At 69.7% G+C, this 55,582-nt stretch carries 54 protein-coding genes and 1 riboswitch (1 of these 55 running past the window's edge); of the genes, 22 read left to right on the top strand and 32 right to left on the bottom strand.

The window, feature by feature from the left end; all coding sequences use genetic code 11:
- The 3 genes in view from MWU52_RS16905 to MWU52_RS16895 are tightly spaced (at most 54 nt apart) and all read right to left on the bottom strand, a layout consistent with a single transcriptional unit that may run on beyond the window.
- Nucleotides 1-58, bottom strand: partial view of a hypothetical protein gene (locus MWU52_RS16905; protein WP_246954271.1) — the 5' end (the start) only. Its footprint begins 281 nt before the window's first position; the window shows 58 of its 339 coding nt (coding positions 1-58); it begins with the start codon at nt 56-58; its stop codon lies beyond the left edge, outside the window.
- Between the two features lie 54 nt (nt 59-112).
- Nucleotides 113-718 carry a serine hydrolase domain-containing protein gene (locus MWU52_RS16900; protein WP_246954270.1) on the bottom strand — a complete coding sequence of 202 codons (606 nt, stop codon included), beginning with the start codon at nt 716-718 and terminating at the stop codon, nt 113-115.
- Entirely contained in the window at nt 715-1,548 is an 834-nt protein-coding gene (locus tag MWU52_RS16895; RefSeq protein ID WP_246954268.1) for an ABC transporter permease, read from the bottom strand. The genes MWU52_RS16900 and MWU52_RS16895 overlap by 4 nt, the downstream gene beginning before the upstream one ends.
- A gap of 131 nt (nt 1,549-1,679) precedes the next feature.
- Here MWU52_RS16895 and MWU52_RS16890 point away from each other — a divergent pair, with 131 nt between their 5' ends.
- Nucleotides 1,680-2,288 carry a GcrA family cell cycle regulator gene (locus tag MWU52_RS16890; protein WP_246954266.1) on the top strand — a complete coding sequence of 203 codons (609 nt, stop codon included), beginning with the start codon at nt 1,680-1,682 and terminating at the stop codon, nt 2,286-2,288.
- Nucleotides 2,289-2,307: 19 nt separating this feature from the next.
- On the opposite strand, the gene pssA is transcribed toward MWU52_RS16890, so the two are convergent.
- Genes pssA through MWU52_RS16875 form a run of 3 tightly spaced genes read right to left on the bottom strand, consistent with a single transcriptional unit; the run spans nt 2,308 to nt 5,790 of the window.
- Entirely contained in the window at nt 2,308-3,042 is a 735-nt protein-coding gene (pssA, locus tag MWU52_RS16885; protein WP_246954264.1) for a CDP-diacylglycerol--serine O-phosphatidyltransferase, read from the bottom strand.
- Nucleotides 3,043-3,738 (bottom strand): phosphatidylserine decarboxylase, encoded by a 696-nt coding sequence (locus MWU52_RS16880; protein ID WP_246954263.1) that lies wholly within the window; start codon nt 3,736-3,738, stop codon nt 3,043-3,045.
- Between the two features lie 60 nt (nt 3,739-3,798).
- Nucleotides 3,799-5,790, bottom strand: coding sequence for an AsmA family protein (locus MWU52_RS16875; RefSeq protein ID WP_246954261.1), 1,992 nt, complete (start codon nt 5,788-5,790; stop codon nt 3,799-3,801).
- A gap of 94 nt (nt 5,791-5,884) precedes the next feature.
- On the opposite strand from MWU52_RS16875, the gene rimO reads away from it, so the two are divergent.
- Complete coding sequence (gene rimO / locus MWU52_RS16870) at nt 5,885-7,282, top strand: 30S ribosomal protein S12 methylthiotransferase RimO (RefSeq protein WP_246954259.1); 1,398 nt, start codon at nt 5,885-5,887, stop codon at nt 7,280-7,282.
- Here rimO and MWU52_RS16865 read toward each other — a convergent pair.
- Together MWU52_RS16865 and MWU52_RS16860 are read right to left on the bottom strand one after the other, a co-directional pair.
- On the bottom strand, nt 7,279-8,064 hold the full coding sequence (locus tag MWU52_RS16865) for a polyhydroxybutyrate depolymerase (protein WP_246954257.1): 786 nt from the start codon (nt 8,062-8,064) through the stop codon (nt 7,279-7,281). The two genes, rimO and MWU52_RS16865, sit on opposite strands and share 4 nt — an antisense overlap.
- Before the next feature lie 85 nt (nt 8,065-8,149).
- Nucleotides 8,150-8,863 (bottom strand): M48 family metallopeptidase, encoded by a 714-nt coding sequence (locus MWU52_RS16860; protein WP_246954254.1) that lies wholly within the window; start codon nt 8,861-8,863, stop codon nt 8,150-8,152.
- Nucleotides 8,864-8,972: 109 nt separating this feature from the next.
- Between MWU52_RS16860 and MWU52_RS16855 the strand changes: the two genes are divergently transcribed.
- Entirely contained in the window at nt 8,973-9,224 is a 252-nt protein-coding gene (locus MWU52_RS16855) for a hypothetical protein (RefSeq protein WP_246954253.1), read from the top strand.
- Nucleotides 9,225-9,235: 11 nt separating this feature from the next.
- Here MWU52_RS16855 and MWU52_RS16850 read toward each other — a convergent pair whose 3' ends face one another.
- Nucleotides 9,236-10,198, bottom strand: coding sequence for an acetyl-CoA carboxylase carboxyltransferase subunit alpha (locus tag MWU52_RS16850; RefSeq protein WP_246954252.1), 963 nt, complete (start codon nt 10,196-10,198; stop codon nt 9,236-9,238).
- A 168-nt stretch (nt 10,199-10,366) separates the two neighbouring features.
- Here MWU52_RS16850 and MWU52_RS16845 point away from each other — a divergent pair, with 168 nt between their 5' ends.
- Nucleotides 10,367-10,894: a hypothetical protein gene (locus MWU52_RS16845; protein ID WP_246954251.1), complete on the top strand. Its 528-nt coding sequence runs from the start codon at nt 10,367-10,369 to the stop codon at nt 10,892-10,894.
- Between the two features lie 23 nt (nt 10,895-10,917).
- Here the strand turns inward: MWU52_RS16845 and MWU52_RS16840 are convergent, their stop codons facing one another.
- From MWU52_RS16840 to MWU52_RS16825, 4 genes are all read right to left on the bottom strand, one after another.
- A complete protein-coding gene (locus MWU52_RS16840; protein WP_246954250.1) occupies nt 10,918-12,081 on the bottom strand; it encodes a LytS/YhcK type 5TM receptor domain-containing protein in 1,164 nt (387 codons plus the stop codon).
- A gap of 70 nt (nt 12,082-12,151) precedes the next feature.
- Nucleotides 12,152-13,114, bottom strand: coding sequence for an L-malyl-CoA/beta-methylmalyl-CoA lyase (locus MWU52_RS16835; RefSeq protein WP_246954249.1), 963 nt, complete (start codon nt 13,112-13,114; stop codon nt 12,152-12,154).
- Between the two features lie 94 nt (nt 13,115-13,208).
- Nucleotides 13,209-14,123 (bottom strand): calcium/sodium antiporter, encoded by a 915-nt coding sequence (locus tag MWU52_RS16830; RefSeq protein WP_246954248.1) that lies wholly within the window; start codon nt 14,121-14,123, stop codon nt 13,209-13,211.
- Nucleotides 14,124-14,242: 119 nt separating this feature from the next.
- Complete coding sequence (locus MWU52_RS16825; RefSeq protein ID WP_246954246.1) at nt 14,243-14,797, bottom strand: TlpA disulfide reductase family protein; 555 nt, start codon at nt 14,795-14,797, stop codon at nt 14,243-14,245.
- Here MWU52_RS16825 and argH point away from each other — a divergent pair.
- The 5 genes from argH to MWU52_RS16800 all read left to right on the top strand — a co-directional run bounded on the left by argH (nt 14,796) and on the right by MWU52_RS16800 (nt 18,526).
- Nucleotides 14,796-16,196 (top strand): argininosuccinate lyase, encoded by a 1,401-nt coding sequence (gene argH, locus MWU52_RS16820; RefSeq protein WP_246954244.1) that lies wholly within the window; start codon nt 14,796-14,798, stop codon nt 16,194-16,196. The two genes, MWU52_RS16825 and argH, sit on opposite strands and share 2 nt — an antisense overlap.
- Nucleotides 16,193-16,339, top strand: a complete 147-nt coding sequence (locus MWU52_RS16815) for an argininosuccinate lyase (protein WP_246954242.1) — start codon at nt 16,193-16,195, stop codon at nt 16,337-16,339. The genes argH and MWU52_RS16815 overlap by 4 nt, the downstream gene beginning before the upstream one ends.
- Nucleotides 16,340-16,454: 115 nt before the next feature.
- Complete coding sequence (locus MWU52_RS16810; RefSeq protein ID WP_246954240.1) at nt 16,455-16,847, top strand: DUF1761 domain-containing protein; 393 nt, start codon at nt 16,455-16,457, stop codon at nt 16,845-16,847.
- A gap of 101 nt (nt 16,848-16,948) precedes the next feature.
- Complete coding sequence (gene greA, locus MWU52_RS16805; protein ID WP_246954238.1) at nt 16,949-17,419, top strand: transcription elongation factor GreA; 471 nt, start codon at nt 16,949-16,951, stop codon at nt 17,417-17,419.
- 27 nt (nt 17,420-17,446) lie between these two features.
- Complete coding sequence (locus MWU52_RS16800; RefSeq protein ID WP_246954237.1) at nt 17,447-18,526, top strand: hypothetical protein; 1,080 nt, start codon at nt 17,447-17,449, stop codon at nt 18,524-18,526.
- 6 nt (nt 18,527-18,532) lie between these two features.
- Here the strand turns inward: MWU52_RS16800 and MWU52_RS16795 are convergent, their stop codons facing one another.
- Both MWU52_RS16795 and MWU52_RS16790 read right to left on the bottom strand, forming a co-directional pair.
- Nucleotides 18,533-18,811 (bottom strand): peptidase, encoded by a 279-nt coding sequence (locus tag MWU52_RS16795; protein WP_246954236.1) that lies wholly within the window; start codon nt 18,809-18,811, stop codon nt 18,533-18,535.
- Nucleotides 18,812-18,918: 107 nt separating this feature from the next.
- Nucleotides 18,919-19,344, bottom strand: a complete 426-nt coding sequence (locus MWU52_RS16790; protein ID WP_246954235.1) for a hypothetical protein — start codon at nt 19,342-19,344, stop codon at nt 18,919-18,921.
- A 184-nt stretch (nt 19,345-19,528) separates the two neighbouring features.
- On the opposite strand from MWU52_RS16790, the gene MWU52_RS16785 reads away from it, so the two are divergent.
- Genes MWU52_RS16785 through cbiB form a run of 3 tightly spaced genes read left to right on the top strand, consistent with a single transcriptional unit; the run spans nt 19,529 to nt 21,768 of the window.
- Nucleotides 19,529-19,894, top strand: a complete 366-nt coding sequence (locus MWU52_RS16785) for a DUF1636 domain-containing protein (protein WP_246954234.1) — start codon at nt 19,529-19,531, stop codon at nt 19,892-19,894.
- A gap of 18 nt (nt 19,895-19,912) precedes the next feature.
- Nucleotides 19,913-20,869, top strand: a complete 957-nt coding sequence (locus MWU52_RS16780) for a threonine-phosphate decarboxylase (RefSeq protein ID WP_246954233.1) — start codon at nt 19,913-19,915, stop codon at nt 20,867-20,869.
- Nucleotides 20,866-21,768, top strand: coding sequence for an adenosylcobinamide-phosphate synthase CbiB (gene cbiB / locus MWU52_RS16775; RefSeq protein WP_246954232.1), 903 nt, complete (start codon nt 20,866-20,868; stop codon nt 21,766-21,768). Before MWU52_RS16780 ends, cbiB begins: the two co-directional genes overlap by 4 nt.
- Here cbiB and MWU52_RS16770 read toward each other — a convergent pair.
- Nucleotides 21,765-22,541 (bottom strand): transglutaminase family protein, encoded by a 777-nt coding sequence (locus tag MWU52_RS16770; protein WP_246954230.1) that lies wholly within the window; start codon nt 22,539-22,541, stop codon nt 21,765-21,767. The genes cbiB and MWU52_RS16770 overlap by 4 nt on opposite strands.
- 76 nt (nt 22,542-22,617) lie before the next feature.
- Nucleotides 22,618-26,079, bottom strand: coding sequence for a chromosome segregation protein SMC (gene smc / locus MWU52_RS16765; protein ID WP_246954228.1), 3,462 nt, complete (start codon nt 26,077-26,079; stop codon nt 22,618-22,620).
- 221 nt (nt 26,080-26,300) lie between these two features.
- Nucleotides 26,301-26,517: riboswitch (cobalamin riboswitch) on the top strand.
- A gap of 119 nt (nt 26,518-26,636) precedes the next feature.
- Between smc and MWU52_RS16760 the strand changes: the two genes are divergently transcribed.
- Both MWU52_RS16760 and cobW read left to right on the top strand, forming a co-directional pair.
- Nucleotides 26,637-27,281: a HupE/UreJ family protein gene (locus MWU52_RS16760; RefSeq protein WP_246954226.1), complete on the top strand. Its 645-nt coding sequence runs from the start codon at nt 26,637-26,639 to the stop codon at nt 27,279-27,281.
- 65 nt (nt 27,282-27,346) lie between these two features.
- The gene (gene cobW, locus MWU52_RS16755; RefSeq protein ID WP_246954225.1) at nt 27,347-28,414 is read left to right on the top strand and encodes a cobalamin biosynthesis protein CobW; all 1,068 of its coding nucleotides are present in this window, start codon (nt 27,347-27,349) and stop codon (nt 28,412-28,414) included.
- Nucleotides 28,415-28,435: 21 nt separating this feature from the next.
- On the opposite strand, the gene MWU52_RS16750 is transcribed toward cobW, so the two are convergent.
- Complete coding sequence (locus tag MWU52_RS16750) at nt 28,436-29,350, bottom strand: pseudouridine-5'-phosphate glycosidase (RefSeq protein WP_246954224.1); 915 nt, start codon at nt 29,348-29,350, stop codon at nt 28,436-28,438.
- Between the two features lie 79 nt (nt 29,351-29,429).
- Here MWU52_RS16750 and cobN point away from each other — a divergent pair, with 79 nt between their 5' ends.
- Nucleotides 29,430-33,056, top strand: coding sequence for a cobaltochelatase subunit CobN (gene cobN, locus MWU52_RS16745; RefSeq protein WP_246954223.1), 3,627 nt, complete (start codon nt 29,430-29,432; stop codon nt 33,054-33,056).
- 248 nt (nt 33,057-33,304) lie between these two features.
- Nucleotides 33,305-33,523 (top strand): hypothetical protein, encoded by a 219-nt coding sequence (locus MWU52_RS16740; protein ID WP_246954222.1) that lies wholly within the window; start codon nt 33,305-33,307, stop codon nt 33,521-33,523.
- 89 nt (nt 33,524-33,612) lie between these two features.
- Here MWU52_RS16740 and MWU52_RS16735 read toward each other — a convergent pair whose 3' ends face one another.
- Nucleotides 33,613-33,915, bottom strand: a complete 303-nt coding sequence (locus MWU52_RS16735; protein ID WP_246954221.1) for a hypothetical protein — start codon at nt 33,913-33,915, stop codon at nt 33,613-33,615.
- Nucleotides 33,916-34,033: 118 nt separating this feature from the next.
- On the opposite strand from MWU52_RS16735, the gene cobO reads away from it, so the two are divergent.
- A complete protein-coding gene (gene cobO, locus MWU52_RS16730) occupies nt 34,034-34,645 on the top strand; it encodes a cob(I)yrinic acid a,c-diamide adenosyltransferase (RefSeq protein WP_246954220.1) in 612 nt (203 codons plus the stop codon).
- Between the two features lie 84 nt (nt 34,646-34,729).
- On the opposite strand, the gene MWU52_RS16725 is transcribed toward cobO, so the two are convergent.
- From MWU52_RS16725 to MWU52_RS16705, 5 genes are all read right to left on the bottom strand, one after another.
- Nucleotides 34,730-34,963 carry a DUF3253 domain-containing protein gene (locus MWU52_RS16725; RefSeq protein WP_348645533.1) on the bottom strand — a complete coding sequence of 78 codons (234 nt, stop codon included), beginning with the start codon at nt 34,961-34,963 and terminating at the stop codon, nt 34,730-34,732.
- 20 nt (nt 34,964-34,983) lie between these two features.
- A complete protein-coding gene (ileS, locus tag MWU52_RS16720; RefSeq protein ID WP_246954218.1) occupies nt 34,984-37,962 on the bottom strand; it encodes an isoleucine--tRNA ligase in 2,979 nt (992 codons plus the stop codon).
- A 409-nt stretch (nt 37,963-38,371) separates the two neighbouring features.
- On the bottom strand, nt 38,372-40,009 hold the full coding sequence (locus tag MWU52_RS16715; RefSeq protein ID WP_246954216.1) for an FAD-dependent oxidoreductase: 1,638 nt from the start codon (nt 40,007-40,009) through the stop codon (nt 38,372-38,374).
- 1 nt (nt 40,010) lies between these two features.
- Nucleotides 40,011-41,072, bottom strand: coding sequence for a TIGR01620 family protein (locus MWU52_RS16710; RefSeq protein WP_246954214.1), 1,062 nt, complete (start codon nt 41,070-41,072; stop codon nt 40,011-40,013).
- A gap of 62 nt (nt 41,073-41,134) precedes the next feature.
- Entirely contained in the window at nt 41,135-42,532 is a 1,398-nt protein-coding gene (locus MWU52_RS16705) for a YcjX family protein (protein WP_246954212.1), read from the bottom strand.
- A gap of 104 nt (nt 42,533-42,636) precedes the next feature.
- Between MWU52_RS16705 and truA the strand changes: the two genes are divergently transcribed.
- Nucleotides 42,637-43,425 (top strand): tRNA pseudouridine(38-40) synthase TruA, encoded by a 789-nt coding sequence (truA, locus tag MWU52_RS16700; protein ID WP_246954210.1) that lies wholly within the window; start codon nt 42,637-42,639, stop codon nt 43,423-43,425.
- Here the strand turns inward: truA and MWU52_RS16695 are convergent.
- Nucleotides 43,380-43,865: a MarR family transcriptional regulator gene (locus tag MWU52_RS16695; protein WP_246954208.1), complete on the bottom strand. Its 486-nt coding sequence runs from the start codon at nt 43,863-43,865 to the stop codon at nt 43,380-43,382. The genes truA and MWU52_RS16695 overlap by 46 nt on opposite strands.
- A complete protein-coding gene (locus MWU52_RS16690) occupies nt 43,858-44,955 on the bottom strand; it encodes a twin-arginine translocation pathway signal protein (RefSeq protein WP_246954206.1) in 1,098 nt (365 codons plus the stop codon). Before MWU52_RS16690 ends, MWU52_RS16695 begins: the two co-directional genes overlap by 8 nt.
- A gap of 133 nt (nt 44,956-45,088) precedes the next feature.
- Here MWU52_RS16690 and MWU52_RS16685 point away from each other — a divergent pair, with 133 nt between their 5' ends.
- On the top strand, nt 45,089-46,273 hold the full coding sequence (locus tag MWU52_RS16685) for an alpha-hydroxy acid oxidase (protein WP_246954204.1): 1,185 nt from the start codon (nt 45,089-45,091) through the stop codon (nt 46,271-46,273).
- On the opposite strand, the gene MWU52_RS16680 is transcribed toward MWU52_RS16685, so the two are convergent.
- The 4 genes from MWU52_RS16680 to dapA all read right to left on the bottom strand — a co-directional run bounded on the left by MWU52_RS16680 (nt 46,236) and on the right by dapA (nt 49,976).
- Nucleotides 46,236-47,384, bottom strand: coding sequence for an MFS transporter (locus MWU52_RS16680; protein WP_246954202.1), 1,149 nt, complete (start codon nt 47,382-47,384; stop codon nt 46,236-46,238). The genes MWU52_RS16685 and MWU52_RS16680 overlap by 38 nt on opposite strands.
- A gap of 64 nt (nt 47,385-47,448) precedes the next feature.
- Nucleotides 47,449-47,925, bottom strand: coding sequence for an SsrA-binding protein SmpB (gene smpB / locus MWU52_RS16675; protein WP_246954201.1), 477 nt, complete (start codon nt 47,923-47,925; stop codon nt 47,449-47,451).
- A gap of 9 nt (nt 47,926-47,934) precedes the next feature.
- Entirely contained in the window at nt 47,935-49,095 is a 1,161-nt protein-coding gene (locus tag MWU52_RS16670) for an MFS transporter (protein ID WP_246954200.1), read from the bottom strand.
- Between the two features lie 8 nt (nt 49,096-49,103).
- Nucleotides 49,104-49,976 (bottom strand): 4-hydroxy-tetrahydrodipicolinate synthase, encoded by an 873-nt coding sequence (gene dapA / locus MWU52_RS16665; protein ID WP_246954199.1) that lies wholly within the window; start codon nt 49,974-49,976, stop codon nt 49,104-49,106.
- Between the two features lie 136 nt (nt 49,977-50,112).
- On the opposite strand from dapA, the gene MWU52_RS16660 reads away from it, so the two are divergent.
- Nucleotides 50,113-52,092, top strand: coding sequence for a lytic transglycosylase domain-containing protein (locus MWU52_RS16660; RefSeq protein ID WP_246954198.1), 1,980 nt, complete (start codon nt 50,113-50,115; stop codon nt 52,090-52,092).
- A gap of 12 nt (nt 52,093-52,104) precedes the next feature.
- Here MWU52_RS16660 and MWU52_RS16655 read toward each other — a convergent pair whose 3' ends face one another.
- Nucleotides 52,105-52,962 carry a DMT family transporter gene (locus MWU52_RS16655; protein WP_246954197.1) on the bottom strand — a complete coding sequence of 286 codons (858 nt, stop codon included), beginning with the start codon at nt 52,960-52,962 and terminating at the stop codon, nt 52,105-52,107.
- The gene (gene mnmD / locus MWU52_RS16650; RefSeq protein ID WP_246954196.1) at nt 52,959-53,612 is read right to left on the bottom strand and encodes a tRNA (5-methylaminomethyl-2-thiouridine)(34)-methyltransferase MnmD; all 654 of its coding nucleotides are present in this window, start codon (nt 53,610-53,612) and stop codon (nt 52,959-52,961) included. Before mnmD ends, MWU52_RS16655 begins: the two co-directional genes overlap by 4 nt.
- Nucleotides 53,613-53,666: 54 nt before the next feature.
- On the opposite strand from mnmD, the gene MWU52_RS16645 reads away from it, so the two are divergent.
- Both MWU52_RS16645 and MWU52_RS16640 read left to right on the top strand, forming a co-directional pair.
- Nucleotides 53,667-54,701, top strand: coding sequence for an FAD-dependent oxidoreductase (locus MWU52_RS16645; RefSeq protein ID WP_246954647.1), 1,035 nt, complete (start codon nt 53,667-53,669; stop codon nt 54,699-54,701).
- Between the two features lie 62 nt (nt 54,702-54,763).
- A complete protein-coding gene (locus tag MWU52_RS16640; RefSeq protein ID WP_246954195.1) occupies nt 54,764-55,360 on the top strand; it encodes a queuosine precursor transporter in 597 nt (198 codons plus the stop codon).
- Nucleotides 55,361-55,582 lie beyond the last annotated feature (222 nt).

The following is a 55,582-nucleotide window of genomic DNA, read 5'->3' as shown; positions in this document are numbered from 1 at the left end:
CAGCCAGGAACCGCATCATCGCCGCCGGCGGCAGGTGCACCGTGCCGGCCGGCCCCATCGCCGGGATGTTGTCCGCCCCGGGCCCCGGCGGCACCGGCTCTGGCCGGCGACCTCAGATCGCGTCGGGCGCCCCGAAGCCCGCGCCTTCCATCCTCAACGGGTTCAGAACGTGACGACGCAGAAGGTCCTCCCACGGGGCACCGCCGGCGGCTTCCAGCATGGCGCCGGCCACGACGTAACCGGCGTTGGAATATTCCGTCTCGCCCCGCGGCGTCGCGGGCGCGGAGGACAGCATATGCGCCGCATAGGTCGCACGGCCCGGGCGCAGGACCGCGCGCCAGCGCGGCAGGTTCGCCGCCATGCCGGATCGGTGGTTGAGCAGTTCGGCAAGCGTGACGTCCCGCCATGGCTTGGCCGCGCGAAGCAGGTCGCCGATCGGCGTATCCCATTCGATCCGCCCCTGCGCGACCATCCGCGCGGCCAGCGTGGCGGTCATCGCCTTCGTCAGCGATCCGATGTGCCAGGCGTCCGACCGCACGACCGGATCGCCACCGGCATGCCGACGACCGGCGACGGCGATCCGGGCGCCGTCGTCCTTCGTCCAGACGGCGACGACGGCGACGGTTCCGTGGGCGGCAGCCAGGCGCTCGGCCTCGACCGCAGGTTCCGCGCGCAGGGGCGCGGCGAGACAGGCCAGCAGCAGCGCCAGGCGGATCACGACTTCAACCGGTAGCCCGTGCGGAACATCCACCAGCCGATGCCCGCGACCCCCAGCGTGGTCAGGGCGACAACGACGAAACCCAGCCAGGGCGAACTGTCGGAGACGCCCAGCACCGAATGGCGCAGGCCGTCGATCAGGTAAAAGACCGGATTCGCATGGCTCAGCGCCTGCATCAGCGGCGGCAGCCCCTCGATCGAGTAGAAGGTGCCCGACAGAAAGCTGAGCGGTGTGACGATGAAGTTGGTGATCGCCGCCATCTGGTCGAACTTGTTGGCGAACACCCCCGCCACGATGCCCAGCGCGCCCAGGAACGCACCGCCCAACGCCACCCAGACCAGCGCCGCCACCGGGTTGTGGATGCCCAGGCCGATGAACGGGAACATCAGCGCCGCGATGGCAACGGCGACCATCATGCCCCGCAGGATGCCGCCGGCAAGATACCCGACCACCAGTTCGGTGGCCGAAAGCGGGGGCATCAACGTGTCGACGATGTTGCCCTGCACCTTCGAGATGACGATGGAGGAGGAGACGTTGGCGAAGCTGTTCTGGATCACCGTCATCATCAGGATGCCGGGTGCCAGGAAATGCACGAACGGCACGCCCATCACGTCGCCCCGCCGCGTGCCGACGGCCAGACTGAATACCAGCAGGAACAGCGCCGCCGTCGCCAGCGGGGCCAGCAGGGTCTGCGTCCAGACGGCGATGAAGCGACGTGTCTCGCGCAGGATCAGCGTCTGCAGACCGAGCCAGTTGACGCGGCCGAAACGGCGCACGCCCTGGCGGGCGGACGCGCCGCGATCCTGTGGCATTGCGGTCGTTTCGGTCATCGCGATCCTCCGGGACGTGGCGGCCCGCCTTGTGACGGCGCCGCGCCGTGCTTACAATAGCATTTCCCCCGGGATCGCCACCCCACTCAAGAGGCTTGCGGCCGGGGCTGGGGCAATTCGAGGAGACTTCCATGGCCTGGACCGACGACCGCGTCGAGACGCTCAAGCGGATGTGGGGCGAAGGCGCCAGCGCATCGCAGATCGCCAAGGAACTTGGCGGCGTGACGCGCAACGCGGTGATCGGCAAGGTCCACCGCCTGGGCCTGTCGAACCGCAATTCCGACGAGGCCAAGCCGACCGAGGCCGCCGCGCCGACCAAGCCCGCGCCGAAGGCCACCAAGCCCGAACCGAAGGAAATCCCCGCCGCCGAGACGCCGCCAGCCCCGTCCGAGGCGGAGGAGGACGACGACGAGCCGCGCACGATGGCCGCCGTGCCACAGGGCACCAACGTCACGCCGCTGCGCAAACCGCTGATGGCGGGCCAACCGCTGCCGCCGCAGCCGTCGGCCAACGAGATCAGCCCGGAGGCGCTGGCCAAGGTGAACGCGGTCGAGAAGACGGCCAAGAAGATCAGCCTGATGGAGTTGACCGAGCGCACCTGCAAATGGCCGATCGGCGACCCGGCGACCGAGAAGTTCTGGTTCTGCGGATTGCCGGTGCAGGCGGGCAAGCCCTATTGCGAGGCGCATGTCTCGGTCGCGTTCCAGCCGATGTCATCGCGCCGCGACAGGCGCCGCTGACGCGGCTGGGCGGCGTGCCTCAGGCGCGCCGCTTCCGGGCGATGCCCCAGGCCAGCAGGCCCAGGTAGATGAACGTGGCGGCCACGTGGAACAGCCAGATCCGCGTCAGCATCAGTCCGATCACCACCGCCGCGCCCAACAGGACATAGACCGCGTTGTCGCGGCTGATCCGCACCGCCTTGAGCGAGATCGTCGAGAAGCGCGAGATCATCATGCCACCGACGAACAGCACCCAGATCGCGACCAGGAACTGCAACTCGCGCAGATCGGCGAACTCCGCGAGGTACAGCGTCACCGGAAACAGACACAGCATCGCACCCGCCGGCGCCGGGACGCCGGTGAACGACCCCTTGTCGTTGGTCTCGTCCTTGGCGGCGACGTTGAAGCGCGCCAGCCGCAGGCAGCAGCAGATCGCATAGGTCAGCGCGGCCAGCCAGCCCATCCCGGCCAACCCTTCGAGCGCGAAGTGATAGACCAGCAGCGCCGGCGCGACGCCGAAGCAGACGAAGTCCGACAGCGAATCCAGCTCGGCCCCGAAGGGCGAGGCGGCGTTCAGGCGCCGCGCCAGAAGCCCGTCCATCCCGTCGACCAGCGCCGCGAGGATCAAGAGGCCCGCGGCAAGGCTGAACTGATCGGCGAAGGTGAAGCGGATGGAGGTCAGGCCGAAGCACAGCCCCAGCAGCGTGACCATGTTGGGCACCAGCCAGACCAGCGGAAGTTGCCCACCCTCGCGCCGCTCGCGCAGGCGCGGCATCTATTCGGTCCTCGCGGTCGCGGGCCTGTCGTCGCCCAGAACCGCCAGCACGGATTCGCCCGAGATCATCTTCTGACCCACCGACACGCGGGGCGCGGTCCCCTCGGGCAGGTAGACGTCCAGCCGCGAGCCGAAGCGGATGATCCCGAAGCGGTCGCCACGGTCCAGCATCGCGCCGGTGTCGACCTCGCAGAGGATGCGGCGCGCGACCAGACCGGCGATCTGGACGACGCCGATGCGGGTGCCGTCGGCCATCGTCAGGACGAGCCCGTTGCGCTCGTTCTCCTCGGACGCCTTGTCGAGTTCGGCCGACAGGAACTTGCCGGGCCGGTAGGCCACCTCGGTCACGTCACCGGCGACGGGCGCGCGGTTCACGTGGCAGTCGAAGACCGACATGAACACCGACACCCGCATCAGCGGCGCGGCGCCCAGGTCCAGCTCCGCCGGCGGCACCGCGGGTTCGATCAGCGAGACGACCCCGTCGGCGGGCGAGACGATCAGCCCCTCGTCCATCGGGACGGTGCGGTCCGGGTCGCGGAAGAAGTAGTAGCACCAGACCGTCAGAAGCAGGCCGAGCACGCCCAGCGGTTCCCACAGCAGCCACAGCAGGACCGTCACCAGGGCGAAACCCGCGATGAACTTCGGCCCCTCGCGGTGGACCGGCTTGACGAATGTTCCGACGAGACTGACGCTCATGCTGGACCCCTTTGTTGAAAGGCAGATAGCGCGCGCCACCGGCAGGGTCCAGCGAGCCGGTCAGCGGTCCCGCAACAAGTCGATCAGCTGCTCGCCCACGCGGTCGACGATCGCATCCTCGATCGCCTTCCGGCTGTCGAGCGCTTCGGGCGCGATATCCAGCTCCTCGGCCAGCTTCTCGCGGGCGACGTCCTCGACGCGGGTTCGGGCGGCCTCCGCCTCCGCGCGGGCACGCGCCTCCAGCTCCTCGCGCTCGGCGTCCAGCTTCTGGCGGGCGACGTATTCCAGATCGGGCCGGATGCGCGGATCGGCCCAGGGCCCCTCGATCGACAGCGGGACGGAGACGCCCCGGTCATCACCGTCGCGCCGCAGGACCGGGATCAGGCGATAGTCGATCCGGCGGGCGCCTAGGTCGATCTCGCCCGCGCCGGTGGCCACCAGATAGGGCGCCGACAGCCGAAGGTCGTCGCCGCTCGCCACGCCGTCGCGGACGATGAAGCTGGCCGTGATGTCGTCGAAGATCGTCTTCTGGCCCTCGCCGCGATAGGACAGGTCCAGTGTACGCACCATGCCCCCGATATCGAGGCCCAGCAGTTCGCCCTGCCCCACGCGCAGCCCGACATCGCCGTCCAGACTTTCGACGAGGGCCTGAGCCGTGTCGCCGACGCCCAGCAGGTTCACGGTCAGGTCCGCCTCGCCGATCAGACGGTCGAAATCCGCGAAATCGGTCAGGAATGGCTGCATCCGCAAACCCGCCATGCGCAGATCGGCGCGTGCGGAAAGACCGCCGCGACCGTTGACGACAAAATCGCCTGTGACGGTGCCGCCATAGGCGCGGATCGGCTGAAACGTGACGACCGCGCGGCCGTTCTGCACCAGCAGACGGGCGGCGACATCGTCCAGCGTCGCGTCGCCCAGCGTGACCGGACCGGCGGTGAGCGTGACGTCCGCGTCGGCCGTAAACAGGCCCGAGGCGTCGATCGGATCCCGGCCCCAGCCGGTCTCGGCGACGATCGCGCTTTCACCGCCCTGTCCCTTGCGGCTGATGGATGTGAGGTCCAGCGCCTCGGCCGCAATCGTGGCCGTGATCGCCGGACGCGCACCGCGGGGGTCGACGTCCATCGCGCCGGTCAGACGATTCTGGTCCAGATCGGCCACCATGTCGCGCAGATGTAGCGTGCCGACGGGGGCGAGCGTCAGGGCCGCGTCGAGTTCGACATCGCCGGCACCCAAGCCCCGCGGAAGGTCGGGCGGGGCGATCCCGAAGGCGTCGAGCACGGCGAACCCGTCCCCGCTGCGCGCGGCCATGCGCCCCTCGAACGACAGCGGGTCGAGGTCGGCGCGACCTTCGAGGCGCAGGGAGGTGGCACCGGCGGTCACCGCCAATGCTATGGGCGTCAGCGCGCCGTCAAGAAGCTGCTGCAAGGCGGTGGCCGAGGCCTCTACTTGAATGGCACGCCCGCCGACCAGGGCCGAGCCCGTGATTTCAGCGGCGCCGTCGGGGTCGAAGGATCCGGTCTTCACGTCGACGGCGCGGGCGCGCAGCGTTCGGCCGGCAGCCCGGTCGATCCAGGTGATGTCGGCCCCGGTGACCTCCGCCTGTTCGATCGACAGGCCGCGCCCGGACCCGGCGCCTCCGTCCGAAGACGGCGACGACGCCGACTCTCCGGTGGTCATCTCCCAGTTGCCGATGCCGTCGGCGCGGCGTTCCAGGACCAGGCGGGCGTCGACCAAACGCAGCGTCTCGATCCGGATGTCACCACCGAGAAGCGAGCCGGGAGAAATCCCCACTTCGAGCAGCCCCGCCAGCAAGAGCGGGTCTTCCCCGGCCCAATCGGCGTTCGCGATGGCCACATCCTCCGCCCGCACGCCGAGCGTCGGCCACAGGGTCGCGCGGACCGGCCCGCCGAAGGTCAGCGCCCGACCCGTCTGTGCCGCGAACCTGTCGGCGGCCAGTTGCGCCACCCGTTCCGCCGGCACCAGGAACAGGACGACCACCGCGACAAGCACGAGCGTCAGGAACGTCAGTCCGCCCCGCAGCAACCATTTCATCCGCGATCCTCCCCGGCCCACGGGGACGATGAATTGCCGCCGCACCGGTCGCAAGGGGTTCCGTGCCGGCCATGCGGCGCCTATGTGCCCCATCATGTCCCAGAACCCGCCCGACCTGCGCCCCGACCTCGCCCCGCGCGCCGTCCTGCCCGCCGATGCCCGGCCCGGGCAACCGAAGATCGGCATGGTAAGCCTGGGCTGCCCGAAGGCGCTGGTCGACAGCGAGCGTATCCTGACCCGCCTGCGGGCCGAAGGATACGCCATCAGCCCGGACTATGACGGGGCGGAAGCCGTGATCGTGAACACCTGCGGTTTCCTCGACTCCGCCAAGGCCGAAAGCCTGGATGCCATCGGCGAGGCTTTGCGTGAAAACGGCCGCGTCATCGTGACCGGATGCCTGGGCGCCGACCCGGATTACATCACCGGCGCGCATCCCAAGGTGCTGGCCGTGACCGGACCGCAGCAATACGAACAGGTGCTGGATGCCGTCCACGCCGTGGCCCCGCCTGCGCCGGATCCGTTCGTCGACTTGTTGCCCGCATCGGGCGTCAGCCTCACGCCGCGGCATTTCAGCTATCTGAAGATATCCGAGGGCTGCAATCACAAGTGCAAGTTCTGCATCATCCCCGACATGCGCGGTCGACTCGCCTCCCGCCCTCACAAGGCGGTGATGCGCGAGGCAGAAAAGCTGGTCGAGGCCGGCGTGAGGGAGCTGCTGGTCATCAGCCAGGACACATCCGCCTACGGGACGGACCGGAAGGATCGGGCGGGGCCGGGCCGGCATATCGTCGACCTGGCGCACGACCTGGGCACGCTCGGGGCCTGGGTCCGGCTGCACTACGTCTATCCCTACCCGTTCGTGCGCGACCTGGTGCCCCTGATGGCCGAGGGCGCGATCCTGCCCTATCTGGACGTGCCGTTCCAGCATGCGCATCCCGACACGCTGCGCCGCATGGCCCGCCCCGCCCATGCCGAAAGGACGCTGGACCGGATTGCCGAATGGCGCGGCATCTGCCCCGACATCACGCTGCGTTCGACCTTCATCGTCGGCTATCCCGGCGAGACGGAGGCCGAGTTCGAGACCCTTCTCGACTGGCTTGACGAGGCGCAGCTCGATCGCGTGGGCGCCTTCCGCTACGAGAACGTCGCCGGCGCCCGGTCGAATGCCCTGCCCGATCACGTGCCAGATGACGTGAAGGAGGATCGTTTCGCCCGCTTCATGGAGAGGGCACAGGCGATTTCGGCGGCCAAGCTTTCCGCCAAGGTGGGCAGGCGGATGGACGTGATCGTCGATGCCGTCGACGCCGAGGGCGCGACCTGTCGCACCAAGGCCGACGCGCCCGAGATCGACGGCAACCTGTTCATCGACGAGGGGTTCCGTGACCTCTCACCCGGTGACATCCTGACCGTCGAGGTGGACGAGGCGTCGGAATACGACCTCTGGGGCCGTCCGGTCGACGGGCCGGCCCGGGGCGGGCCGACGGCGACCTAGCGCCCGGCGGCTCGGGTCGTGGGCATATCCGCGATCTCGGCAAGGTGGCGGGCGAACCATCCCCGCGGGATCAGGTGGCTGGCCCCGTGGACGTCCATCGTCAACCGACCGGCCGCGCAGTCCCACTCGTGCCGCGTATGCGTCAGCCAGCTAACGGCCTGCCAGTCGAACCTCCGCGTGCGGGGGCCGCAGCCCATATGGCGCTTCCACAGCGCCACGGCATGGGTCGGATCGCCGCCCGGGCCATAGGGAAAGTCCAGCACCGTATCCGTCGTGCCGTGGACGTGGCTGACCCGCATTGGCCTGCCGTCGCAGGGCGTGTCCGGCGGAAATGCCCCGGCCACCAGCAGCAGGGCCGACACCTCGACCGAGGTCTCGCAGGCGAAACGCGCGGCCATCAGTGCGCCCCAGCTGTATCCCGACACGACCAGCCGCCCATTGACCGGATAGCGCCGGGCGACGTCGCGCAGGACGGCCTCGGCGAAGGGCGTGTCGCGCCCGCCGGTACGGCGAAAATCCCAGCTGCGGTTCAGCCCGTCTGGCGTGACCATCAGGAACCTTGCCCGCCGCGCGGCCCCACCCGTGCGCGGCGAGCCCAGCGGGACCTCCCCCTGCCGGCCCCAACCGTGGAAATGCAGCAGAACCGGAAGGGGCGAGGCGCCGTCCCACCCGTCCGGCAGGCGCAAGTTGTAGGACCGGTCCCCAAGCGGGCAGTCACGATCGGGGCCGCAGGCCAGGGCCGGCCCGGCGACCAGTAGCATCAGAAGGATCAGACAGCGCATCGGCCCGACCCTACGCATCCGCACGCTCCCCGCCAGTCACGATCGGGTCATGCGACCGGCGCGGCCCGGGGCCTGCGACGCCCGGTCAAAGCCCCGCCGCGGTGCGGCGCACGACGTCGATGCGGTCGGCGTTGGGCGGATGCGTCCCCAGGAAGCGGTCGCCGGGATCGGGAATGCGGGTGAAGAACCGCGCACCGCGAACCGGGTCGAACCCGGCCCGTGCCGTTATGATCGTGCCCAGCGCATCGGCCTCCAGCTCATGCTCCTTGGAGAACCGGCGCGCGCCGACGCCCGCGCTGATGCGGCTGATCTCGTTCACCGTGCGACCGTCCGCCCCTGCGACCGAGGCGATCAGCCCGCCGACCAGGGCGCCCGTCGCGGCCGAACGCTGCTGGCGGGCGATGTGCTCTTCGATATGGTGGGCGGTCTCGTGGCCGACGACGAAGGCGATCTCGTCACGGTTGCGGGCCTCGGCGATCAGGGCGCGGGTGAAGGTCACCACCGGGCGTCCGGACCGGTCGAGCGACTGGAACGCATTGGGCGGCGCGTTCCGGTTGGGGTCCACCCGGATCAGGAAATCGCAGTTCAGCCGATCCCCAGCCCGCTGTCGGCACAGGCTTTCGGCCACCGGCTCAACCCGGCGGACGGCGGCCTGGAAGTTCGACGCGGCCGTCGAGCTGGACACACGGTCCGGCACCGGCCCAGCAGGCGCGGGTGCCGGTGCGGAAGGACTTGTCTCGACCGCGACGCAGGCCGTCAGAAGGATCCCGAAGGTGGCGGCGACGAAGGGTATGCGCATGGATTTCTCCCGAAGTTTCGCTAACCTCTGTCTGCAGTATAGGACGGAGATATTCCATGTCAGCGCCAACCGCGCGTGATGCTTCGCGCGAATTCGACGGCATCGCCTGATGTTCTCGATCGAACATGGCTTCGACGCGACGGTCATCACCCTGGTCGACGAGGGCGAGGGCAGCGGCCCCGACGCGACGCCCCCGGCCGAGGACGTCGTGATCACCGCCTTCGAAGAATGCGTGACCCTGTCGCAGACCGACGCGCGCAGCGACCGCACGGTTCAGATCACGTTGACGCAGGGACAACTGCGCGACCTGGCGGCGGCGTTGAACCTTCCCGAAGGGGTCTATCGCCGCGAGCGCGGCTGACGCGGGACGGATCAGGCGGCCAGCCCCTTGGATCCCATGCCCAGGAACTTGTCGCGGCGGGCGGCGCGGATGGCCTCGGCATCCTGCCCGTCGAAACTGCCCAGCATCTCGATCATCGCCGCAGAGACCGAGGCGATGGCCGCGTCGCGGTCGCGATGCGCGCCGCCCAGGGGTTCGGGGACGATGCGGTCGATGACGTCGAGCTTCAGCAGGTCCTGCGCGGTCAGGCGCAGCGCCTCGGCCGCTTCGCGCATCTTTTCGGCGTCCTTCCACAAAATTGAGGCGCAGCCCTCGGGCGAGATCACCGAATAGATCGAGTGTTCCAGCATCGCGACGCGGTTCGCCGTCGCGAACGCGACCGCGCCGCCCGAGCCGCCCTCCCCGATGACGACGCTGACGAGCGGCACGCCGAGACGCAGGCAGGCCTGGGTCGAGCGGGCGATCGCCTCGGACTGACCCCGTTCCTCGGCGCCCTTGCCGGGATAGGCGCCGGGCGTGTCGATCAAAGTGACGACCGGCAAGCCGAACCGGTCGGCCATCTCCATCAGTCGGATCGCCTTGCGATAGCCTTCGGGGCGCGCCATGCCGAAGTTCCGTTCGATGCGGGTACGGGTGTCGTGCCCTTTCTCGTGCCCGATCACCATGACCGGCCGGCCATCCAGCCGGGCCAGCCCGCCCATAACGGCATGATCGTCGGCGAAGTTGCGGTCGCCGGCCAGCGGCGTCCATTCGGTAAACAGCGCCTTGATATAGTCGCGGCAATGGGGCCGTTCGGCGTGGCGGGCGACCTGGGCCTTCTGCCAAGGCGTCAGCGACTTGTAGAGATTGGAGAGCATGTCGCGGGCCTTCTGGTCGAGCTGCGTGGCCTCACGCTCGACATCGACCTTGGCATCGGCCCGCGCCATCGCGCGTAACTCTTCCGCCTTGCCCTCGATCTCGGAAAGTGGCTTCTCGAAGTCCAGATACTGCGTCATCGGCCTGTCATGCATCCATTCTTGGGTGGCTCCGATATGGCGGGCCGGCGGGTCTTATGCAACATCGCCCGGTCGGTCGGCCCGCCGGACTTTTGCCCCGGAGTTGCCATTCTGCCGGGCGGCGGACCCGATAGTCGCCCCAGAGAAACACCATCGTAGGGGTTCCCCGTGCCAATCATCATCGCCATCCTGCTCGCCTGCGCCGCCGCCGTCTGGTGGTGGATCCGGTCCAACCCGCGCGATGCCATGGGAATGGCCGATGACGCCTTGACCGTGGCCAGGAACGCCCCGCGCAAGATCGCGTTCCGCCGGCAGACGAAAGAGCATCCGGTGCAGGGGATCGACGATCCCGTTCTTGCCTCGGTCGCGTTGGGCTTTGCCATGCTGGAGCTCGACGACCTTCCCGCGCGGGAGGAGCGCGCGCGGTTGCACCTTCTGACGCGGCGGATCTGGCGGCTGTCCGAGGAGGAGGCCGAGGAGACGCTCTCGCTGGCCCGATGGCTGGTGGCGCAATGCGGCAGTGCGGACGCGGCGCTGAGCCGGATCGGACGGCGGCTGCAGCGTATCGACGACGGCAGCGCCTGGCCCGACCTTCAGGCCCTGATCGCCGGTCTGGGCGAGGACGGGCTGAGCCCGGCACAGGCCGACGCGTTCCAGGATCTCCACCGCAGGCTGACCGGGCCGGAACGGTCCTGATGCACCGACCGGGCCGGGTCCGCTCAGGGCGATCCGAAGCGAAGTTCACGCAATCGGTCGAAGGTCTGGAACAGGACGTCGCCGGCGGCCGTCTGAACCTGACCCGAGGATTGGGCGACGGGCGTAGCGGCATGCCCCTTGCGCGATGAACGGGCATGCCCCGTCAGGTCGGCCAGCACGGTAGCGAAGGATGGCATGACCTCGTATCGACGGACAGCGACCTTGACGGCCAGCCGAGGCGGCGCCAATTCCCCCGCGTGGGCGGGTGCGTCAGACACGCATCGGCGGAGACGTTCGCAGAGTTCGTCGAGACCCGCATTCGACAGGCCTGGAATGGCCACCACGATCAGCCCCGCATCGGCGCGGCCCACGATTCCCCCTTCGGGCAGCAGTGCCTCGAGCCGTCGACGCAGGCCGGGCATCGGGATCCGGTCGATCTCGGCCCCCCAGAGCCGGGCCAGCAGCCCCCGATGGCCGAGCCGCAGCCCGATTGCGATCGCATCGCCGCGCAGCGCGCTGGATATCGACGCCTGTGTCACCGCCCATTCCAGTGCCTCGCGCGACATGAGCCGTTCACCGGGGTCCGACGCGAGCGCCGCGCGCAGACGCGCCTCCTCGGCGGCGCGCAGCCGTTCCCGCTCCAGGAGGAGGCCGATCAGCGTGACGGCGAAGAGGTTCAGCGCCACGATCACCGGTGCGGCCTGCGACAGGAACCAGATCGCGAGATCGGACGGGAGGAGGACGACGGCGAGGAGATGCACGCTCATCAACCCGGCAAGGCCCGCCATGGACCAGATGCCCCGCGGACGATGCCACGTCATCGCATGCCAGAGTACGCCGGCGCCGCCGGCAAGGATCATGGCCGCGATGCCCGAGGCCGCGCCGACCCCCCCGATCTGCAGCCGCATCGCCGCGGCGATGATCAGGCAGATCACGAAGCCGCGCAGGCCCAGAAACGCCCCGGCCAGTGCGACCGCGACATTTCGCATGTCGACGATCAGCCCGTCGACCGGACTGAACGGGGCGTTCATCTGGAGAATTGCGACCGTTCCGAACAGGAGCCCGAGGACGGAAGTCGACAGCTGGCACCCCGGTATCAGCCGACGCACCGCCCCGAAAGCGACGGCCATCATCCCCAGAAGCGCCAGGGGCCCGAGAAAATCCAGCAGCGTCGTCCAATGTGTCATGGCGAACCCCTCGTTTGGCGAAGGTTTCGCAGCCACAGGTTACCGGCAGGTTATTCCGGACGGCAGAATGCTACGAATTGGATGCAATCATCTCCGATTGCCGGACCACGACCTCGGCCTGCTTGATCGACGCGATGTCGACCAAGCGACCCTTGTAGACGGTGGCCCCGGCGCCGGACGCCTTGGCCTCCTCCATTGCGGCGAGGATGTCCCGCGCCTCGGCGACCTTGTCTTCGGATGGCGTGAAGACCTCGTTGGCGAGCGCGATCTGCTTCGGATGGATCGCCCATTTGCCGACCATGCCGAGCACGGCGGAGCGGCGAGCCTGCGCGCGGTAGCCCTCGTCGTCCGAGAAGTCGCCGAACGGCCCGTCCACGGGCAGCACGCCATGCGTCCGGCAGGCGGCGACGATCGCCGCCTGCGCCCAGTGCCACGGGTCGGACCAGTGGCGCGCGCCGTCCTTCAGCATGTAATAGTCGTCCTGCGTGCCGCCGATCCCGGTCGTCTGCATCCCCATCGAGGCGGCGAAATCGGCCGCGCCGAGCGACATCGCGACCATCCGGGGCGATGCGGCCGCAATCTCCTCGACATGGGCGATGCCGGCGGCGCTTTCGATGATGACCTCGAAACCGATGCGCCTGCCGCGCCCCTTCGCCGCCTCGATCGCGGTGACCAAGGCATCGACGGCATAGACATCGGCGGCACAGCCGACCTTGGGGATCATGATCTGGTCCAGCCGGTCGCCCGCCTGTTCCATGAGGTCGACGACGTCGCGGTACCAATATGGCGTGTCGAGCCCGTTGATCCGGACCGACAGGACCTTCCGGCCCCAATCGACCGCGCCGATGGCGGCGATGACGTTGGCACGGGCGGCGTCCTTGTCCGACGGGGCGACCGAATCCTCCAGGTCGAGGTTGACCACGTCCGCATCGCTGCCCGCCATCTTGGCGAAGAGCTTCTTGTTCGATCCCGGGCCGAACAGCTGACAGCGGTTCGGACGGGCCGCGGGGGCGGGTTGGAGGCGAAAGCTCATCGGTATTTCTCCGGGTAACGATATTGCGTGTATGCTGCCCCACTCGCTACGATCTGACCCGCGCGGGCGCAAGTGCCGCACCGCGGCATCGGTATCAGGCGGTCAGCACCCAGATATACGCGCCGTATCCCGCCAGCATGATCGCCGCACCCGCGCGGCCGATCCGCCCGCGATAGGCCACGGCGAGCAACAGGACAACGGCACCGACCATGACCGGAATGTCCAGCACGGCGAACCGGGCATCCGCCGGCAGCGGCGCGAACAGACCAGTCACCCCAAGGATGAACAGCAGGTTGAACACGTTCGACCCCAGCACGTTGCCGAGCGCGATCTCGCTGCGGCCCTTCCAGGCGGCCATGGCGGAAGTGGCGAGTTCCGGCAGCGACGTGCCGACCGCCACGATGGTCAAGCCGATTACCGCCTCCGACACGCCCCAGAGCCGGGCCAGGGACACCGCGCCGCGCACCAGCATCTCCGCCCCCAGAAGAACGCCGGCGAAGCCCAGACCGACGAGGAGGCCCGCGCCAAGGGCCGACATCGGCGGCGCGGCGTCGAGGTCCGGATCGGGGTCGGATTGCCGCAACTGCCACGCCATCCAGACCGCGAACACCGCGAGGAACGCCACCGCGCCAAGGAGGCCCAGCCCACCGGCCAGCCCGAGCCAGAGCGCGCCGGCAACGGAGATCCCGAGCAGCACGATCCCGTCGCCCCGCCATACCCTGCGCGGCATCGCCACCGGGCTGAGGAGCGCCGCGACGGACAGGATCAGGAGGATGTTCGCGACGTTCGAGCCGACGACATTGCCCAGGGCGAGGCCCGGCGCGCCGGTCTGCGCGGCGCGCAGGCTGGTCAGCAGTTCCGGCAGCGACGTGCCCATGCCGACCAGCGTGACACCGATCACCAGCGGCGGCAGACCCCAGCGACGGGCGAGGTCCACCGCGCCGGACACCAAGAGCCCGCCCCCGACCAGAAGCGCGGCGAGGCCCGCCAACACCAGCAGAATATCCATGCAACGTCGTCTCGGACACCCGGAGCGATGCGGCCCCGGCCGGGCGCGGGCTTGGGGACACGGATCACATCGGCGGGCGTCGCGGGCGCATCAAGATCCGTGCGGAAAGAAACCGCCGCTTACTCCTCCAGCAGCGCACGCATCAGGGCCAGCGTCTCGGGCGCGGCCCAATCCGCCTCGCCGACCAGTTCCGCGACGACCCGGCCCTCGCGATCCAGCAGCACCGTATGCGGCAGGCCCTTCACCCCCATCCCGCGCGCCACCTCCGACCGGGCGTCGAGATGCAGCGGCAGCGTCGTTACGCCGGTATCTGCCCAGAAGCGTGCCATCGCCTCGGGGTTGTGGCGCCCAAAAGCCAGCGTCACCACCTCCAGCCCGTCATCGCCCAGTTCGTCCTGAAGGGCCTGCAGCGACGGCATCTCCGCTCGGCAGGGTGCGCACCAGGTGGCCCAGAAATTCAGCACCACGACCTCGCCGGCATAATCCGACAGGTCCCCGATCGACCCGTCCGCCTGCGTGTAGGCTGTGATCGACGGTGTGTAGGGATCGACCGGTGCCATCTTCGCCATCGTCCCGGTCAGCAGCGCCGGGTCGAGCGCCGCCGCGGGGGTGGCGAGCGCGAGGGTCAGGCCGTATAGCGCGAGGGCAGTCTTCCGCAGCATGAGGCGATCCATGTCTAAACCGTCCGAAGCCAAGTCGAACAAGATGTGGGGCGGCCGGTTCGCGGAAGGCCCGGACGCGATCATGGAGGCGATCAATGCATCCATCGGCTTCGACCGGCGCATGGCGCGCCAGGACATCGAAGGCAGCCGGGCCCATGCCGCGATGCTGGCCGCGCAGGGTATCGTGACGGATACGGATGCCGAGGCGATCCGGGAAGGCCTTCTCACGGTGTTGTCAGAGATCGAGGGCGGGACGTTCGCCTGGTCGACCGCGCTCGAGGACATCCACATGAACGTTGAGGCGCGCCTGACCGAGATCGTCGGCGCCCCGGCGGGCCGGTTGCACACGGCGCGATCGCGCAACGACCAGGTCGCGCTCGACTTCCGCATGTGGGTGCGGGACCAGGCGGATGCCGCCATCGACGCCCTGCCCCGGCTGATCGGCGCCTTGGTGGCCCAGGCGGAGGCCGGGGCCGACTGGGTCATGCCCGGCTTCACCCACCTACAGACGGCGCAGCCCGTCACCTGGGGCCATCACATGCTGGCCTATGTCGAGATGTTCGCCCGCGACCTGTCGCGGTTCCAGGACGCGCGGCGGCGGATGAACGAATGCCCGCTGGGGACGGCCGCGCTGGCCGGCACGTCTTTCCCCATCGACCGCGACATGACGGCGAAGGCCCTGGGCTTCGACCGGCCGGCGGCCAATTCGCTCGACGCGGTGTCGGATCGCGACTTCGCGCTCGAATTCCTGTCCGCCGCGTCGATCTGCGCGATGCACCTGTCGCGCCTGGCGGAGGAGCTGGTGATCTGGTCTTCGGCGCAGTTCCGGTTCGTGACGCTGTCGGACCGCTGGACCACCGGGTCCAGCATCATGCCGCAGAAGAAGAACCCCGACGCGGCCGAGCTTCTGCGTGCCAAGATCGGGCGCATCTTCGGGGCGCAGGCGGCGCTTCTGATGGTGATGAAGGGGCTGCCGCTGACCTATTCCAAGGACATGCAGGAGGACAAGGAACAGGTCTTCGACGCCGCCGACAGCCTGATGCTGGCCCTGGCCGCGATGACCGGCATGGTCGGTGACATGACCGCGAACCGATCTGCATTGGAGGCCGCCGCCGCCTCGGGCTTCTCGACCGCGACCGATCTGGCGGACTGGCTGGTGCGCGAGCTGGACCTGCCCTTCCGCGAGGCGCACCATGTGACCGGCGCGCTGGTCAAGATGGCCGAGGATGCGGGCATCGACCTGCCGGACCTGACGCTCGACCGGATGCGGTCGGTCCATGACGGGATCACCGATGGCGTCTTCGACGTCCTGGGCGTGCACAACTCGGTCGCGTCGCGCACGTCCTATGGCGGCACGGCCCCCGACAACGTCCGCGCGCAGGTCGCGCGGTGGAAGGAGCGTCTCGCATGATCCGCCTGATCCCCCTGGTCCTGCTGCTGACCGCCTGCGGCGTCGACGGCCCCCCGATCCCCCCCTCCGAGGTCGAGGAGGAGCGCCGCCCCGGCGTGACCATATCGGGCAGCGTCGAGGCCGGACTCGTCCGTACCTTCTAGGCCGCGCCGTCGATCCCCTCGCGGGGTCAGGGGCTTGCACCGGCCCCCGTGCCCCGCGTTTGCGCGACGGCCGCGCCGCGCCTAGGCTATGGCCGAAAATGAGGGGGACATCTCCATGGGCATTGTCGGCATCATCGTGGCGGGCCTCGCCGGTTTCGCGTTCGGCGCAGTCTGGTACTCGATCCTCGCCAGGAGCTGGATGGCGGTGTCGGGCGTCCCCGTCGAGAACGGCCAGCCGGCCAACCGCGCGGACCCGGTGCCCTATGTGTTGGGCCTGATCTCGGCCGTGCTGGTCGCGGCGATGCTTGCCTTCGTCTTTGCGCGCGCGGGGGTCGACGGCGCCGGCGAGGGCTTCGTCTGGGGGTTGGGCGCGGGGCTGTTCATCGCCGCGCCGTGGCTCGTCACCTGCTACGGCTTCGCGGCGCGGCCACGGCCGCTGATGGCGATCGACGCAGGATACGCGACCTTCGGCTCGGCCATGATCGGGCTGGTTCTGGGCCTGTTCTGACGGGACAAACGCCGCCGGGGGCCGTTGCGCCCGCGACGCGCGCTGTTACAGTCCGGGAAACGATGGACGGGGGCGGAAGGCCGCCCCGGCAGGAGAGTATTGTGGAAAAAATCCCGATGACGCCGCGCGGAATGTCGGCGCTGCAGGCCGAGCTCAAGCAACTGAAGTCCGAGGAGCGGCCCGCGATCATCCGTGCCATCGCCGAGGCGCGCGAGCATGGCGACCTGTCGGAGAATGCCGAATACCATTCCGCCCGCGAAAAGCAGTCCTTCATCGAAGGGCGCATCAAGGAACTGGAGGGGCTGATAAGCCTTGCCGAGGTCATCGACCCGGCCAAGATGTCCGGCGCGATCAAGTTCGGCGCCACCGTGACCCTGATCGACGAGGACACGGAGGAGGAGAAGACCTATCAGATCGTGGGCGAGCAGGAAGCCGATATCGAGAACGGCCTGCTCAACATCAAGTCGCCGCTCGCCCGTGCCCTGATCGGCAAGGAGGAGGGCGACAGCGTCGAGGTGCGCACCCCCGGCGGCACGCGCGACTACGAGGTCACCGCCGTGACCTACCGCTAGACGCAGGCAGGAAGGGGCGCCCGAAAGATGACTGACCGCTCGGAAACCCTGTCGCGCGCCGAACCCACCGCCCTCGCCACCCGGTTGCGGACCGACGCGCGGCATGGCGGAACGCCCCGGACCGGCGGCACGGATCGGCCGCGCGCCCGGACCCATCCGTCCCGCACACCCGGCCTGTCCATCGTCGAGGTGATGGCCCTGGTCCTCAGCCTTCTCTGGCTCGGGCTCGTCGGCTGGTTCTTCCTGACCATCGAACCCGAGCAGGCCCGGGTCAGCCGCGGCGACCCGCTGGGTTTCATGATGGCGATCCTCGGGGTCTTCCTGCCGGTCGCCCTGATCTGGGTCGCAGCTTCGGCCGCGCGCACCGCTCGCACCATGCGCGAGGAAAGCGCCCGCCTTCAGGGCGCCATCGACGCGATGCGGCTGAGCTATGTCGAGCAGCAGCGCGAGGGCACCGCCGCGCTGCGCCGGGCAGTAGAGGAACGGATCGAGAAGGTCAGCCGCGCGCAGGCCGTTCTGGGCGCCGAGGTCGCCGCTCTCCAGAAGGAGGCGCCACCGGCGCCGGTCATCGCACCGCCCGCGCGCCCCGAGCCGTCGGAGCCGCGCCTGGCGCTCGATACCGGCCCCGAGATCGAGCCACTGCCCCCCGAGGATTTCATTCGGGCGCTGGATTTCCCGGCGAATGAACGCGACGTCGAGGGGTTCCGCGTCCTACGTGCCGCCCTGGAACACCATCAGACGGCGCAGCTTGTGACGGCGGGTCAGGACCTTCTGACCCTTTTGGCGCAGGACGGCATCTACATGGACGATCTGACCGTCCACCGGGCCGAGCCGGCCCTGTGGCGCGCCTTCGCACGCGGCATCCACGGCCCCGAGGTCGCCGCCCTCGGCGGGATACGCGACCGGTCGAGCCTGGCGTTGACCACGGGGCGGATGAAGGACGACCCCGTCTTCCGCGACGCGGTGCATCACTTCCTGCGCACCTTCGACCGCGTCTATCCCACCTTCGCCGAGCGGGCCACGGATGCGGAGCTGATGCGCTTCGCCAACACCCGGACCGCGCGCGCCTTCATGCTGACCGCGCGGGTCGCCGGCACCTTCACCTGAAGACGATCAGGGCTGCAGGGCAAGCCAGCGAAGCAGCCCGTAGACATAGAGCGCCGTGAAGAGAAGGTTGATGTACTTGAGCTGTCGTTCGGTCCTGAGCCAGGCGCACAGGACCCATATCAGGCAGAACGGCAGGCCGAATACCATCGGCCACGGCTGCCAGTTCTGAACGATGGCCACCGTACTGGCGATACCCAGCGCCAGGGCGCTCCATTTCAGGTTCTGTTCGTGCCGTTCCAGCCAGTTGGCCAGACGACCCGAGAACGCATGCCGATCGCGCCGCATGGGGGTCCGTGTGTTGTCGATGTCGGGGGGCCTTCGCGAACGAACCGCGCAGTGACCGCCCCCGCTCTAGCCCGGCAGGCAGCGTCTGGCAAGCACCGCGCGGCCTCTCAGGCGGGCGCCACGGCCTGCCACCGATCCATCGGCGCCTTGGCGGCATGCGAATGGAACGCCATCAGCGACGCGATATCCGCCTCGGACATCTGGGCCGGCACCAGGGCATGGGCATTGCCCACCAGTCCGAAGATCGAGCCGTCGGTGAACAGATGCCCCCCGCCCTGCAGCAGCACACGCGCCTCGGGGCGGCGGTAGTTGCAGAAATCGGCCACCGCCAGCGGGCTGCCATCGGCCAGTTCCAGGTCGATCAGCACGATCGAAGGATCGTTGTCGCACAGCCACAGCGCCGCCTCGTCCTGCGAAGTCGCGTAGGCCAGACGGATCCCGTCGCGTGCCAAGTCCGCGGCGATCCGCGCGCGTCCGGCGGCCGAACGAAACTCGGGGCCGACGATGAGGGCCTTCAGATCAGGTCTCGACATGCAGAACACCTCCGGCGGACGATCCGGTGAAGCACAAAGGCTTACCGCTACGTCAACTTGCGCATCCAAATCTTAACGAAGGGTTAAGCGCCGGGTCGGACCGGAACACATCGGCGAGAGGTTGCCGATTGCAATGGTCCCGACCCCCGGTCTATCCCGGCTGCAAAGCCGGGGCGGAGTGCCGATGACCACCACGATCACGATCTGCGACACCTGCAAGCGCGACGACTGGGATGCCGATTCCGGCCGAACGGATGGCGAGGCGCTCGCCGCACTGGTCGAGGCCGCCGCCGCGGGTGTCGAAGGGGTGCGAACGCGGCGCCATTCCTGCCTGATGGGCTGTTCGGGGGCCTGCAACGTCGCGCTGCAGGGACCGGGCAAGATGGCCTATACGCTGGGGCGCTTCGACCCCACGCCCGACGCGGCCGCAGGACTTGTCGAATACGCCGCCAAACACGCCGCCGTCGAAACCGGGGTCGTGCCGTTCCGGGAATGGCCCGTGGCCATCAAGGGCCATTTCGTGACCCGCCATCCCCCCGTGACGGAATGAACGGACCACCGGCCGCCGATGCCTGACGCACCGACCGTCCCGCCACCCGCGCGCGATCACGGGGGCGGGCTCGATGCCGTCCGGGCACGCTGGGGCGGCGATGTCGATGACTGGCTGGACCTGTCCACGGGGATCAACCCCGACCCCTATCCACTGCCCGAGATGCCCGCGCGGGTCTGGACCGCGCTGCCCGACGCGGCGGCGACCCGGGCGCTCGGCGATGCCGCCCGCGCGTTCTGGGGCGTCCCCGACGGAGCCGACATCCTGGCGGCGCCGGGGGCATCCGCCCTCATTGCCCGCCTGCCGGTGCTGACCCCGCCCGGGCGCGTCGCGATCCCCGGCCCCACCTATAACGAACATGCGGCGGCCTTTCGCGCGGCGGGCTGGGCCATCGATGATGTCGGGCGGGATGCGCAGGTCGTCGTCCATCCCAACAACCCCGACGGCCGCCTGACTGGCCGCGACGAACTGACGGCCCCGTTTGCGATCATCGACGAGAGCTTCTGCGACATCGTTCCCGATGCGACGCATGTCGGGCTGTCGATGCGCCCCGGCACGGTCGTCCTCAAGAGCTTCGGCAAGTTCTGGGGACTGGCCGGCCTGCGGCTGGGCTTCGCCATTGCCACGCCGGACACCCTCGCCCCGCTGCGCGAGGCGCTGGGCCCCTGGCCCGTCTCCGGCCCGGCCCTGGGCATCGGGACGCAGGCCTTGCGCGATACCGGCTGGGCCCGGCGAACCCGGTCGCACCTGGCGGAGGCCGCACGACGCCTCGACGCGGTGATGGTGCCCCACGCCCGGCCAATCGGCGGCACGGATCTGTTCAAGCTGTACGATACGGCCGATGCCCGCGCCTTTCAGGAGCGGCTGGCCCGGCATCGCATCTGGTCGCGAACTTTCCCCTATTCCGACCGCTGGATCCGCCTGGGTCTGCCGCCCGACAACCGCTGGACGCAGCTTGAGGAGGCGCTTGCATGATCCTTCCCGCGGCCATGATCCTCGACGCATGGTTCGGGGAGCCGGACTGGCTCTGGTCGCGCGTCCCGCATCCGGCGGCACTGGCGGGCCGGGCCATCGCCGCCCTCGACCGTCGTCTGAACCGGGGGACGTATCGGCGGGCAAAGGGCGTGCTGACGGTGTTCGTCCTGACGGCGACGGCCGCGCTGACCGGCTGGGTCATCGCGATCCTGCCGGATTTCGGCCTGATCGAGACGATCGCGGCGGCCATCCTGCTGGCCCATCGCAGTCTGATCGACCACGTCCGCGCCGTTGCCGACGGCCTGCGCATCTCCGTCCGCCACGGGCGGGACGCCGTGGCCCGGATCGTCGGGCGCGACACGACCGGGATGGACAGCGCCGACGTCGCTCGCGCGGCCATCGAAAGCGGGGCGGAGAACCTGTCCGACGGGGTGATCGCCCCGTTGTTCTGGTACGCGATCGCCGGTTTGCCGGGGATGATGGTCTACAAGGTCGTCAACACCGCCGACAGCATGATCGGATACCGCACCCCCCGGCATGCGGCGTTCGGCTGGGCGGCGGCGCGTCTGGACGACATCCTGAACTGGGTGCCGGCACGGCTGACGGCAGCGCTGATCCTTCTGGCGAATTTCGCGCCACATCACTGGCACCGCGTCCCGAACGACGCGCATCAGCACCGCTCGCCCAATGCCGGCTGGCCCGAGGCGGCGATGGCCCCCCTGCTGGACATCTCGCTGTCGGGGCCGCGCAGCTATGACGGGGCGATGCAGGACTTTCCCTGGGTCAACCCGACGGGCCGCAAGGATGTCGACGCCGGCGATATCGACCGCGCCTGCACGGCGCTTTGGCGGACCTGGGGCGCGGCCCTGGTGATCGCGGTCGTCCTGGCGCTTCTCTAGACGGGACGAACATCGACCTTCTGCCCGACCATCCGGGCCATGCCGAATGACGTCAGGAAAGACACGTCGGCCGCGTCCCGGCCGATCCCGATCATCGCCATCCGCGAGGCGGTCGTCATGCCCGTCGCATCGATCAGATGCCATGCATCTTCCAACCAGACCTCGGCCACGGCGTGGAAATCGGGCGGGTCGACATCGGGGGCGTAGACCGAAGCCATCCGCGCCGGGATGCCCGAGGCGCGGGCGAAGGCGATCATCACATGCGCATAGTCGCGACAGACGCCCTGCCGCTGCACGAAGCTTTCGCGCGCGGTCGTGGCGGAATTGCTGGTTCCCGGGACATAGCGGAAGGCCCCTTCGATCCAGTCGCGCATGGCCGCGACCCGGGCGCCACCGTCCAGCCCGTCGAATTCGGCCCACACGAAAGCCTCGAACTCGTCGGACGGACAGTATCGCGACGGCATCAGGAAAGACGTCGCCTCGGCCGTCATCGTCCGGGGCGGGTTCGCCGTCAGTGCGGCCCAGTCCGGATCGGGCCGGTCGATCGTCACCTGCGCGCGATAGGTCACGTCCAGCCGGCCCTCCGCCTGCATCCAGGCGCGCGTGCCGAAAGCCGATCCGCCGTCGATCCGCACGAATCCCTCGACCGGCGTCGTGAAAAGCGCGTCTTCGACGATGTTCTGTCCGGCGGCGCGCGCCAGCTCCACCTGCAACAGCAGGTCGGTCGGGGCGTCGAAATCATAGCTGAGGGCGGCTTCGATGCGGAGGTCCATCAAGAACGACACGGGGACAGGGCCGGTGGTTCCGCACGGCGGAAAATTCCGCCGCCTGCAGGTGCGCCCGCGGGGATCACGCCACCAGGGCCTCGGCCTTCTTCAGGTCGACCGAGACCAGCTGGCTGACGCCCTGCTCGACCATGGTGACCCCGAACAGCCGGTCCATCCGCGACATGGTGACGGCGTGATGGGTAATGATCAGGAACCGGGTGGAGGTGCGGCGCGTCATCTCGTCCAGCATGTCGCAGAACCGCGTGACGTTCGCGTCGTCCAGCGGCGCGTCCACCTCGTCCAGCACGCAGATCGGCGCCGGATTGGCCAGGAACACCGCGAAGATCAGCGCCAAGGCGGTCAGCGTCTGCTCGCCCCCGGACAGAAGCGACAGCGTCGATAGCTTCTTGCCCGGCGGCTGGCACATGATCTCCAGACCGGCCTCCAGCGGATCGTCGCTCTCGACCAGTTCCAGCCTGGCCTCGCCGCCCTGGAACAGGTGGCGGAACAGGGTTCCGAAGTTCTCGTTCACGATGTCGAAGGCGTCCAGCAGCCGCTGCCGTCCTTCCTTGTTCAGGGCGGCGATGCCCGCGCGCAGCTCGGCCACGGCCTGCTCCAGATCGGCCTTCTCGGCGGCCAGCAGATCGTGTTCGGCCTGCACCTCGGCGGCGTCCTCCTCGGCGCGCAGGTTGACCGCGCCCAAGACGTCGCGCCGCCGCTTCAGGTCGCCCAGTTCGATTTCCAGCGCCTGCGCGTCGGGGATCGCGTCGGGGTCGACGTCCAGCGTCTGCAGCAGTTCGGCGGGGCTGCGCTCCTGCGCCTCGGCAATTCGAGCCTCGGCTTGGGCCAGCGTCTCGCGTGCCGCGTCCAGGCGCGCCTCGGCCCGGGCGCGGGCCTCGCGCGCCTCGCCGGCGCCGCGTTCGGCCTGTCGGGCCTCGTCGGTCGCCTCGCGCAGCGCCGTCTCGCCCTGCGCCAACGCGTCGGCGGCGGCGGCACGACGGCGCTCGGCCGTTTCAATCTCTCGCGCCAGGGCATCGCGCTGCGTGGCCAACGTCTCGGGCACGGCGCGCGCGGCGGCAAGCTCGGCCTCCGTCTCCGTATGGCGGGCGTTCAGATCCGCAAGCCGCGCATCGGCCGAGGCCAGGCGGCCCCGCCAGTCGCCCAGTTCGGCCGAGACCTCGCGCAGGCGACGGGCCCGGCCCTCGACGTCGCGCTTCATCTCGTCGGCTTGCGCGCGGCGCCCCATCATCGCCATGCGCGCCGCCTCGACCGTGGCGCGGATCGTCTCCAGCGCGGCGCGCGCGCCGTCCAGCGGGGCCAGGTTGCCGCGTGCGGCCTCGGCTTCGCGCAGCGCCTCGCGCGCCTCCAGCATCTCGTCCTCGAAACGCGCGACCGACATCTGCGCGGTCTCCAGCCGGGATGCGGCGGTGCCGCGCAATCCCTCCACCCCGGCCAGACGGCGGCCCGCCTCGGTCAGGGCGCGATCGACATCGCGCCGGGCAGCCCGGGCGGCGGCCTCCTCCTCCTTGCGGCAGGTCAGCGTGCGTGCCAGCGCCTCATGCGCCGCACGCGTACCCTCGGCGCGGCTTGTCGCCTCCTCGAAGTCCTGGCGCAGCGATGCCAGCCGATTGATCTGTTGCAACCGCAGCGCGGCCGCCGACGGGGCGGCTTCCGACGAGGCGCGGAACCCGTCCCAGCGCCAAAGGTCCCCCTCGACCGAGACGAGGACCTGGCCCGGCGACAGTCGCGGCTGCATCTGCGCGGCCTGCTCGGCATCGACGAGGCCGATCTGATCCAGCCGCCGGGCCATGACCGGCGGGCCGTCGACATGCGGGGCCAGCGGGGCAACGCCATCGGGAAGGGCCGCGGGCCGGTCATAGGGCGGCAAGGTCGCCCAGCCGGTCTCCTCCTCGTTTCCGGCTCCGATCTCGGCGGCGCGCAGATCGTCGCCATAGGCCGCCCCGAGGGCCGCCTCATAGCCCGCCGCGACCTTGACGCGATCCAGGACCGGCTCCCCCTCGCCGGTATCGCGGGCCAGCAGACGCGACAGCGCGCTGACCTCCGCCCCCAGCGTACCGGCGGCGCCCTCGGCCTCGGCCCGCTCGGTCCGGGCGGCGCCCTCGGCATCCTGCGCGGCCTCGCGCGCCGTCTCCGCCTCGGTCAGGGCCGTCTCGGCATCCGTGGCGGCCTTCTGCGCCAGCGCGCGGTCGGCGATGGCTTGTTCCGCCTCCGCCTCCGCCTCGGCCAGGGTCCGCCGCGCCGCCTCGACCTGCTCTCGGGCTTGCGCACCGTCCGCCTCGATCCGGGTGAGGCGCGTGGCCGCGTCCTCGGCCAGTCGATTGACGGACTGGTGCCGTGCCGACAGCCGCGCCAGATCCTCCGTCAGGGTGGAAAGCTCCGCCTCCCGGTCGCGCAGGACGGCCGCCGCCTCGCGGGCGGCGTCCTGCGCCACCGCCAAACCCTCGTCCTGACCCTTCGCGGTCTCCTCCAGTTCGGCCGCCTCGGCGGTCAGGCGGGTAATGGTCGCGCCGGCGTCCCGGTTCAGCGTATCCTCGCGCGCGGCGTCCTGCAGCAGCTGCCCCAGTCGCCCCTGCAGCTGCGCGATCTCATCCTGCGCGCGTGCCTCGCGGTCGGCGAGGGTGTCGCGCTGCACCGTCAGCCGCTGCAGGATGGCGCCGGCGACGGCTTCCTCCTCGCGCAGGGGGGGCAGTGCGGTCTCGGCATCGGCCCGCGCGGTCTCGGCCTGGACGGCCAGACGCTCGCCCGTCGCGGCCGCGGTCGCCCTCTCGCGCAGCGTGTCGTCCGCGGCGGCGCGCGCCTGATCGGCCTCGCGCCAGCGCCGATAGAGCAGCATGCCCTCCGCCCGGCGCAACGCCGTCCCGATCTCGCGATAGCGCGCGGCCTGCCGGGCCTGCCGCGCGAGCGAGGCCAACTGCGCGGCCAACTGCTCGATCACGTCATCGACGCGGGCCAGGTTCATCTCGGTCCCGTTGAGCTTGAGCTCCGCCTCGTGGCGTCGCTGGTAGAGGCCCGAGATGCCGGCCGCCTCCTCCAGGATCCGCCGCCGGCGCTGTGGCTTGGCGTTGATCAGTTCGCTGATCTGCCCCTGCCGCACCAGCGCGGGGCTGTGCGCACCCGTCGAGGCATCGGCGAACAGCATCTGCACGTCGCGCGCACGCACGTCCTTGCCGTTCAGCTTATAGGCCGAGCCCGCGTCGCGCGTGATCCGCCGCACGACATCCAGCGCATCCGCGTCATTGAACGCCGCGGGCGCGGTTCGGTCCGAATTGTCGAGCGCGAGCGTCACCTCGGCGAAGTTGCGGGCCGGGCGGCTGGCGGCACCGGCGAAGATGACGTCCTCCATCCCGCCGCCGCGCATCGCCGTCGGGCGATTCTCGCCCATGACCCAGCGCAGCGCCTCCAGAAGGTTGGACTTGCCGCAGCCATTGGGCCCGACCACGCCGGTCAGCCCGTCCGCGATCAGCAGGTCGGTCGGATCGACGAAGGACTTGAACCCATTCAGGCGCAGGCGGGAGAAACGCATGGCCGCAGTTTGTCCGCCCCGACCGGCCCGTCAACAGCCCTCGACCTTATCTGGGGGCGTTTCAGCGGTTTTCCACAAGATATCGCGGTCGCCTGCCGCTCGATGTGGCCGGCGGACGGCGATGCCGGCGGCGGAGGCCAAATACGCGACCTGGGGCCCCCGATGGCGCGATCGGTCGGCCGATGGTCGGGATTGCCGCTTGACGGGCCGGGCGACGGGGGCGCATCACGAGCGGGCAAGGTTCCCCGGCCCGGCCCAGCCGGTGGGGATGAAATGGGAATGCGGTGAAGGTGACCCAACCAGGGACCCGAGGCCGCAGCCGCCCCCGCGACTGTAAGCGGCGAGTGCGGTGCCGACAGGCCACTGGGGCGACCCGGGAAGGCGGCACCAAACTTCGACCCGCGAGCCAGGAGACCAGCCCTGCACCGCGCCCATGCAACGGGGCACGGCACGACGCAACGGACGGGGTGTTCCGTGATCGGGCGACTTGCGTGCAGGCCCCGCCACGACCCCCCTTCACATGAACCGGCCCGCGTATCGGGCGGAAGGGGACAGACATGAAACGCATTCTCACCATCTCGGCGGCGACCCTCGCGGCCACGCCCGCGCTTGCGCATCACCCGCTGGGCGGCCTGCCGATGGAGACCTTCGCACACGGCCTGATGTCGGGTGTCGGCCACCCGGTGCTGGGCTTCGACCATCTGTTCTTCGTGGTGGCCATGGGCATCGCCGCAACCTTTACCGGTCGCGCGCTGACGGCACCTCTGGCCTATGTGGCGGCCATGCTGCTCGGGTGCGCGCTGATGGCGTCGGGCATCGCGCTGCCCGCGGCCGAGACGGTGATCGTGCTGTCATTGCTGGTCATGGGCGGGCTCGTCCTGTCGGGCCGTGCCCTGTCGCCCGGGGCTGCCTTGGCGCTGTTCGCCGGGTTCGGCCTGTTCCACGGCTCGGCCTTCGGCGGGTCCATCGCAGGTCAGGAAGGCGGCGCGGCGATGTCCGTGTTCGTGGGCTACCTGCTGGGCCTGGCCGCGATCCAGTATGCAATCGCGGTGGTCGCCGGCTTCGCCATCCGGCGGCTGTTCGGCGCGGCAACGGCCGCCTCGGTCAATGCGCGCCTCGCGGGGGCCATGGTGGCCGGCGTTGGCGTTTTCCTCGCGCTCGAGATCGTCGAGGGCCCGATCGTGGCGCTTCTCGCCGCCTGATCCCGCCCAACCCTGCGGCCGCCGTCCCGCCGGGGCGGCGGCCATCTTCATCCGGAGCCATCGACATGCACGCCAAGATCCCCGCCACCATCGTCACCGGCTTTCTGGGCGCCGGCAAGACGACGCTGATCCGTCACCTGCTGCAGAACGCGGGCGGTCGGCGCATCGCGCTCATCATCAACGAGTTCGGCGACCTCGGCGTCGATGGCGGCATCCTGAAGGGCTGCGGCATCGAGGGCTGCGCCGACGACGACGTGGTGGAGCTGTCGAACGGCTGCATCTGCTGCACCGTCGCCGATGATTTCGTCCCCACGATGGAGGCGCTGCTGGCGCGCGATACGCCCCCCGACCACATCGTGATCGAGACGTCGGGCCTGGCCTTGCCGCAACCGCTCGTGCGTGCCTTCAACTGGCCCGGCCTGAAGACCCGCGTTACCGTCGACGGCGTGGTCACCGTGCTGGACGGCCCCGCCGTGGCCGCGGGAACCTTCGCCGCCGATGTCGCCGCGGTGGACGCGCAGCGCGCCGCGGATGACGGGTTGGACCACGAGACGCCGCTGTCCGAACTCTACGCCGACCAGGTCGCCTGTGCCGACATGATTGTGGTCAACAAGGTGGACCTGATGGAAGATCCCGCCACGCTCGTCGCCCGTTTGCGCGGCGAGGCGCGGGACGGCGTCCAGGTCGTGCCGGCCAAGATGGGCGCGCTGCCGGCGGACGTCCTGCTGGGGCGCGGCCAATCGGCCGAGGACGACATCGCCGCCCGGCACGAGGTCCACCATCACCACCACCACGATGACGACGACCATGACGACCATCACCACGCGCACGGCCACGACGCGTTCGAGAGCTTCGTCGTCGCGGCGCCCGAGGTGACCGACCCCACCGATTTCGCCCGCCACGTGGCCGCAGTGATCCGCGATCACGGTATCCTGCGCCTCAAGGGGTTCGCATCGGTGGCGGGCAAGCCCATGCGGCTGACCATCCAGGCGGTCGGGCCACGGGTGGACTACTACTACGACCGGCCGCTGGGGTCCGACCCCCGCGTCACGCGACTCGTCGTGATCGGGCAGGCCGGGCTGGACCACGCGGCGATCACCGATGCCCTGCAGGGCGAGGCCGTCCCCGCCTGACGCGCCCGGGGACTCGGGGGCTTAGGCTTCGCTGCGCGCGGCGGCCTCCGCCACGGCGATCCGCGCCGCCAATCGCGCGTTGTTCAGCACCAGCGCGATGTTCGCCGCCAGCGCGCGCCCTTCGGTCACGTCGTTCAGACGGCCCAGAAGGAATGGCGTGACATCCTTGCCCGCCATGCCCCGCGCTTCCGCCTCGGCCAGGGCCGCGTCGATCGTGGCGCCGATCTGCTCCGCATCCAGCGCGTCGGCCATAGGGATCGGATTGGCCACCAGCATCCCCGTCCCCAGCCCCAGCGCGGCGTTCGCCGCCCGGACCGCCGCGATGTCGGCGGGATCGTCGAACCGCTCGCCCGCGACGATGCCCGACCGGCGGGTGTAGAAAGCGGGAAACTCGTCCGCCCCATGGACCGCGACCGGCACGCGCAGCGTCTCCAGCACCTCGATCGTGCGCGGGATGTCCAGGATCGACTTCACCCCCGCGCACACAACCAGGACGTCGGTGGCGGACAGTTCCGTCAGATCGGCGCTGACATCCATGCCATCGCCGCAATGCACCCCGCCGATCCCGCCGGTGGCGAAGGTGCCGATGCCCGCCAGGGCCGCGATCCGCATGGTCGCGCTGACCGTCGTGCCCGCCGTTGCCCCCCGCACGATGCAGGCACCCAGATCGCGCGACGCGGCCTTGACCACATCGCCCCCCTGCCCAAGCCGAGCGATCTGATCCTCGTCCAGACCGGCGCAGGGCCGTCCGTCGATCACCGCGACGGTCGCCGGCACCGCGCCTTCCTGCCGGATGGCATCCTCGACCTGCAGCGCGACCTCGGCGTTGCGGGGCCAGGGCATGCCGTGGCTGATGATGGTGGATTCCAATGCGACCACCGGTCGGCCTTCGGCCAGGGCGGCCTCCATTTCCGGGGTCATCTGCGGTCGGATCATCGGGGCCTCCTGACGTTTCGGCCCCTCTTGCACCCATCCGCCGCCTCCCGCAAACCCTCCCCCGGATCAGGAGGTCGCCATGCATCTGCTCGCCGCGCAACCGGGCGCCATCGACGACGGCGAACCGGTCGATCTGGGCCAGGATCCGGCGGATCTGGTCGTGATCTCGGCGGCCGATACCGAGCTGGCCGCCCTGTCGCAGGCCCGGGCCGAAATGACCGATCCGCCATCCTTGCGGTTGGCGAACCTGACACATCTTCGGCACCCGATGTCGGTCGACCTTCATCTGGACAGTTGCGCCACCCGGTCGCGGCTGGTCGTGGCGCGCATTCTCGGCGGGCGCGGCTACTGGACCTACGGGCTGGAGCAATACGCCGCCCGCCTGCACGAGGCCGGCATCCCCTTCGCCGCGCTGCCCGGCGACGACAAACCCGACGCCGAATTACGCGGTCTCAGCACCGTCGCCGCCGACGACTACGACGCGCTGTGGTCCTGCCTGGTCGAAGGGGGCCCGCAGAACGCCGCGACCTTCCTGGCCCATGCCCGCGCCATGATCGACGGAGCCGATCGCCCGGCCCCCGCGCGCCCGCTTCTGCGCGCAGGGCTCTACTGGCCCGGCGCGGCCGAGGCGACACCCGACACCCTGCGCGCCGCCTGGGCCGAGGGTGCCCCCGTCGTTCCCGTCATCTTCTACCGCGCGCTGTTGCAGGGCGCGGGGCTGAACCCCGTCAACCGGCTGGTCAAGGCGCTCCTGCGGGCGGGCACGAACCCGATGCCGATCTTCGTGGCCTCGCTCAAGGATCCGGTCAGCCAGGCGACGCTGCAGTCGCTGTTCACCGACACGCCCCCCGACGCGGTCATCAACCTGACGAGTTTCGCCGTCGGCGATCCGTCCGCCAATCCGCTGGCCGCACCCTGGGCCGATCGCGCGCCGGTTTTCCAGGCCGTCCTGTCGGGGGGCACCGAACAGGGATGGCAAGACGGCACGACCGGCCTATCGGCCCGTGACATCGCCATGAACGTGGCTCTGCCCGAGCTTGACGGTCGGATCCTGACGCGCGCCATCGGCTTCAAGGGCGAGGCGTTCTTCGACGAGGCCACGCAATGCCCCATCGCGACGTGGAAGGCGCAGGGGGACCGGATCGCGTTCACCGCGAACCTGGTGGCGAACTGGTGCCGCCTGCGCCGCATGGCACCGGGCGATCGGCGGGTGGCCCTCGTCCTCGCGAACTATCCCAACCGCGACGGCCGTCTTGCCAACGGCGTCGGACTGGACACGCCCGCGGCGACCGCGCATGCGCTGCGGCTGCTGCGCGACGCGGGCTATAACGTGGCGCCCCCTGCCGACGGCGCCGCACTGATGGCGCGCATCCTCGACGGGCCGACGAACTGGCTGACCGACCGCGCCGACCGGACGGGGGGCGAACGCCTGCCGCTCGACACGTACCGGGCGTTCTATGACGGGCTGCCCCTCGCCGCGCGACAGCAGGTCGAGGACCGATGGGGCCGCCCCGAGGACGATCCGTTCTGCGCCGACGGCGAATTCGCCCTGTCGATCCACCGCTTCGGCCGCGCGGTCGTCGCCCTACAGCCGGCGCGGGGCTACAACATCGACCCGACCGACACCTATCATTCGCCCGACCTCGTGCCGCCGCACAACTATCTGGCCTTCCACGCCTGGCTGCGCGCGAACGCGGACGCGGTCGTTCACATGGGCAAGCACGGCAACCTCGAATGGCTGCCCGGCCGCGCGGTGGCCCTGGGCGGCGACGACTGGCCGGAGATCGCGCTCGGGCCGATGCCGCATGTCTATCCCTTCATCGTCAACGATCCGGGAGAGGGCACGCAGGCCAAGCGCCGCGCACAGGCCGTCATCGTCGACCACCTGACCCCGCCCCTGACGCGGGCCGAGACCTATGGTCCGCTGCGCGATCTCGAAGGCCTGGTGGACGAGTATTACGAGGCGGCGAATGTCGATCCGCGCCGCATCGACACGCTGCGCACCGAGATCCTTTCGCTGGCCCGCGCCACCGGGCTGGATATCGATGCCGGCATGGACGGGGGCGACGATCTGGCCAAGCTCGACGCCTATCTCTGCGAACTGAAGGAAGCGCAGATCCGCGATGGCCTGCATGTCTTCGGCCAGTCGCCGGCGGGGCGTCTGGCGGACGATCTGCTCCAGGCGCTGCTCCGCCTGCCGCGGGGTGCGGACGAGAGCCTGCCCCGCGCCATCGCCGCCGATCTGGGGCTGGGGTTCGACCCGCTCGACTGCGACATGGCCGCGCCGTGGGGCGGTCCGCGTCCCGCAGCGCTGACTGGCGCGTACCCGTGGCGCAGCACCGGTGACACGGTGGAGCGGATCGAGGACCTCTCTGCCGCCCTGCTGACCGGCGCGGCATCCACCCCCGGCCCGGCGACCGCGACCGTGTTGCGCGACGCGGAACGGCTGCGCGCGACCGTGGCCGAATGCGGCCCGGCCGAGGGGGCGGCGCTGCTGGATGCGCTGGACGGGCGCGCGGTGCCGCCCGGTCCGTCGGGCGCGCCCACCCGGGGCCGGCCCGACGTGCTGCCGACGGGGCGCAACTTCTATTCGGTGGACAGCCGCGCCGTGCCGACGCCGACCGCGTGGAAGCTGGGCTGGAAATCCGCCTCCCTGCTGATCGACCGGCACTTGCAGGATCACGGCGCCTGGCCGCGCGCCATGCTCGTCACCGCCTGGGGCACGGCCAACATGCGCACGGGCGGGGACGACATCGCACAGGCGCTAGCGCTGATGGGCGTGCGCCCGCAATGGGACGCCGCAAACCGCCGCGTCACCGGGTTCGAGATCATTCCGCACACCGCGCTCGGCCGGCCCCGTGTCGACGTGACGCTGCGCGTCTCCGGCTTCTTCCGCGACGCTTTCCCGAGCCAGATGGCCCTTGTCGATGCCGCCGCCCGCGCGGTGCAGGCCCTGGACGAGCCGGATGACGTGAACCCCGCCGCCGAACGTGCGCGCGCGGGCGAGGGACGGGCGCGTGTTTACGGCTCGAAACCGGGGGCCTACGGCGCCGGGTTGCAGGCGATGATCGACGAACGCCTGTGGTCCGACACCGCCGATCTGGGGGCGTCCTACGTCGAATGGGGCGGCTATGCCTACGGCAACGGCGAGGGTACGCCCGACCATGACGGCCTGCGCCAGCGCCTGCGCCAGGCCGATGCGATCGTGCAGAACCAGGACAACCGCGAACACGACCTGCTGGACAGCGACGACTACTACCAGTTCGAGGGTGGCGCCGCCGCGGCGGTGGAAATGCTGCAGGGCGTGCGGCGTCCGATCTATCACAACGACCATTCCCGCCCCGAACGCCCCGTCATCCGCACGCTGGAGGACGAGATCGGCCGCGTCGTCCGGTCGCGCGTCGTCAACCCGAAATGGATCGCCGGCGTCAAACGCCACGGCTACAGGGGCGCGTTCGAGATCGCGGCGACGGTCGACTACCTGTTCGCCTTCGCCGCCACGACCGGTGCGGTGCGCGACCATCATTTCGACCTCGTTTCGGCGGCCGTGCTTGAGGATGACGACACCCGTGACTTCATCGCCGAGGTCAACGCCCCTGCCCTGGCCGATATCGCCGACCGGCTGGCCGAGGCGATCCGGCGCGGGCTCTGGTCGCCGCGGTCGAACTCGGCCCGGGGCCTGATCGAGCGCCACGCGCGCGGCTGATCGCATGTGCGGGCCCGGAGAGACGCGGATCGACCCGTCGGACATCCGATAACGTCCAATGGGACGGCCGAATCCCGCGTTCGGTCCGGCCGCGTCATGGGATATCAGGCTGCCCCCGGCGTATGCGGGGCCAAGCCAGCCTCGGGCCAACGCATGGGAGATTCCCTGCAGGGCGCGATGCGGGTGACCGGCGCAACGGTGCGTCGTCCTTTTCCCGGCAAGACGCCGACCCTTTCGGAGACCAAGACATGAAACGCATTCTTCCCCTCGTCGCCGTGACCGCCCTCCTGTCGGCCTGCGCCCCCGGTGGTTTCATCGACAGCGATGTCGAGCGGGGCCTGGTCGGCGCCGCCGCCGGTTACGGCGCGGCCAAGGTGGTCAAGGGCAATGGCGACCGGGGCGCGATCCTGGGCGGCCTCGCGGGCGTGTTCTGCGACGATGCCGGGATCTGCTCGCCCTCGCGCTGATTGTTGGGGATGCCATCGCGTCCCGCAACCAACGAACAACACCGAACGCCCGCCCTGCCCGGCGGGCGTCTTGGCATGACGGGGGTCGGTCAGCCCGATCGGCAGTCCAGCGCCATGTTCACCAATGCGATATCGCCGCTGGCCGATCCGGGAATCACGGAACAGGCGGTCGCGGTTTCCGTCGCGGCCACGGCTGCGGCGATGACACCGGCGAGATCCGGACGCCAGGCCGGGTTCGTGCGCGTGGCCTGTGCCGACTCGGCGTTCCAATTGATGCGAAAGTCGTGCCCGCCGGCACTGGCCGTGCCCTTGCGATCCAACCCGTCGAGCGGATGCGCCGTGTTGCAGGCCGTCAGGATGGCGATGAGGAGCGGAGGGGCGAAATGCTTCATGTCCGGACCTATCGCGTTCATCGGTTAAGGGACGGTTAACGGGACCGGGCGCGCCGCCCTTGACCCGGCCCGCCCCGCCCCCGACAGTCGGCCCCGTTTCCACCCGAAAGGCCGCAGGATGACCGACGCAGACACCGATCGCCACAACGCGAAGATGGCCAAGAAGAAGGCTGCCCGCGACAAGATCATGGCCACCAAGACCGAGGAGAAGGGCCTGATCATCGTTCACACCGGGAAGGGCAAGGGCAAGTCCTCGGCCGCGTTCGGGATGATCTTCCGCTGCATCGCCCACGACATGCCATGCGCCGTCGTGCAGTTCATCAAGGGCGGCATGGGCACCGGCGAACGCGACCTTATCACCGGGAATTTCGGCGACCTGTGCCAGTTCCACACCATGGGCGAGGGCTTCACCTGGGAGACGCAGGACAAGTCCCGCGACATCGAGATGGCCCAGGCCGCCTGGGCAAAGGCGAAGGAACTGATCGCGGATGCGCGGAACCGTATGGTCCTGCTGGATGAGATCAACATCGCGCTGCGCTACGATTACGTCTCCGCGACCGAGGTAGTCGCTTGGCTGCGGGACAACAAACCGCCGATGACGCATGTCGTCTGCACCGGACGCAACGCGAGCGAGGAACTGATCGAGCTGGCCGACCTGGTGACCGAAATGGAATTGGTCAAGCACCCCTTCCGGTCGGGCGTGAAGGCACAGCGCGGCGTCGAGTTCTAGGACGACCCGCCCGCCGCGCGGTGACGCGCCGCCGGGCGGATCCCATACGGGATACCGCGCCGTCCAAGGCAGTTTCGGCGTCCGTTACGTCTGACGGTCGGGCGGCGCCGCGCGCAGGCGGATCGGGCCGCTTGCCGTCACCGGGTCGACCGGTACGCCGCCTTGGGTCGCCATGAGGCCGGGCAGGGTCGCCGCAACGGCACGGATGCGCGGCATGAGGGGGCGCCAGTCGTCGGTCAGCGCCCGCGCGACCTCGGACGGGCAGAAGCTCGCATCCGCTCCGCGACGCCGCGCAAGCTCGCGCAGCGCCGCGGCGATACGATCGTCGGACGGGCCCGTCAGGACAGTGCCGCGTCGCAGCGGGCGCAGACGCCGTCATGGCCGTGGTGGCCGACATCGGGCAGGACCTTCCAGCACCGCTGACACTTGCCGCCCTGGGCCTGGGCGAAGACGACGGCCACGCCGTCGGTGTCCTCGCTCCGATAGGCCTCGGGCGGGGCGGGGGTGTCGGTCACGGTGATCGCGCTGACGATGCAGATGTCGTCGAAATTGACGCCGGCCAGAAGCGCGGCCGTCTCGGCGTCGACATGCACGACGGGCGCGGCCTCCAGCGACGATCCGATGATCTTCTCGCGCCGCGCCATTTCCAACGCGCCTGTCACGACGCGGCGGACGGCTCGGATGCGCGACCATCGCGCGGCCAGTTCGGAATCGTGCCAGCCGGGACGCGGCGCGGGGAAATCCTGCAGGTGGACGGAAGAGTCCTCGCCCGGATGCACCTCCAACCAGATCTCCTCCATGGTGAACGGCAGGATCGGCGCGAGCCAGGTCGTCAGGCGTTCGTGCAGCAGCCCCAGAACGGTCCGCGCGGCACGGCGGCGCGGCGTATCGCCGTCGCAATAGAGCGCGTCCTTGCGAATGTCGAAGTAGAACGACGACAGGTCGACCGTGGCGAATTGGAAGATGGCCTGGAACACCGCGGCGAAATCATAGGCGGCATAGGCCGCGCGGATTTCGTCATCCAGTTGCGAAAGGCGATGCAGGACCCATCGGTCCAGCTCCGGCATCTCAAGCGTGTCGACCGGCGCGGCATCCGTCATCGAGCCGAGCATGAACCGCATCGTGTTGCGAAGCCGGCGATAGGCGTCGGCGACGCCCTTGAGGATCTCGGGCCCGATGCGGTGATCGGACGTGTAATCGACGGTCGCCACCCAGAGGCGCAGGATATCGGCGCCGTACTGGTCGACCACCTCCTGCGGGACGATGGTGTTGCCGAGCGACTTGGACATCTTCACGCCCTTCTCGTCCAGCGTGAACCCGTGCGTGACCACGGCGCGATAGGGCGCACGTCCCAGCGTGCCGCAACCTTGCAGCATCGAGGAATGGAACCACCCGCGATGCTGGTCGGTGCCTTCCAGATAGACGTCGGCGATGCCGTCCTCCGTCCCGTCGTCGCGATCACGCAGCACGAAGGCGTGGGTGGAGCCGGAATCGAACCAGACGTCCAGGATATCGTCGACCTTGTTCCAGTCGGCCGGATCGTGGTCGGACCCGAGGAAGCGTTCCTTCGCGCCGGGCTTGTACCAGGCGTCGGCGCCCTCCGCCTCGAAGGCGGCGATGATGCGGGCGTTCACCTCCGGGTCGCGCAGCAGGAAGTCCGGGTCGTCCGCCGCGGCGCCCACGCGCGTGAAACAGGTCAACGGCACGCCCCAGGCACGTTGGCGTGAGAGGACCCAGTCGGGCCGGTTCTCGATCATCGAATGCAGGCGGTTGCGGCCCCGCCGGGGCGTCCATTCCACCAGGCTGTCGATGGAGGTCAGCGCCCGGGCGCGCACGGTGCGACCATATTCGTCCCGCCCATCGCCCACGGGCCGGTCGATGGCGGCGAACCATTGCGGGCGGTTCAGGCGGATCACGGGAGCCTTGGATCGCCAGGAATGGGCGTCGGAGATCGTCAGTCGGGCGCGCGCCAGCAAGGCGCCTCGTTCGACCAGCTTGTCGATGACGGCCTTGTTGGCGCCGCCGGGTTTGCCGTTCGGCCGGATGATCGCCTCGCCGCCGAAGAAGGGCAGATCGGCGCGCAGGGTCCCATCGGCCTCGACATTGTAGGTCATGGGCAGGCCATGCTTCAGACCGATCTGGTAGTCGTCGTCGCCGTGGCTAGGCGCGGTGTGGACGAACCCCGTGCCGGCGTCGTCGGTGACGTGATCGCCGGGGAAAAGCGGGACGTCGTAATCCCATTCGCCCGCCGCACCATCGGCCCCGCGCAGGGGGTGGGCGCAGGTCAGCGCGGCCAACTCCTCGACCTGGACGGGGCGGACGCGGCGCCACATCGCGGGGTCCAGCCGGGCGGCGGCCAGCGCGCCCTCGGCCTGCGCATCGGCGATGATGTAGGTTTGGCCGGCCTCGGCCCAGCATTCCTCGGGCGTGGCGACGACCTCGTAGAGGCCGTAGGCGATGTCCGGCCCGAAGCAGATCGCGCGGTTCTGCGGGATCGTCCAGGGCGTGGTGGTCCAGATAAGCACGCGTGCCGCCCGAAGCTGCGCCTCGCGCTCGACCGACGCCTCGAGGATGCTGGCCCGCTGGCCCTGCATCTCCTCCTCCTCGGCATAGGCTGTCTCGGCCTCGTAGACGTCGGACCGGGCCGCGACGACGGGGAAGGCCACCCAGATCGCGTCGACCTGGCGGTCGTGATACTCCACCTCCGCCTCGGCCAGGGCGGTCTTCTCGACCGGCGACCACATCACGGGCTTGGAGCCCTGATAGACCAGCCCGTTCGTCAGGAACTTCTGAAACTCCGCCGCGATCACCGCCTCGGCATGGAAATCCATCGTCAGATAGGGGTCGGCCCAGTTGCCGGTGATGCCCAGCCGCTTGAACTCCTCGCGCTGCACGTCGACCCATTGGGCGGCGAAGTCGCGGCATTCGCGGCGGAACTCGACCACGTCCACGGCATCCTTGTCGCGGCCCTTGGCGCGGTATGCCTCCTCGATCTTCCATTCGATCGGCAGGCCGTGGCAGTCCCAGCCGGGCACGTAGCGCGCGTCGAAGCCCATCATCTGGCGCGACCGGACCACCATGTCCTTGAGCGTCTTGTTCAGCGCGTGCCCGATATGCAGATGCCCGTTCGCATAGGGCGGACCGTCATGCAGCGTGAAAGGCGCGCGCGCCGCCTTTTCGCGCAGGCGGTCGTAGACGCCGATCCGCGCCCAGCGGTCGAGCCATTCGGGTTCGCGTTTCGGCAGGCCCGCGCGCATCGGGAAATCGGTCTGCGGCAGGTTCAGGGTGGACTTGTAGTCGGGGGATTCCGCGCTCATGCGTGCGTCCTTCGGATCGGCGTTGGTAGAAGGTCGGTGCGCGGGCCGCGACACCTTTGCCCGGCCGCCCCGTGGATCAGGGCGCCGGGGGGCTAATTCGCGTGTCTATGAGCGCGGGTTCCGTCATCGCCGGCGTTATAGGCACCGTCGGGCGGGAACGGCAAGCCGGGCACCATGCGGGGGCCGCACGCCATGCTTGGACGGGGGCCGACAGGCGTTAACCTTCCGTTCACCATTGGCCCGCAGTATCGGCGGCGAAGGAGGAGCCGCCATGTCCCCGCTTATCGCCATCGTCGCCACGAGCATCCTGGTCCTGGCCCCGCTGGTCCTGTCCCGGCCGCGCCGGCGGGACTGACCCGGTCGATCGGTCCGCGCCTCGGGCCCGAACGGCCGCCCCGGCGGGGCCGGGTCAGCCCGGCGGTGCCTGCCCGGCCACGTGATCCCAGACCCTGGAAATCACCACCGACCCCTCGCCCACCGAACTCGCCACGCGCTTCACCGAACCCGCACGCACGTCGCCCACCGCGAACACCCCGTCGAGCGATGTGGCGAAGGGGCTGTCGCGGCCCACGGCATCGCCCGTCAGGATGAAGCCCTTGTCGTCGCTCGCGACCTGATCGCCGAGCCAGGCGGTGTTCGGCGCCGCTCCGACCATCACGAAAAGCGCGCGCGACGCGATACGGTCGTCGCCCGGCTCGACCCCATCGCCCTTCAGGTGAATGGCCGAGAGCTTGCCGTTGCCTTCCAGCGAGGCGACCTCCGTGTTGTATCGCACCCGGATCGCCTCGTCGGCCTCCAGCCGTCCACTCAGATAGCTGGACATGCTGTCGGCCAGGCTGTCGCCCCGCACCAGCAGGTGCACGCAGCGTGCGTGACGCGACAGGAACATCGCCGCCTGTCCGGCCGAATTTCCGCCCCCGATGATCGCCACGTCGGTGCCTCGGCAGAACCGCGCCTCGATCTCGGTCGCGGCATAATAGACGCCCGCGCCCTCGAACGCCTCCAGACGGTCGAGCGGCAGGCGCCGGTACTGGACACCGGTGGCGATGACGATCGCGCGGGCGCAGGTCTCGGTCCCGTCGTCGAGCGTGACGCAGAAGATCCCGTCCTCGCGGCGCGCGAGCGCCGTGGCGCGGCGGGGGACCGCGAAGCGCGCGCCGAACTTCATTGCCTGAACCTCGCCCCGCCAGCAGAGGTCGGCCCCCGAAATCCCCGTCGGAAAGCCCATGTAGTTCTCGATCCGGCTGGACGTGCCGGCCTGCCCGCCGATGGTCGCGTCCTCCACCACCAGCGCCGACAGCCCCTCGGCCCCGGCATAGACCGCGGCCGCGATCCCGCCGGGCCCGCCGCCGACGATCAGGACGTCGTGGACACAATCAGATTCGAGCTCCAGGTCCAGTCCGAACAGACGCGCGATCTTGCGCGGCGTCGGCGCCTCGATCACCCGGTCCTTGCCGAACACGACCGCCGGCTCGGTCGGGCGGATCGAACAACTCTGCGCCACCTCCGCCGCCTCGCCGCCGTCGAGGTCCAGCGCGCGGAACGGGATGCGGTTGCGACCGGCGAAGGCCGCGATCGCGGCGATCTGCCGATCCCGGTCGATGCCGATCAGCGTCAGGCTTGCCTCGTTGCTTTCGAGCAGGCGCCGGCGGCGCGCGGCCAGCACGGTGACGATAATGTCCGACATCTCCGGCACGCGGCTCATCAGCTCGAGCATGGGCACCCGGTCCGCCACCAGAAAGCGGCAGTCGCGGACCGCGCGCATCGCCAGCATGGATTTCGCGCCGGTCAGGAAGCTGATCTCCCCGGCGAACTGTCCGGGACCGAGCGTCGACCCGTCGCCGTAGCGCCCGCCTGTCACCGGATCGACCGCCTCGGCCTCCCCTTCGAGAAGATACAGGAACCGGTCCATCGGCGCGCCCAACGCGACGAAGGTCTCGCCCGCTCCGAACTCCATCTCGCGCCCGATCTCGCGGATGCGTGCGACATGGTCGTCGGTTAGCGGGGTACGGACCATCGTGCTCAGATCCTGGGCCAGACTTTCCATCTCAGGTCTCCTTCTGGCCGAACAGGCCGGTCAGCGACCGCTGGATCACCGACGTGATCCGTGGCGGACGCTCATGGGTGAACGGCAGCGGCCGGCAGACCTCCATCGCGGCCACGCCCACCCGCGCCGTCAGCGCGCCGTTCACCAAGCCTTCGCCGAAACGGCGGCTGAGCCGGGCGAGGACACCGCCGCCGGCCACGGACTGGATCATGTCATCCCCCACGGCGACCGCCCCGGTGGCGGCCAGATGTGTCAGGACGGTCCGTGCCAGGCGCCAACTGCCCAGCGTGCCGCCGCGGCCGCCGTAGATCAGGGCGATGCGGCGGATCATGCGCAGGTTGGACGTCAGCGCCGCCACCACGTCCGCCAGCGCCAACGGCACCACGGCGGTGACCAGGGCGACCTGCCGCGCGGCGGCTTCCACCTCGCGCGTGGCGGCGGCATCGAGGGGGACAAGCAGGCTGCGCTCGGTCAGTGCGACGAGGGCATCGGCGTCGAACACGTCCGCACGGCGGGCCGCCAGATCTTCGCGGCCCCAACGCGTGTCGGGACGGCCGGCATAGAACCGCGCCACGTGATCGGCCAGGGCACGTGCGCCCTTGAGGTCGGTGACCGCCGCGGCCTCCGTGCGCAGGTCGTCGATCCGTGCGAGCCGGGCCAGGGCCACGATCTCGCGCAGTGCGATCGCCAGCGACACGGCGACGAAAGCGCCGACCAGGATCGCGGCGATCCAGCCCAGGACCGGCCGCGCGGCAAGAAGCCCGGTCACGAATTCCCAGGCCGCGACCGTCAGCATGAAACCGACCACCGCGGTCAGCGCCGCGAAGAACCACCCGGCCAGGCCGTTCTGCCGCCGGGCCACCAACAGGGCGACGGTCTGCATCGCCCGGCCGGATCCGGGCGGCGCAACCTCCGCATCGGGGACGGGCGGGGCCGTGGCGGGATCGACCCGGCCCTCCGGCGCGTCGAGGCGGACCGAACCGCGCCGCGGAGCGGGCTGGTCGCCTTCGACATCGAACAGGACCGCGCGACGGCGCGGTCCGCCTTCGGATCCGTCGGTCATGGATGCGTTCCCCGTTCAGCCGTCCTTGCAGATATGTCGGCACGTGCGGGATGCAACATCGCTCAGATCCGGTCGCCCAGCAGGAATTCGGCCGCGCGGTCGAGGCGGATATGCGGCGGCCCCTCGCCCGGGCGCAGCGTCAGCGGGGCGGGCGCGAACTCCATCAGGTCGTATTCGCCGTCCAGCCAGTCTGTTGCGCCCTGTCGGGCCGGCACCAGAAGATGCGCGGGGTCGGCCGGAAGCTCGCCGGGATAGAGCGCCGTCTCGCGCCCGGTTTCGGCCAGCCGTCCACGGACGACGGGCAGGATCTCGCCGCGATGCTCGCGCTCCTCCTCGACCGTGGCGCGCAGGGCCGCCATCGACAGGGCCTTCGTCTCGGCGCCCGCGAAATCGGCGCGCGACCTGGCGTCGCGGACCATCGCCTCGAGCAACGTGGTCAGGCGCGCGTGCTGCGAATGGTGCAGATGGTCGGCCTTGGTGGCCGCGAACAGGATGCGGTCGACCCGGCGCGCGCCCAGCAGCGACATGAGCCAACCGATGGCACCGGGGCGGAAGGCCTGCAGAATGTCGGTCATGGCGGCGCGCATCTCCTCGACCGCGCGGGGGCCGCGGCGCACGGCGCCGAGCACGTCGAGAAGCACGACCTGCCGATCCAGCCGGGCGAAATGGTCCTGGAAGAATGGATAGACGACCTGCTTCTTGTAAGCCTCGAACCGGCGGGACATCTCGCGCCGCAGGCTGCCGCGCGGCGCCTCGCCCGGGGGCAGCGGCGCGAATGTCAACGCGGGCGATCCTTCCAGTTCACCGGGCAGCAGGAAACGTCCCGGCGTCAGGTCATAAGCCCCGGCGGCCCTGGCGGCCCGCAGCGCGGCGGTGTAGCTGCGCGCCAGTTTCTGCACCGTGGGCTCCTCCAGCCGCGCAACCGGGTCGACGGATTGCATCACCGCCTCGTAGTCGCTGGCGTTCCAGGCCGCCAGGCGGCCGAGCGCGCGGGCCGACCATTCGTCGTAGGATTTCTCCATCAGGCCCAGGTCGAGAAGCCATTCGCCGGGATAGTCCACGATGTCCAGGTGAACCGTACGGTTGCCGCGCAGCCCCGACAGAAGGCCCGCCGGCCGGACGCGCAGCGAAAGGCGCAACTCGGACACCGCACGTGTCCCTTCGGGCCAGTGCGGATCATGTGCGGTCAGGGCCGCCAGATGGCTTTCGTAGTCGAAGCGCGGGACGGTATCGTCGGGCTGCGGCTGCAGGAACGCCGTCTCGATACGCCCGCCGGCCGAAAAGCCCGGCATCCGGCCCCGATCGATGAGGTTCGCCACAAGCGAGGTGACGAACACCGTCTTTCCCGCACGGCTGAGGCCCGTGACGCCCAGCCGCAGCGTCGGGTCGAACACGTCCGTCACCGTGGAGGTCACGTCCCCCAAACCGCGCGTCACCGCGTCCGCCAGCCGTCCGATCATCCACGTCCCCCTGCTTGGTCCCGCAAGGTAGGCGCGCGACCGGGTGAGGGAAAGTCCCCCTGACGGGGTGGCATGGCGGGACAGGGCGGCCTAAGACGCCGGCCATGCCACGCTTCGCCCTTCGCATCGAATATGACGGCCGCCCCTTCGCCGGCTGGCAGCGGCAGGACGGGCCGGCAAGCGTGCAACAGACGCTCGAGGAGGCGCTGCGCACCCTCGACCCCGCGATGCCGGCCGCCGCTGCCGCCGGGCGCACGGATGCGGGCGTGCACGCGACCGGCCAAGTGGCGCAGGCCGATCTGCAGCGCGACTGGGACCCGTTCCGCCTGTCGGAAGCCGTGAACTGGCATCTGAAGCCGGCCCCGATTGCGATCAACGCCTGCGCGCGGGTGGCCGATGACTGGCACGCGCGGTTCGCGGCTGTCGAACGGCGCTATACCTTCCGCATCGCCGCGCGCCGGGCGCCGCTGACACTGGACCGCGGGCGGATGTGGCGCGTACCGGGGCCGCTTGACGTCGAGGCGATGCGGGACGCGGCGCGGCATCTGGTCGGACGGCATGATTTCACGACGTTCCGCGCCTCGATCTGCCAGGCGAAGTCGCCCGTGAAGTCCATCGACGCGATCACGATCACGGAACACGCCTATCCCGGCGGGCAGGAGATCCGGCTGGATCTGCGGGCCCGGTCGTTTCTGCACAACCAGGTCCGTTCGATCGCCGGGACGCTGGAACGCGTGGGCGCCGGGGCCTGGCCCGCCGATCGGGTCCGCGATGCGCTTGCCGCGCGCGACCGTGCCGCCTGCGGACCGGTGGCGCCGCCCGATGGCCTGATCCTGACCGGGGTCGGCTATCCGGAGGATCCGTTCGGATCGTCCCTGCGGGCGTCGAGATAGACGCGCAGGGCGGTCAGTTGCCGCAGCAGGTCATCCTGCGCGGTATCCCCCAGTGCAGCGGAAATCTCGGCCAGATCGGGGGCCACGGCGCGGATCGCCCGTTCGCGGAAGGCGCGGCCGGATTCGGTCAGCCAGACCCGCTTGGAGCGTCCGTCCTCGGGGTTGGGGCGCAGCGTGACCCAGCCATGTCGCGCCACGACCGACACCATGTGCGACACCGTCGTTTTGGGCAGCTGGAACGCGCGTGCCATGGCCAGGGGGGTCTGCCCGTCGCGCACGCGGACGAGGTGGTTGATCAAGGTGAAGTGCGGCAGCAGGACCCCGGGCGGCAGCCGCGCCTCGAATATCGTACGGCCGAGTTGCGAGACGATCCCGATCTCGTTGAAGATCGCGAACGCGCGATAAAGGGTCTCGTCGCTCGACGCGCGCTCGTCAGGCATTCCGGATACGTGTCTCCAGTGGCCAGCGCGGGGTGCGCGGCGTCCGTTCTGCATACCCCAGCAGGCCGAGCATTTGAACCGTTCCGCCATCCGGTGCCACGATCGCGTGGACGGCCCGACGATATTCAGCCACCTCCGGATATTCCTGCAACGCCTGGCTGACGGGCCGAAGCGCCAGCCCCGCACCCGTTGCCGCCAGATTGAGGCGCATCCAGCGGCGCCCCGTCTCGATCTGGTCGAGGCGGGTGTTCGTCCGCGTCGTCTGGGCCAGGATCGCCGGCGCACTGAGTATGGTGTCGGACATGCCCTCCAGATGGCCGCGGGTTCCGGGGTTGTCGGGGTCCATCGCCGCCTCGCGCGACAGAAGGCCCACGCGCCCCAGCGTTTCCAGCATGGGACCGCCGAGGTCGATGCCGTCGGGGTTCGCCTCGATCTCGGCGCGCCCGATACGGAACAGGTCGACGCTTTCCTTCATGGCGGCGGGGGTGTTGGCCTCGACCATCATGGCGTCGCGGGCGATCTGTCGCAGGCGGTCGCGGTCGGGCCCGTCACGGTAGAGCTGCGCGTAGGGCGCCAGGACGTCCGCCTCGGGTCCGACGGCGACGGGATCGAACGGCTCTTTGTGGGATCGGCGTTCCATGACATGTGCGAAGAGGGGATCGGGCGTTCCACCGTTCCGCAGGCCCAGGCGCGCGACGGGCCCGTCCTCGCCTTCGGGGAACAGGGTGACATCGGTGTCGAACCCCTCCTCGGCCGCGGCCATTCGACCGAGTTCCAGAAAGCACCCCATTCCGATGGTCAACTGCCGCGAGAACGGATCCGTCACGGGCAAATCGCGGGTCTTGTCGCGCCACAGGACGACGCCGTCCTCGCCCTCCAGGGCGATTTCCCACGGCTGGCGGTTGTGCGGATTTGGCGCCAGCAAGGCAAAGCTGAGCGCGCGCAACCGGGGATCGTCGTACTGACCGGCCATGGCCCAGGGCGCCAGCGCGGCGTGTGGCGTGCGCGTGCCGAGATAGGTGCCGGTCGCGGCGGTTGCGGCAAGGATGGTGCCCCCGCCGATCAGCTTCAGGGTATTCCGGCGCGTCATGCGGGTCATCTCGACTCTCCATATAATGCAATATCGTACTATATGGTACAACGTTGCACTTTATGCAAGCGTCTTGTATTGCCACGTCGTCATGAACGCGGTTAGAAAACCTGACCAATTCCGGAGTGTCGCAATGCCCCCCACCATCACGACAGTGGACGATCTGCACGACATCTACCGCCGCCGCGTGCCGAAGATGTTCTACGACTACTGTCAGTCCGGGTCGTGGACCGAACAGACATTCCGTGACAACGAAACCGATTTCGACCTGATCCGTCTGCGCCAGCGCGTCGCCGTCGACATGGAGGGCCGCTCGGTCGCGACGACGATGGTCGGGCGCGAGGTTTCGATGCCCGTGGCGCTGGCCCCCGTCGGCCTGACCGGCATGCAGCATGCCGATGGCGAGATCCTGGCCGCCCGCGCCGCCGAGCGGGCCGGCGTGCCCTTCACCCTGTCCACGATGTCAATCTGTTCGATCGAGGATGTCGCGGAACACACGACCAAGCCGTTCTGGTTCCAGCTCTACGTCATGCGCGACGAGGATTTCGTCGACCGCCTGATCGAACGGGCCCGCGCGGCCGGTTGCGACGCGCTCGTCCTGACCCTGGATCTGCAGATCCTCGGCCAGCGCCACAAGGACCTGAAGAACGGCCTCAGCGCGCCGCCCAAGCTGACGCCCGCCTCGATCGCGAACATGATGACGAAGGTGCAGTGGGGCCTGGGCATGGCCCGGACCAAACGCAGGTTTTTCGGCAATATCGTGGGTCACGCCAAGGGGGTCGGCGACGCGTCCAGCCTTTCATCCTGGACGGCGGAGCAGTTCGACCCCCGGCTGGACTGGGACAAGATCCGCCGCATCAAGGAGAAATGGGGTGGCAAGCTGATCCTGAAAGGCATCCTCGACGCGGAGGATGCGCGCATGGCGCTGCAGGTCGGGGCCGACGCCATCGTGGTGTCGAACCATGGCGGCCGACAGCTCGACGGCGCGCTCAGCTCAATCCGGATGCTGCCCGAGATCGTGGACGCGGTGGGGTCCGAGGTCGAGATCCACATGGATGGCGGCATCCGCTCGGGGCAGGACGTGCTGAAGGCGGTCGCCCTGGGCGCGCGGGGCACCTATATCGGGCGCGCCTTCATCTACGGCCTGGGCGCCATGGGCGAGGCCGGCGTGACGCACGCCCTGGAGGTGATCCGGAAGGAGTTGGACGTCACGATGGCGCTTTGCGGCGAAAAGGACATCCACGATGTCGGGCCGCATGACCTGCTGATCCCCAGGGGGTTCAGGGGCGAGTGGGAGCCTCACGGGCGAAACGGCTGAGCGGCCAGACCAGGGCCAACAGGATCGCGACGCAGGCGAAGGCCCAGCGCAGACCGAAGGCCTGCGCGCCCAGGCCCATGAGCGCGGGTGCGATGAAGAACCCCAGAAAACCGATGACCGCCACGCGCGCGATCACCGCCGTGCGCATCGATGGCGTCGAAAGCCGCCCCGCCAGTGCGAGGCCCATCGGCCCGATCACCGATATGCCGAGACCCATCAACCCGAACCCGACATAGGCGGTCACGGGGGTGGGCGCCGCCGCCGCGATGAGCACGCCGGCCACCGCCAGCCCCGCCGCGATGCGGATCACGCCGATCTCGGACAGGCGCGCGGCGACGGCCTGGCCCGAAAAGCGCCCGACGGCCATCGTCAGGCCCAGCATGGCCGGGCCGAATGCGCCCTCGGCGGCGCCGCCTCTCAAGGTCCGTTCGATATGAAGGGCGGACCAGCTTTCGACGGTGGCCTCGGCCATGAACCCGATCAGGACAATCCCGCCGCACAGCGCCACCAGCGACAGCGGCAGGCGGCGTGCGCGCAGCTCCGCATCGGTGGCCGCCGGGGCGACCTGCATCATCTGGAAGGGCGCCGTCAACAGGACCAGCGCGGCAATGGCCGGAAAGATCGCCTCCGGCGCCCATCCAGCCTCGCGCATGGCGCCCGTCAGCAGCGCGGAGGCGGCATAGGCGACCGAGAACATGGCGTGGTTCACGTTCATCAAACTGCGCTCGGTCCGGGCCTCGATCTCGGAGACGCGCGCGTTCATGACCACGTCGGTCAACCCGGACGTCGCCCCCATCACCGCGAGGATCACGAAGAAGGCCGGGACGGTCACCGCGAAGGCCGGAAGGACGGCCGCCAGGGCAAGCATCACCGTGCCTGCGGGCATCGCCCAAGCGCCCATCCGCCGGTCCCATCGCGGCGCCACGTAGAGTGTCGTTGCCAGACCGATCGCGGTACCCAGAAGCAAGAGGCCGAAGGTTGCGTCGTCGACGCCGATCCGGGCCTTCAGGACGGGCGCCATCGCCGCCACGCATCCCCAGGTCAGGCCGACCGCCATGAAGGCGGAGACGGGCGCCCGGCTCAGCCGCAGGGCAGGCAGGATGGACGTCATGGCACGGCGCGCAAGGCGGCGCCCGGTGGGGTCGGCGCACGATCCGCCCCGGGACGGACGGGCCTCACCCGTGATCCTTGAGAAGCCGGGCCTTCTGACGCTGCCAGTCGCGCTTGGCCGACGCTTCGCGCTTGTCGTGGTTTTTCTTGCCCTTGCCGACGCCGATCTTGATCTTCACCATTCCGCGGTGGTTGAAATACAGCACGAGCGGGACGATCGTGTATCCCTCGCGGGCCGTGGCGTTCCACAGGCGGGAGATTTCCCGCCGCGATACCAGCAGTTTGCGGCGGCGGCGCTCCTCGTGCCCGAAAGTCCTAGCTTGGACGTAGGGGGCGATGTAGCCGTTGACCAGCCACAGCTCCCCCTCCTTCACCTCGGCATAGCTCTCGGCGATGTTGGCGCCGCCCTGGCGCAGCGACTTGACCTCCGACCCCTCGAGCATGATCCCGCATTCCAGGTCGTCCTCGATGGCATAGTCGTAGCGGGCACGCCGGTTCTCGGCGATCACCTTGTAGTTCTTGTCCTTGTCATCCTTGGCCATGGGGCTGACTTAGGCGTCCGCCCGGTCGGTGTCCACGGGCTGGCGCGACATGACGATGTGCACCACGGCCCCCAGCGCCGCGATCCCGCCCGCCAGCCCCGCCGCGCCCACGCCGTAGCGTGCCACGACCACGCCGCCCGCCGCCGCTCCGATGGCCGCGCCCAGATAGATCGAGGCCGCGTGCAGCGACAGCGCCACTGGGGCGCGCGCTCCGGCCAGCGCGACCAGCCGCACCTGCTGCCCTGCGTTGAACGCATAGCCCGCGGCCATCCACACGAAGATCAGCGCGAAGGCCGCGGCAAGCGGCACCGGCAGCAGCGACAGGAGCGGCATGAGCCCGACCTGGAGGCACGCGAGGATCAGAAGCGAGCGGTACGGCCCCAGCCGGTCGGACATGCGCCCGCCCGCAAGGTTGCCCACGACCGCCCCCGCCCCCGCGATGACGAGCGCCAGCGTCACCCCGTCGCGGCCGAGCCCGAGCGTCGTCTCCAGCAGCGGGGCGACATAGGTGAACGGCACGTAGATCGCGCCGAGGAAACTGGCCGTGAACAGGATTGCCAGCATCAGGCGCGGGGCGCGCAGCACGGCCGCCAGATCGGCAAGACGCACCGGCTGGAACGAGAGCCCCGCCGGGACCCGGATCCAGATTGCAACCGCCGCCAGCGCGGCCAGACCCGCCACCAGCACGAAGGCCGCGCGCCAGCCATGCGCGTAGGCCACCCAACTGCCGAAGGGGACACCGGCGACCTGGGCCAGGGTCAGCCCCAGGAAAACACGGGCCAGAACGCGCCCGCGCGCCTCGGGCGGGGCGAGGGCCACGGCGACGGCGGCGGCCACCGGCGTGGTCATCCCCGCCCCCGACGCAGCCAAAACGCGCGCGGCGAGCAGCCACCCCTCGGACGGGGCGAGGGCCGAGGCGGTCGCGCCGGCCGCGAACAGGACCATTCCGGCCGTCATCACCCGCCGGCGCCCGATGCGTCCGGTCAGCGCGACCAACACCGGCGAGAGGACCGCGTAGGACAGGGCATAGACGGTCAGGACCGAACCGGCCTCGGCCGCGGACATCGACAGGCCGCGCGCGATCGGCGTCAGCGCGCCCACGACGAGGAAGGCGCCCATGCCGATGACGAAGTTGGCCAGCGACAGGACGGGGATCAGCCCCGCAGGCATGCGGTGGGTCAGTTCAGCAGGCCCGCGTGGCGCATCGCGTCGGCGATCCGGGCCCTGGTGCCTTCGGTCGCGCCGACCAGCGGCAGACGTACCTCCTCCGAGCAGCGGCCGAGCAGGGACAGTGCGTATTTCGCGCCCACCAGGCCCGGTTCGGCAAAGATCGCGTGGTGAAGGGGCATGAGGCGGTCCTGGATGTCGCGGGCGGCGGCGAAATCGTTGACGAAGCAGGCCTCGTGCATCTCGCTCAGGAGGCGCGGGGCGACGTTGCAGGTGACCGAGATGCAGCCCTGCCCGCCTTGGGCATTGAAGGCGACGGCCATCGCATCCTCGCCCGACAGCTGCACGAAATCGGAACCGCAGGCCATGGCCTGCGCGCTGACGCGGGTGACGTCGCCGGTGCTGTCCTTGACGCCCACGATATTGGGCAGCTTGGCCAGTTCGCCCATGGTGGCGGGCGCCATGTCGACGACGGACCGGCCGGGGATGTTGTAGATGACGATCGGCAGGCCGACCTCGTTCAGCGCGGCGTAATGCGCGATCAGCCCGGCCTGCGTCGGCTTGTTGTAATAGGGCGTAACCACCAGGGCCCCGTCCGCGCCCACGTCGCGCGCATGTTCGACGAAGCGCAGCGCCTCGGCAGTGTTGTTCGATCCGGCACCGGCGATGACCTTGACGCGGCCGGCGGCGCGGCGGACGACGGCCTCGACGACGGCCTCGTGCTCCTCGTGGCTCAGGGTGGGGCTTTCGCCGGTCGTGCCGACGGGAACCAGCCCATGCGAGCCCTCCTCGATCTGCCAGTCGACCAACGCGTCCAGTGCATCGAAATCGATCCGGCCCTTGGCGAAGGGGGTCACCAGTGCCGGCATGGAGCCTTTGAACATCGGTGCTTCCTCCGTAAGGTCCGAGATCGCGCGGAAACTAGCCGCGGCGATCGGACACGGCAAGGCGATGGTTCCCGAGGCCGCGCGACGCTGCTAGTCGCAACACGAGGCGAAACACGCTATCAGAGACGCCAAGATGCCGACCCTACTGTTCGCCGCGCTCGCGGTGCTCCTCTCGCTCCTGCCTGCCGCGGCCGATTCCGATCTGGCGCGCGGGCTGGAGGCGTTGCGTTCGGGCGAGACCGGGCAGGCCCGCGCCCAGTTGTCCGAGATCGACGACGTGTTGGCGCGCGACCTGCTGCACTGGCATCTGCTGCGCAACCGGCTGGGCACCTTCGCGGAGGGCGAGGCGTTCCTGATCCGGAACGCCGACTGGCCGGGGCTGGACCTGCTGCGCGCGCGGGTGGAACTGGACATCCCGCCCACGACCTCGCCCGCGCGGATCATCGCCTTCTTCGCGGGCCAGTCCCCGCGCACGTCGAAAGGGGCCCTGCTTCTGGCCATCGCCCTGCGTGCCGAGGGGCGCCACACCGAGGCAGAAACGGTCGCCATCGACGCCTGGCTTTCGATGCCGATGCCGGCATCGTCGGAGGCGGGCTTCCTGGAGATCTTCGATGACATCCTCCGACCGTTCGACGGCGCCCGGCTGGATGCCATGGTCTGGTCCGGCGACCTGAGTTCGGCGGAACGCGTGCTGGCCCGCGTGTCCGGGCCCGAAGCCGCCCTGGCGCGGGCCCGCATCGCGCTGCGCGACGGCCGCCCCGGCGTGGACACCCTGATCGAGGCGGTGCCCGAGGCGTTCCGCGACCATCAGGGGCTTGCCTACGAACGATTCCGCTGGCGCCTGGACAAGGGCCGCCGGGACGACGCGCTGGAGTTGCTTTTCGCCTATGACGAGACGGCGGACACGTTAGGCGCGCCGGTTGAATGGGGCGCGCATCGCGAACGCCTGGCGCGCGGGCTGATGCAGGATGGCCGACCCGAGGACGCCTATCGCGTCGCGGCGCGCAATCATCTGCCGGACGGCGATCGCAACATCGCGGCAACCGAATGGCTGGCGGGCTACATCGCGCTGCGTTTCCTGGACCGGCCGGAGGACGCGGCAGCACATTTCCGCATCTTCGACGCCAACGTCGCCTCGCCCATTTCCAAGGGGCGGGCGGGATATTGGCTCGGCCGCGCGCTCGAGGCGGCAGGCGACCTTTCGGGCGCCGGCGCGGCCTACGCCCAGGGTGCGCAGTTCCAGACGAGCTTCTACGGTCAGCTCGCCGCGGCACGGGCGGGCCTGCCCGCCGATCCCCTGTTGACGGGGACGGAGGCATTCCCGCCGCTTGCGGCGACGTCCTTCGCGGACAGCACCGTGCTGGCCGCCGGTCGCCTGTTGAACGACATGGGCGAACGCAACCTGGCGGAACGCTTCCTGACACATCTTGCCGAAAGCCTTCCGCGGGCGGAGATCGGGACCCTGATCGACGTCGTACTCGACGATCTGAAAGACCCGCATATCGCGCTGCTGGTCGCGAAACGCGCGGCGCAGGCCGGGCATGAGCTGCACCGCGGCTATTTCCCCCTGACCGAACTGGCCGAACTCGACAGCCCGGTCGCGCCGGAACTGGCGCTGTCGATCGCCCGGCGCGAGAGCGAGTTCGACCCCGTCGTCACGTCCGGCGCCGGCGCGGCCGGCCTGATGCAGCTGATGCCCGGCACGGCACGCGAAATGGCGGGGCTGGTCGGGCTGCCCTATCGGCAATCGGCCCTCCTGGCCGACCCGCTCTACAACGCGCGGCTGGGCACGGCCTACCTGGGCGAGTTGGAGCTGGAGTTCGGCTATTCGCCGGTGCTGGTCCCGGCCGCCTACAACGCCGGGCCCAGCCGGGCGCGGCGTTGGTCGCGCCGGTTCGGCGATCCCTCCGACCCGTCGGTCGATGTCGTCGACTGGATCGAAGATGTGCCGTTCTCGGAGACGCGCAACTACATCATGCGGGTGTCCGAGAGCCTTCTGCCCTATCACGCGCGACTGACGGGCCGGACGGATGACGTCCCGCTGCTCGAATGGCTGAAGGACGGCTACGAGACGCTGGTGCCGCCGGGCGTCGGGACCACGCGCGGCAACTGACAGGGCGCGCCCTCAGGCCGCCCGCTGGCGGAGCAGCGTGAAAAGCCCGGCCGCGATCACGATGGCCGCGCCCAGCAGGACATGCGGTGCCACCGTCTCGGAAAAGACCAGCACGCCGATCAGCGAGGCGAAGACCAGTTGCAGATAGGCGAATGGCTGGACGGTACTGGCCTCGGCCGCGGCATAGGCGCGGATCAGGAGCCAGTGCCCGGACGCGCCCGCAAGGCAGAGCGCGGCCATCCAGATCCAGTCGTCGCGGGCCATCGGCTCCCACGTCCAGACGCCGACCGCGGTGATCGCGACTGCGCCCACCACGCCGGTCCAGAAGAAACTGGTCGCCGTCGTGTCCCGTCGTGCCACGAAACGCGTCAGCAGGGCATAGACGGCGAACATCGTTGCCGCCGCCAGGGGAACCAGGGCCGCCGGCGAAAAAACGGCGGCGCCCGGACGCAGGATCACCAGGACCCCCACGAAGCCGAGCGCGATCGCGGCCCAACGCCGCCAGCCCACACGCTCCCCCAGCAGGGGACCCGACAATGCCGCCACCAGAAGCGGGTAGACCGCGAAGATGGCATGGCTCTCGACCAAGCCCAGCAGGACGAATCCACCGACCATCACGCAGATCTCGGCCACCAGAAGCAGACCGCGAACGGCCTGGACAACCGGCTGCGACGTCCGGGCCGCGGCGCGCAGGCCGCCCGCGTGACGCGCGGCGAGGGCGATGACGAAAGCGGCGAAGAACCAGTACCGGATCATTACGATCATCAGCACGTTGTATTCGGCGGCCAGATGACGCGACAGGCCGTCCTGCGCCGCGAAGACCGCGGTCGTCGCGACCATCAGCGCGATGCCCAGCCGATCGCCCGTCATGCCAGCCGGCCCCGCGTCATGTGACGCTTGCGCCCAAAACCCGGCATGCGAACGACGTCGAACCCGGCGGCGCCCAGGGCAGCCCGAACCGCGCCCGCCGCAGTATAGGTGGCGAAGGTCCCGCCCGGCGCGGTGTGACGCGCCACGGCCGACATCAGCGCCGCGCCCCACATCTCGGGGTTCTTCGCCGGCGCGAACCCGTCGAGGAACCACGCCTCGGCGCGCCCGTCCCATGCCGGCAGGGTGACGCGTGCGTCGCCTAGGACCACGCGCAGGTCCAGGCCGGGCAGCGTCATGCGCTCCGCCGGCCATTGTTCGAGCAGGGCCGCCGTGTCCGGACCCGCGAAAGGTGCGAGGGCTCGGGCCATGTCGTCGCGGGACATCGGATAGGCTTCGAACGACGTGAAGCACAGCCGCATCCCGTCCGGGACCATCCGCGAAAGCGCCAATGCGTTCAGCCCGGTACCGAACCCCAATTCGCCGACATGAAAGCCATCGCGTAGGCGTTCGGGGAGGTCGTTGCCATGCAGGAAGACGTGCCGCGCCTCCTCCAGCCCTCCGCCGAGCGAATAGTACGGGTCGTCGAACCGACGGGCCACGGGCGTCCCGTCCTTCCAAGTGATGTCCGGAGAGAGGTTTTCGCCAGCCATGCCCTGCCCTATGCCCTGCCCGGCGGAGATGACGCGAAAGGCGGGGCATTGGCAATCGACGTGACGATTCTCGGGGCGGGCATCTTCGGCCTCGCCTGCGGCTGGGCCCTGACGCGGCGCGGCGCGCGGGTTCGGATCGTCGATCCGAACGGACCGGCCAGCGGGTCGTCGGGCGGAACCGTCGGCGCCCTCGCCCCCCACGTGCCGGAGCAATGGAACGAGAAGAAGGCGTTCCAGTTGGACAGCCTTCTGATGGCCGATGCCTGGTGGGCCGAGGTCGCGCAGGTTGGCGGCAGCGACCCCGGATATGCGCGCACCGGGCGCCTGCAGCCGATCCCGGACGACGCGGCGCTGATCCGGGCCGAGACGCGCGCGGCGCATGCGCGCGACCTGTGGCGGGGTGCGGCGACCTGGCGGGTGGAATCCGCACCGGAGGATTGGTCCCCCGGCACCGACCGGGTCATCCGAGACACCTTGACCGCCCGTATCCATCCCGCCCGCGCCTGCGATGCCCTCCTCTGCGCCATCCGTGCACGGGGCGGCGATGTCACGACGCAGGCGCCGCCGCAGGGCCCGGTGCTGCATGCGACCGGGTGGCAGGGACTGCGGGACATGCGCGACGCGCGGGGCCGCACCATGGGGACGGGCGTGAAGGGCCAGGCCGCCCTCCTGCAGCTTGATCGGCGGGACATGCCGCAGCTTTTCGTCGATGGCCTGCATGTCGTGCCGCATGCCGATGGCACGACCGCGATCGGCTCCACTTCCGAGCGGGAGTTCGACGATGCCCTGCCCGACGCGCGCCTGGACGACCTGCTGACCCGCGCTTTCGCCGCCGTCCCGGCCCTACGCGGGGCGAGGGTGATCCGGCGATGGGCGGGGATACGCCCACGCGCCCGCAGCCGCGCGCCGCTTCTGGGGCCCTGGCCCGGCCGGCCCGGTCATTTCATCGCCAACGGGGGCTTCAAGATCGGTTTCGGCATGGCCCCCAAGGTGGCGGAGGTCATGGCGGATCTGATCCTGGAAGGCCGCGATCATATTCCACCGGCCTTCGCGACGACGGAGCTTGCGCCCTGGACCCCGCCGGACTAGACGACCGCCTGCCCCGACCGCGGAGCCATGTCTCCGACCACCATGTCAAAACGGGTTACCATATGATCCTCGCTATCGCGGCAATGGCCGCCATCGTCGTCGCATCGAATATCGGCGTGCAGTTCCTGATCGCCGACGGTTGGCTGACCTGGGGGGCGTTCAGCTATCCGCTGGCCTTCCTCGTGACCGACGTCACCAACCGCGTTTTCGGTGCCGCGACCGCCCGGAAGGTGGTGCTGGCGGGGTTCGCGGTCGGCCTCTTTTCCACTCTGATTGGCACGCAGATCATGGGCGACTTCGGGCCGTTGGTGACGCTGCGCATCGCGCTCGCCTCGGGGACGGCGTTTCTGATCGCGCAACTGATTGATCTCGGCGTCTTCTCGGCGCTGCGCGAACGGGCCTGGTGGGTGGCGCCGCTGGCCTCCTCGATTGTCGGATCGGTGGTGGATACGGCGCTGTTCTTCACGATCGCCTTCGCCGGTTTCCTTGCCTTTCCAGTATCTTGGGGCGATGTGTCCTGGGCGCAGGAGGCGACGGCCGTGGGGCCGCTCTGGGTTGGTCTTGCCCTGGCGGACTGGGCGGTGAAGCTTGGCGTGGCGCTTGTGGCGTTGGTGCCGTTCCGTGTCATTACGATGAAATTGGCCCAACGGGTTGCGTAAAGGGGGTTGACCGGCACCAGATGTGTGCCAACCTCCGGACTATCGGCAACCAGTGAAAGGAGGTGATCCAGTGTCAAGAAAGATGGTGGAGAATGCGGTCGGGACAACCATGGAGGCCCGCATCTGAGGCAGCCCTCGGGTGTGAAAATCCTTGGCGGGTCAAGGACCTAACCGACCCCGCCTCCTGAACTTTCGGAAGGCCGTCCCGTTGTCGAGGGGCGG

Origin of the sequence: Jannaschia sp. S6380 (genome assembly GCF_023015695.1) — a bacterium.
Classification (GTDB): Bacteria; Pseudomonadota; Alphaproteobacteria; order Rhodobacterales; family Rhodobacteraceae; genus Jannaschia.
Note: the sequence above shows the minus strand (reverse complement) of the source record. Positions and strands in the feature narration are given on the sequence as shown.

Coding starts and splice junctions, on each gene's coding strand:
- MWU52_RS16760 (WP_246954226.1), top strand. CDS start 26,637: ATGAAACGCATTCTCACCATCTCGGCGGCGACCCTCGCGGCCACGCCC.
- MWU52_RS16785 (WP_246954234.1), top strand. CDS start 19,529: ATGACCACCACGATCACGATCTGCGACACCTGCAAGCGCGACGACTGG.
- MWU52_RS16865 (WP_246954257.1), bottom strand. CDS start 8,064: ATGCGCTGTCTGATCCTTCTGATGCTACTGGTCGCCGGGCCGGCCCTG.
- rimO (WP_246954259.1), top strand. CDS start 5,885: ATGTCCCAGAACCCGCCCGACCTGCGCCCCGACCTCGCCCCGCGCGCC.
- argH (WP_246954244.1), top strand. CDS start 14,796: ATGTCTAAACCGTCCGAAGCCAAGTCGAACAAGATGTGGGGCGGCCGG.
- MWU52_RS16855 (WP_246954253.1), top strand. CDS start 8,973: ATGTTCTCGATCGAACATGGCTTCGACGCGACGGTCATCACCCTGGTC.
- MWU52_RS16825 (WP_246954246.1), bottom strand. CDS start 14,797: ATGGATCGCCTCATGCTGCGGAAGACTGCCCTCGCGCTATACGGCCTG.
- MWU52_RS16680 (WP_246954202.1), bottom strand. CDS start 47,384: ATGACGTCCATCCTGCCTGCCCTGCGGCTGAGCCGGGCGCCCGTCTCC.
- MWU52_RS16800 (WP_246954237.1), top strand. CDS start 17,447: ATGACTGACCGCTCGGAAACCCTGTCGCGCGCCGAACCCACCGCCCTC.
- ileS (WP_246954218.1), bottom strand. CDS start 37,962: ATGAGCGCGGAATCCCCCGACTACAAGTCCACCCTGAACCTGCCGCAG.
- truA (WP_246954210.1), top strand. CDS start 42,637: ATGCCACGCTTCGCCCTTCGCATCGAATATGACGGCCGCCCCTTCGCC.
- MWU52_RS16780 (WP_246954233.1), top strand. CDS start 19,913: ATGCCTGACGCACCGACCGTCCCGCCACCCGCGCGCGATCACGGGGGC.
- MWU52_RS16835 (WP_246954249.1), bottom strand. CDS start 13,114: ATGAGCTTTCGCCTCCAACCCGCCCCCGCGGCCCGTCCGAACCGCTGT.
- MWU52_RS16770 (WP_246954230.1), bottom strand. CDS start 22,541: ATGGACCTCCGCATCGAAGCCGCCCTCAGCTATGATTTCGACGCCCCG.
- smpB (WP_246954201.1), bottom strand. CDS start 47,925: ATGGCCAAGGATGACAAGGACAAGAACTACAAGGTGATCGCCGAGAAC.
- MWU52_RS16830 (WP_246954248.1), bottom strand. CDS start 14,123: ATGGATATTCTGCTGGTGTTGGCGGGCCTCGCCGCGCTTCTGGTCGGG.
- MWU52_RS16850 (WP_246954252.1), bottom strand. CDS start 10,198: ATGACGCAGTATCTGGACTTCGAGAAGCCACTTTCCGAGATCGAGGGC.
- dapA (WP_246954199.1), bottom strand. CDS start 49,976: ATGTTCAAAGGCTCCATGCCGGCACTGGTGACCCCCTTCGCCAAGGGC.
- cobN (WP_246954223.1), top strand. CDS start 29,430: ATGCATCTGCTCGCCGCGCAACCGGGCGCCATCGACGACGGCGAACCG.
- pssA (WP_246954264.1), bottom strand. CDS start 3,042: ATGCCGCGCCTGCGCGAGCGGCGCGAGGGTGGGCAACTTCCGCTGGTC.
- MWU52_RS16790 (WP_246954235.1), bottom strand. CDS start 19,344: ATGTCGAGACCTGATCTGAAGGCCCTCATCGTCGGCCCCGAGTTTCGT.
- MWU52_RS16815 (WP_246954242.1), top strand. CDS start 16,193: ATGATCCGCCTGATCCCCCTGGTCCTGCTGCTGACCGCCTGCGGCGTC.
- MWU52_RS16690 (WP_246954206.1), bottom strand. CDS start 44,955: ATGACGCGCCGGAATACCCTGAAGCTGATCGGCGGGGGCACCATCCTT.
- MWU52_RS16795 (WP_246954236.1), bottom strand. CDS start 18,811: ATGCGGCGCGATCGGCATGCGTTCTCGGGTCGTCTGGCCAACTGGCTG.
- cobO (WP_246954220.1), top strand. CDS start 34,034: ATGACCGACGCAGACACCGATCGCCACAACGCGAAGATGGCCAAGAAG.
- MWU52_RS16670 (WP_246954200.1), bottom strand. CDS start 49,095: ATGCCTGCGGGGCTGATCCCCGTCCTGTCGCTGGCCAACTTCGTCATC.
- cobW (WP_246954225.1), top strand. CDS start 27,347: ATGCACGCCAAGATCCCCGCCACCATCGTCACCGGCTTTCTGGGCGCC.
- MWU52_RS16710 (WP_246954214.1), bottom strand. CDS start 41,072: ATGACCGACGGATCCGAAGGCGGACCGCGCCGTCGCGCGGTCCTGTTC.
- MWU52_RS16655 (WP_246954197.1), bottom strand. CDS start 52,962: ATGACGGGCGATCGGCTGGGCATCGCGCTGATGGTCGCGACGACCGCG.
- MWU52_RS16810 (WP_246954240.1), top strand. CDS start 16,455: ATGGGCATTGTCGGCATCATCGTGGCGGGCCTCGCCGGTTTCGCGTTC.
- cbiB (WP_246954232.1), top strand. CDS start 20,866: ATGATCCTTCCCGCGGCCATGATCCTCGACGCATGGTTCGGGGAGCCG.
- MWU52_RS16685 (WP_246954204.1), top strand. CDS start 45,089: ATGCCCCCCACCATCACGACAGTGGACGATCTGCACGACATCTACCGC.
- MWU52_RS16750 (WP_246954224.1), bottom strand. CDS start 29,350: ATGATCCGACCGCAGATGACCCCGGAAATGGAGGCCGCCCTGGCCGAA.
- MWU52_RS16880 (WP_246954263.1), bottom strand. CDS start 3,738: ATGAGCGTCAGTCTCGTCGGAACATTCGTCAAGCCGGTCCACCGCGAG.
- smc (WP_246954228.1), bottom strand. CDS start 26,079: ATGCGTTTCTCCCGCCTGCGCCTGAATGGGTTCAAGTCCTTCGTCGAT.
- MWU52_RS16705 (WP_246954212.1), bottom strand. CDS start 42,532: ATGATCGGACGGCTGGCGGACGCGGTGACGCGCGGTTTGGGGGACGTG.
- MWU52_RS16890 (WP_246954266.1), top strand. CDS start 1,680: ATGGCCTGGACCGACGACCGCGTCGAGACGCTCAAGCGGATGTGGGGC.
- MWU52_RS16875 (WP_246954261.1), bottom strand. CDS start 5,790: ATGAAATGGTTGCTGCGGGGCGGACTGACGTTCCTGACGCTCGTGCTT.
- MWU52_RS16660 (WP_246954198.1), top strand. CDS start 50,113: ATGCCGACCCTACTGTTCGCCGCGCTCGCGGTGCTCCTCTCGCTCCTG.
- MWU52_RS16640 (WP_246954195.1), top strand. CDS start 54,764: ATGATCCTCGCTATCGCGGCAATGGCCGCCATCGTCGTCGCATCGAAT.
- MWU52_RS16895 (WP_246954268.1), bottom strand. CDS start 1,548: ATGACCGAAACGACCGCAATGCCACAGGATCGCGGCGCGTCCGCCCGC.
- MWU52_RS16840 (WP_246954250.1), bottom strand. CDS start 12,081: ATGACACATTGGACGACGCTGCTGGATTTTCTCGGGCCCCTGGCGCTT.
- MWU52_RS16735 (WP_246954221.1), bottom strand. CDS start 33,915: ATGAAGCATTTCGCCCCTCCGCTCCTCATCGCCATCCTGACGGCCTGC.
- mnmD (WP_246954196.1), bottom strand. CDS start 53,612: ATGGCTGGCGAAAACCTCTCTCCGGACATCACTTGGAAGGACGGGACG.
- MWU52_RS16695 (WP_246954208.1), bottom strand. CDS start 43,865: ATGCCTGACGAGCGCGCGTCGAGCGACGAGACCCTTTATCGCGCGTTC.
- MWU52_RS16740 (WP_246954222.1), top strand. CDS start 33,305: ATGAAACGCATTCTTCCCCTCGTCGCCGTGACCGCCCTCCTGTCGGCC.
- MWU52_RS16860 (WP_246954254.1), bottom strand. CDS start 8,863: ATGCGCATACCCTTCGTCGCCGCCACCTTCGGGATCCTTCTGACGGCC.
- MWU52_RS16715 (WP_246954216.1), bottom strand. CDS start 40,009: ATGGAAAGTCTGGCCCAGGATCTGAGCACGATGGTCCGTACCCCGCTA.